Origin of the sequence: Oscillibacter sp. (assembly GCF_040505565.1) — a bacterium.
Classification (GTDB): Bacteria; Bacillota; Clostridia; order Oscillospirales; family Oscillospiraceae; genus Oscillibacter.
Map to the genome: position 1 here is coordinate 115,343 of NZ_JBEUWZ010000024.1, position 56,424 is coordinate 171,766.

At 56.5% G+C, this 56,424-nt stretch carries 55 protein-coding genes, 1 tRNA gene and 1 riboswitch (2 of these 57 only partly in view); of the genes, 16 read left to right on the forward strand and 40 right to left on the reverse strand.

All coding sequences use genetic code 11. The annotated features are described in order from the left end of the window. Positions 1-1,067: the 3' portion of a competence/damage-inducible protein A gene (locus ABWQ15_RS12490; RefSeq protein WP_353909108.1), read on the forward strand. It extends 199 nt beyond the left edge of the window; 1,067 of the gene's 1,266 nt are visible here — the last part of the coding sequence; its start codon lies beyond the left edge, outside the window; it ends in the stop codon at positions 1,065-1,067. A gap of 157 nt (positions 1,068-1,224) precedes the next feature. Here ABWQ15_RS12490 and ABWQ15_RS12495 read toward each other — a convergent pair whose 3' ends face one another. Beyond that, complete coding sequence (locus ABWQ15_RS12495) at positions 1,225-1,986, reverse strand: ZIP family metal transporter (RefSeq protein WP_353909279.1); 762 nt, start codon at positions 1,984-1,986, stop codon at positions 1,225-1,227. A 231-nt stretch (positions 1,987-2,217) separates the two neighbouring features. After that, positions 2,218-2,318: riboswitch (purine riboswitch) on the forward strand. 56 nt (positions 2,319-2,374) lie between these two features. On the opposite strand from ABWQ15_RS12495, the gene ABWQ15_RS12500 reads away from it, so the two are divergent. Beyond that, complete coding sequence (locus ABWQ15_RS12500) at positions 2,375-3,625, forward strand: amidohydrolase family protein (RefSeq protein WP_353909109.1); 1,251 nt, start codon at positions 2,375-2,377, stop codon at positions 3,623-3,625. A gap of 111 nt (positions 3,626-3,736) precedes the next feature. On the opposite strand, the gene ABWQ15_RS12505 is transcribed toward ABWQ15_RS12500, so the two are convergent. From ABWQ15_RS12505 to ABWQ15_RS12535, 7 genes are all read right to left on the reverse strand, one after another. Next, entirely contained in the window at positions 3,737-4,210 is a 474-nt protein-coding gene (locus tag ABWQ15_RS12505; protein WP_353909110.1) for a COG2426 family protein, read from the reverse strand. Between the two features lie 72 nt (positions 4,211-4,282). Then, complete coding sequence (locus ABWQ15_RS12510; protein WP_353909111.1) at positions 4,283-5,092, reverse strand: hypothetical protein; 810 nt, start codon at positions 5,090-5,092, stop codon at positions 4,283-4,285. Continuing rightward, positions 5,086-5,781, reverse strand: a complete 696-nt coding sequence (locus ABWQ15_RS12515; protein WP_353909112.1) for an ABC transporter ATP-binding protein — start codon at positions 5,779-5,781, stop codon at positions 5,086-5,088. The genes ABWQ15_RS12510 and ABWQ15_RS12515 overlap by 7 nt, the downstream gene beginning before the upstream one ends. After that, positions 5,762-6,154 carry a GntR family transcriptional regulator gene (locus tag ABWQ15_RS12520; RefSeq protein ID WP_353909113.1) on the reverse strand — a complete coding sequence of 131 codons (393 nt, stop codon included), beginning with the start codon at positions 6,152-6,154 and terminating at the stop codon, positions 5,762-5,764. Before ABWQ15_RS12520 ends, ABWQ15_RS12515 begins: the two co-directional genes overlap by 20 nt. 194 nt (positions 6,155-6,348) lie before the next feature. After that, positions 6,349-7,194 carry an HAD-IIB family hydrolase gene (locus ABWQ15_RS12525; protein ID WP_353909114.1) on the reverse strand — a complete coding sequence of 282 codons (846 nt, stop codon included), beginning with the start codon at positions 7,192-7,194 and terminating at the stop codon, positions 6,349-6,351. A 72-nt stretch (positions 7,195-7,266) separates the two neighbouring features. Then, positions 7,267-8,535 (reverse strand): PSP1 domain-containing protein, encoded by a 1,269-nt coding sequence (locus ABWQ15_RS14135; protein ID WP_502919125.1) that lies wholly within the window; start codon positions 8,533-8,535, stop codon positions 7,267-7,269. Beyond that, positions 8,532-9,398: a DNA polymerase III delta subunit-related protein gene (locus ABWQ15_RS12535; protein WP_353909115.1), complete on the reverse strand. Its 867-nt coding sequence runs from the start codon at positions 9,396-9,398 to the stop codon at positions 8,532-8,534. Before ABWQ15_RS12535 ends, ABWQ15_RS14135 begins: the two co-directional genes overlap by 4 nt. A 278-nt stretch (positions 9,399-9,676) precedes the next feature. Here ABWQ15_RS12535 and ABWQ15_RS12540 point away from each other — a divergent pair, with 278 nt between their 5' ends. Beyond that, positions 9,677-10,813, forward strand: a complete 1,137-nt coding sequence (locus tag ABWQ15_RS12540) for a pyridoxal phosphate-dependent aminotransferase (protein ID WP_353909116.1) — start codon at positions 9,677-9,679, stop codon at positions 10,811-10,813. Positions 10,814-10,894: 81 nt separating this feature from the next. On the opposite strand, the gene ABWQ15_RS12545 is transcribed toward ABWQ15_RS12540, so the two are convergent. The 4 genes from ABWQ15_RS12545 to ABWQ15_RS12560 all read right to left on the reverse strand — a co-directional run bounded on the left by ABWQ15_RS12545 (position 10,895) and on the right by ABWQ15_RS12560 (position 17,395). Next, complete coding sequence (locus ABWQ15_RS12545; protein ID WP_353909117.1) at positions 10,895-12,967, reverse strand: elongation factor G; 2,073 nt, start codon at positions 12,965-12,967, stop codon at positions 10,895-10,897. Positions 12,968-13,191: 224 nt separating this feature from the next. Next, entirely contained in the window at positions 13,192-15,339 is a 2,148-nt protein-coding gene (locus ABWQ15_RS12550; RefSeq protein ID WP_353909118.1) for a serine hydrolase domain-containing protein, read from the reverse strand. Continuing rightward, positions 15,336-16,568 carry an MFS transporter gene (locus ABWQ15_RS12555; RefSeq protein ID WP_353909119.1) on the reverse strand — a complete coding sequence of 411 codons (1,233 nt, stop codon included), beginning with the start codon at positions 16,566-16,568 and terminating at the stop codon, positions 15,336-15,338. The genes ABWQ15_RS12550 and ABWQ15_RS12555 overlap by 4 nt, the downstream gene beginning before the upstream one ends. After that, the gene (locus tag ABWQ15_RS12560; protein ID WP_353909120.1) at positions 16,565-17,395 is read right to left on the reverse strand and encodes a pyridoxamine kinase; all 831 of its coding nucleotides are present in this window, start codon (positions 17,393-17,395) and stop codon (positions 16,565-16,567) included. Before ABWQ15_RS12560 ends, ABWQ15_RS12555 begins: the two co-directional genes overlap by 4 nt. A 110-nt stretch (positions 17,396-17,505) precedes the next feature. Here ABWQ15_RS12560 and ABWQ15_RS12565 point away from each other — a divergent pair. Next, positions 17,506-17,590: transfer RNA gene (locus ABWQ15_RS12565), tRNA-Leu, on the forward strand. A gap of 137 nt (positions 17,591-17,727) precedes the next feature. Here ABWQ15_RS12565 and ABWQ15_RS12570 read toward each other — a convergent pair. Next, positions 17,728-18,216: a GNAT family N-acetyltransferase gene (locus ABWQ15_RS12570; protein ID WP_353909121.1), complete on the reverse strand. Its 489-nt coding sequence runs from the start codon at positions 18,214-18,216 to the stop codon at positions 17,728-17,730. Continuing rightward, the gene (locus ABWQ15_RS12575; protein ID WP_353909122.1) at positions 18,182-19,081 is read right to left on the reverse strand and encodes a DMT family transporter; all 900 of its coding nucleotides are present in this window, start codon (positions 19,079-19,081) and stop codon (positions 18,182-18,184) included. Before ABWQ15_RS12575 ends, ABWQ15_RS12570 begins: the two co-directional genes overlap by 35 nt. A gap of 119 nt (positions 19,082-19,200) precedes the next feature. Here ABWQ15_RS12575 and ABWQ15_RS12580 point away from each other — a divergent pair, with 119 nt between their 5' ends. Beyond that, positions 19,201-19,653 carry a hypothetical protein gene (locus ABWQ15_RS12580; RefSeq protein WP_353909123.1) on the forward strand — a complete coding sequence of 151 codons (453 nt, stop codon included), beginning with the start codon at positions 19,201-19,203 and terminating at the stop codon, positions 19,651-19,653. Positions 19,654-19,789: 136 nt separating this feature from the next. Here ABWQ15_RS12580 and ABWQ15_RS12585 read toward each other — a convergent pair whose 3' ends face one another. The 7 genes from ABWQ15_RS12585 to ABWQ15_RS12615 form a co-directional block, all read right to left on the reverse strand. Further along, positions 19,790-20,359, reverse strand: a complete 570-nt coding sequence (locus tag ABWQ15_RS12585; RefSeq protein WP_353909124.1) for an NADH peroxidase — start codon at positions 20,357-20,359, stop codon at positions 19,790-19,792. A 125-nt stretch (positions 20,360-20,484) separates the two neighbouring features. Then, positions 20,485-21,072: a flavodoxin family protein gene (locus tag ABWQ15_RS12590; RefSeq protein WP_353909125.1), complete on the reverse strand. Its 588-nt coding sequence runs from the start codon at positions 21,070-21,072 to the stop codon at positions 20,485-20,487. Positions 21,073-21,176: 104 nt separating this feature from the next. After that, a complete protein-coding gene (locus ABWQ15_RS12595) occupies positions 21,177-21,557 on the reverse strand; it encodes a desulfoferrodoxin (protein ID WP_353909126.1) in 381 nt (126 codons plus the stop codon). Between the two features lie 215 nt (positions 21,558-21,772). Beyond that, positions 21,773-22,453, reverse strand: coding sequence for a TIGR00266 family protein (locus ABWQ15_RS12600; protein WP_353909127.1), 681 nt, complete (start codon positions 22,451-22,453; stop codon positions 21,773-21,775). An 84-nt stretch (positions 22,454-22,537) separates the two neighbouring features. Beyond that, a complete protein-coding gene (locus tag ABWQ15_RS12605) occupies positions 22,538-23,212 on the reverse strand; it encodes a YoaK family protein (RefSeq protein WP_353909128.1) in 675 nt (224 codons plus the stop codon). 52 nt (positions 23,213-23,264) lie between these two features. Beyond that, the gene (gene carB / locus ABWQ15_RS12610) at positions 23,265-27,302 is read right to left on the reverse strand and encodes a carbamoyl-phosphate synthase large subunit (RefSeq protein ID WP_353909129.1); all 4,038 of its coding nucleotides are present in this window, start codon (positions 27,300-27,302) and stop codon (positions 23,265-23,267) included. Next, complete coding sequence (locus ABWQ15_RS12615) at positions 27,302-28,366, reverse strand: carbamoyl phosphate synthase small subunit (RefSeq protein ID WP_353909130.1); 1,065 nt, start codon at positions 28,364-28,366, stop codon at positions 27,302-27,304. Before ABWQ15_RS12615 ends, carB begins: the two co-directional genes overlap by 1 nt. A 386-nt stretch (positions 28,367-28,752) precedes the next feature. Between ABWQ15_RS12615 and ABWQ15_RS12620 the strand changes: the two genes are divergently transcribed. The 6 genes from ABWQ15_RS12620 (at position 28,753) to ABWQ15_RS12645 (ending at position 32,737) form a co-directional block, all read left to right on the forward strand. After that, entirely contained in the window at positions 28,753-29,163 is a 411-nt protein-coding gene (locus tag ABWQ15_RS12620; RefSeq protein WP_353909131.1) for a Fur family transcriptional regulator, read from the forward strand. Positions 29,164-29,181: 18 nt separating this feature from the next. After that, a complete protein-coding gene (locus tag ABWQ15_RS12625) occupies positions 29,182-29,478 on the forward strand; it encodes a hypothetical protein (protein WP_353909132.1) in 297 nt (98 codons plus the stop codon). Positions 29,479-29,601: 123 nt separating this feature from the next. After that, a complete protein-coding gene (locus tag ABWQ15_RS12630) occupies positions 29,602-30,591 on the forward strand; it encodes a metal ABC transporter substrate-binding protein (protein ID WP_353909133.1) in 990 nt (329 codons plus the stop codon). Position 30,592: 1 nt separating this feature from the next. Further along, positions 30,593-31,300 (forward strand): metal ABC transporter ATP-binding protein, encoded by a 708-nt coding sequence (locus ABWQ15_RS12635; RefSeq protein WP_353909134.1) that lies wholly within the window; start codon positions 30,593-30,595, stop codon positions 31,298-31,300. Further along, a complete protein-coding gene (locus tag ABWQ15_RS12640; RefSeq protein ID WP_353909135.1) occupies positions 31,294-32,115 on the forward strand; it encodes a metal ABC transporter permease in 822 nt (273 codons plus the stop codon). Before ABWQ15_RS12635 ends, ABWQ15_RS12640 begins: the two co-directional genes overlap by 7 nt. A gap of 4 nt (positions 32,116-32,119) precedes the next feature. Next, positions 32,120-32,737 (forward strand): hypothetical protein, encoded by a 618-nt coding sequence (locus ABWQ15_RS12645; protein ID WP_353909136.1) that lies wholly within the window; start codon positions 32,120-32,122, stop codon positions 32,735-32,737. Positions 32,738-32,806: 69 nt separating this feature from the next. Here the strand turns inward: ABWQ15_RS12645 and ABWQ15_RS12650 are convergent, their stop codons facing one another. The 15 genes from ABWQ15_RS12650 to ABWQ15_RS12720 form a co-directional block, all read right to left on the reverse strand. Continuing rightward, positions 32,807-33,187 (reverse strand): NifB/NifX family molybdenum-iron cluster-binding protein, encoded by a 381-nt coding sequence (locus tag ABWQ15_RS12650; RefSeq protein WP_353909280.1) that lies wholly within the window; start codon positions 33,185-33,187, stop codon positions 32,807-32,809. After that, a complete protein-coding gene (locus ABWQ15_RS12655) occupies positions 33,184-34,080 on the reverse strand; it encodes a 4Fe-4S binding protein (protein WP_353909137.1) in 897 nt (298 codons plus the stop codon). The genes ABWQ15_RS12650 and ABWQ15_RS12655 overlap by 4 nt, the downstream gene beginning before the upstream one ends. Then, the gene (locus ABWQ15_RS12660; protein WP_353909138.1) at positions 34,077-34,916 is read right to left on the reverse strand and encodes a nucleotide-binding protein; all 840 of its coding nucleotides are present in this window, start codon (positions 34,914-34,916) and stop codon (positions 34,077-34,079) included. The genes ABWQ15_RS12655 and ABWQ15_RS12660 overlap by 4 nt, the downstream gene beginning before the upstream one ends. Further along, positions 34,913-35,269, reverse strand: coding sequence for a NifB/NifX family molybdenum-iron cluster-binding protein (locus tag ABWQ15_RS12665; RefSeq protein ID WP_353909139.1), 357 nt, complete (start codon positions 35,267-35,269; stop codon positions 34,913-34,915). The genes ABWQ15_RS12660 and ABWQ15_RS12665 overlap by 4 nt, the downstream gene beginning before the upstream one ends. Beyond that, entirely contained in the window at positions 35,266-35,652 is a 387-nt protein-coding gene (locus ABWQ15_RS12670) for a DUF134 domain-containing protein (RefSeq protein ID WP_353909140.1), read from the reverse strand. Before ABWQ15_RS12670 ends, ABWQ15_RS12665 begins: the two co-directional genes overlap by 4 nt. A gap of 253 nt (positions 35,653-35,905) precedes the next feature. Beyond that, a complete protein-coding gene (locus tag ABWQ15_RS12675) occupies positions 35,906-36,349 on the reverse strand; it encodes an RpiB/LacA/LacB family sugar-phosphate isomerase (protein ID WP_353909141.1) in 444 nt (147 codons plus the stop codon). Between the two features lie 18 nt (positions 36,350-36,367). Then, on the reverse strand, positions 36,368-37,156 hold the full coding sequence (gene tpiA / locus ABWQ15_RS12680; protein ID WP_353909142.1) for a triose-phosphate isomerase: 789 nt from the start codon (positions 37,154-37,156) through the stop codon (positions 36,368-36,370). 23 nt (positions 37,157-37,179) lie between these two features. Then, positions 37,180-38,880, reverse strand: a complete 1,701-nt coding sequence (gene dhaL / locus ABWQ15_RS12685) for a dihydroxyacetone kinase subunit DhaL (protein ID WP_353909143.1) — start codon at positions 38,878-38,880, stop codon at positions 37,180-37,182. A gap of 71 nt (positions 38,881-38,951) precedes the next feature. Then, positions 38,952-39,635: a D-lyxose/D-mannose family sugar isomerase gene (locus tag ABWQ15_RS12690; RefSeq protein ID WP_353909144.1), complete on the reverse strand. Its 684-nt coding sequence runs from the start codon at positions 39,633-39,635 to the stop codon at positions 38,952-38,954. 93 nt (positions 39,636-39,728) lie between these two features. Further along, on the reverse strand, positions 39,729-40,604 hold the full coding sequence (locus ABWQ15_RS12695) for a ketose-bisphosphate aldolase (protein WP_353909145.1): 876 nt from the start codon (positions 40,602-40,604) through the stop codon (positions 39,729-39,731). Positions 40,605-40,916: 312 nt separating this feature from the next. Further along, the gene (locus ABWQ15_RS12700; RefSeq protein ID WP_353909146.1) at positions 40,917-41,921 is read right to left on the reverse strand and encodes a substrate-binding domain-containing protein; all 1,005 of its coding nucleotides are present in this window, start codon (positions 41,919-41,921) and stop codon (positions 40,917-40,919) included. A 133-nt stretch (positions 41,922-42,054) separates the two neighbouring features. Then, positions 42,055-43,029: an ABC transporter permease gene (locus ABWQ15_RS12705; protein ID WP_353909147.1), complete on the reverse strand. Its 975-nt coding sequence runs from the start codon at positions 43,027-43,029 to the stop codon at positions 42,055-42,057. A 15-nt stretch (positions 43,030-43,044) separates the two neighbouring features. Then, positions 43,045-44,547, reverse strand: coding sequence for a sugar ABC transporter ATP-binding protein (locus ABWQ15_RS12710; RefSeq protein WP_353909148.1), 1,503 nt, complete (start codon positions 44,545-44,547; stop codon positions 43,045-43,047). A 19-nt stretch (positions 44,548-44,566) separates the two neighbouring features. Beyond that, positions 44,567-46,078, reverse strand: a complete 1,512-nt coding sequence (gene xylB, locus ABWQ15_RS12715) for a xylulokinase (protein ID WP_353909149.1) — start codon at positions 46,076-46,078, stop codon at positions 44,567-44,569. Positions 46,079-46,124: 46 nt separating this feature from the next. Then, on the reverse strand, positions 46,125-47,447 hold the full coding sequence (locus ABWQ15_RS12720; RefSeq protein WP_353909150.1) for an ADP-dependent glucokinase/phosphofructokinase: 1,323 nt from the start codon (positions 47,445-47,447) through the stop codon (positions 46,125-46,127). A gap of 505 nt (positions 47,448-47,952) precedes the next feature. Between ABWQ15_RS12720 and ABWQ15_RS12725 the strand changes: the two genes are divergently transcribed. From ABWQ15_RS12725 to ABWQ15_RS12735, 3 genes are all read left to right on the forward strand, one after another. Next, a complete protein-coding gene (locus ABWQ15_RS12725; protein WP_353909151.1) occupies positions 47,953-48,786 on the forward strand; it encodes a MurR/RpiR family transcriptional regulator in 834 nt (277 codons plus the stop codon). A 265-nt stretch (positions 48,787-49,051) separates the two neighbouring features. Further along, positions 49,052-49,912, forward strand: a complete 861-nt coding sequence (locus tag ABWQ15_RS12730; RefSeq protein ID WP_353909152.1) for a ParB/RepB/Spo0J family partition protein — start codon at positions 49,052-49,054, stop codon at positions 49,910-49,912. Between the two features lie 40 nt (positions 49,913-49,952). Next, a complete protein-coding gene (locus tag ABWQ15_RS12735) occupies positions 49,953-51,761 on the forward strand; it encodes a VanW family protein (protein ID WP_353909153.1) in 1,809 nt (602 codons plus the stop codon). Between the two features lie 99 nt (positions 51,762-51,860). On the opposite strand, the gene ABWQ15_RS14140 is transcribed toward ABWQ15_RS12735, so the two are convergent. From ABWQ15_RS14140 to ABWQ15_RS12760, 4 genes are all read right to left on the reverse strand, one after another. Further along, complete coding sequence (locus ABWQ15_RS14140) at positions 51,861-52,562, reverse strand: zinc ribbon domain-containing protein (protein WP_502919126.1); 702 nt, start codon at positions 52,560-52,562, stop codon at positions 51,861-51,863. Positions 52,563-52,744: 182 nt separating this feature from the next. Then, on the reverse strand, positions 52,745-53,650 hold the full coding sequence (locus ABWQ15_RS12750; protein WP_353909154.1) for a helix-turn-helix transcriptional regulator: 906 nt from the start codon (positions 53,648-53,650) through the stop codon (positions 52,745-52,747). Between the two features lie 35 nt (positions 53,651-53,685). Beyond that, on the reverse strand, positions 53,686-54,681 hold the full coding sequence (locus ABWQ15_RS12755) for an ATP-binding protein (protein ID WP_353909155.1): 996 nt from the start codon (positions 54,679-54,681) through the stop codon (positions 53,686-53,688). Between the two features lie 12 nt (positions 54,682-54,693). Beyond that, the gene (locus ABWQ15_RS12760) at positions 54,694-55,623 is read right to left on the reverse strand and encodes a DnaD domain-containing protein (RefSeq protein ID WP_353909156.1); all 930 of its coding nucleotides are present in this window, start codon (positions 55,621-55,623) and stop codon (positions 54,694-54,696) included. A gap of 227 nt (positions 55,624-55,850) precedes the next feature. On the opposite strand from ABWQ15_RS12760, the gene ABWQ15_RS12765 reads away from it, so the two are divergent. Together ABWQ15_RS12765 and ABWQ15_RS12770 are read left to right on the forward strand one after the other, a co-directional pair. Then, positions 55,851-56,207, forward strand: a complete 357-nt coding sequence (locus tag ABWQ15_RS12765) for a cell division protein ZapA (protein ID WP_353909157.1) — start codon at positions 55,851-55,853, stop codon at positions 56,205-56,207. After that, a protein-coding gene (locus ABWQ15_RS12770) for a U32 family peptidase (protein ID WP_353909158.1) crosses the window boundary here: on the forward strand, positions 56,207-56,424 show its 5' end (the start). It continues 1,909 nt past the right edge of the window; the window shows 218 of its 2,127 coding nt (coding positions 1-218); it begins with the start codon at positions 56,207-56,209; the stop codon falls past the right edge of the window. Before ABWQ15_RS12765 ends, ABWQ15_RS12770 begins: the two co-directional genes overlap by 1 nt.

The window sequence follows — 56,424 nt, forward strand, 5'->3', positions numbered from 1 at the left end:
CCATCGGCGGGCTGGGACCCACCTACGATGATCTCACCAAACAGACGATCTGCGAGGCCTTCGATCAAAAGCTGGTGCTGCATGAGGACATCGCCGCAGATATCCGCGCTTTTTACGAATCCGCGCTCCATGTCTCCATGCCGGAGAACAATTTGCAGCAAGCGGAGCTGCCGGAGGGCTGCACCGTGTTTGACAACCCCGTGGGCACCGCGCCGGGCTGTGCCTTTGCGTCGGGCGGCGTCCATGTGCTGATGCTGCCCGGCCCGCCCCATGAGTGCGAGACCATGCTCCACCGGCATGTGGAGCCCTATTTGCGGAGCCTTTCCGGGGAGACGATTATTTCCCATGACATCATGTGCTTCGGTATGGGCGAATCCTCTGTGGACCAGCTGCTCCACGAAAAAATGTCTCACATGGAAAACCCCACGCTTGCCACTTATGCCAAACCCGCCGAGGTGCGTCTGCGGGCCACGGCCAAGGCCGGCAGCGCGGCGGAGGCGGAGGCCATGCTGGCCCCGGTGGTCGCGGAGGTGAAGTCGCTGCTGGGAGACGTGGTCTACGGTGTGGACGTCGCCTCGCTCGAGGAGGTCTGCAAGCGGCTTCTGGAGGAAAAAGGATTGAGCCTCGCCACGGCAGAATCCTGCACCGGTGGAGCCATCGCCCAGCGGCTCACCGCCTTGTCGGGGGTGTCCGCCGTGTACCGGGGCGGGGTGGTGTCCTACTGGACGTCTGTAAAGGCGGACGTTCTGGGTGTGCCACAGGCGACGCTGGACGAATACAGCGCGGTGTCCGAACCCACGGCCCGGGCCATGGCGGAGGGCGTCTGCCGTGTCACCGGCGCGGAGGTGGGCGTCTCCGTCACCGGTGTGGCGGGACCGGACAGCGACGAGCGGGGGAATCCCGTGGGCCTCGTCTATCTGGGGCTGCATACTCCGGACGGAACCTTTTGCCGTAAGCTGGAGCTGGGGCAGCGGCGGCGGGACCGCATCCGCAATGTGGCGGCAAGCACAGCGCTGGACATGGTGCGGCGGTATCTCGCGGGCCTTCCGCTGAAGCCACGGCGTTGAATTTTATGAAAAGCATAGCGGGCGTGGGGTATTTCCCCGCGCCCGCTATGCTTGAAAGGGTCTTCTGACGCGTCTCGCGTCTCCTCCTCCGCCCAAAAACACTTTGCGTCGGATACGCCGCCAAAGCGGTCAGACGGGCACGCCAATTGCGCAATGTCTATCCCAACGCCACGTCCAGCACCATCATGATGAGAAAACCGATCACAAAACCGCAGGTTCCGGCCCGACTGTGGGCCTGAGGAACCAGCTCCTCCACCACCACATACAGCATCGCCCCCGCGGCGAAGCTCAGAAGCCACGGCATCAAGGGCCGAATTCCCGCCGCAGCCAGCACCACCAAAATGCCGAAGATCGGCTCCACAATGCCGGAGAGCGTGCCGCCCACAAAGGATCTCCAGCGGGTCCAGCCCTGCTGGCGCAGGGGAAGGGCAATAGCCGCGCCCTCGGGAAAATTCTGAATGCCGATGCCCATGGCCAGTGCCGCCGCACCCGCCAGACTTTCCCCCTGCGCCGCCAGGGCAAAGGCCAGACCCACCGCCATGCCCTCAGGGACGTTATGTAGGGTGATGGCCGTCACCAGCAGGGTGGTCTGCTTCCAGCCCGCGTCGGCGATCTCCCGCTCCCGCCGCAGCCGGGGAAGCAGGGCGTCCAGCGCCGCCAGAAACACAACGCCCAGCAGCATCCCGCCCGCCGCCGGGACCCAGCCCGGGATTTTCCATGCCGACGCCTGCTCGATGGCGGGCAGCAGCAGGCTCCACACCGATGCCGCCGTCATCACTCCGGCGGCAAAACCCAGCAGAACCTTCTGCACCCGGTCCTTCGGTGTTCCCCGAAAGAAGAAGACCGTGGCAGCGCCCAGTGTGGTCATGGCAAAGGTGAATCCCGTACCCGCCGCCGCCCACAAAAGTGCCTGTATCATCATTCGCAACCATACCTTTCGCGGCGTCTCCGCGCGGTCTGCCGGGAAAGGTCGGCTCCGTCCGCGTGACGCCAGATAAAGTGAGGTACAAAGGCGCGAAGCGCCCCGCCTTTCCGCCGCGGACGGAATGCCGCCCGTATGCCAGTATAAGCGGGCCGCTCGGCGAGGGTGACAGGGCTTGCAATCCGAAAGAAACTGTGCTATTGTGAAAATACCCTTGACTGTCAAGGGTAAGATGAATTGAAAAGGGCTCATATAATTTCGCTGTAAACGGTGCGAAAGTTTCTACGGGGCCGCCGAAAGGCTCTGCTATGGGTGTCCGCGGCGCGACAGCGCAGGCGGATGCCTCTTTTCTTTCCACCGGACTTTTTTGAAAGGAAGCGATTTTGTGACCGCGATCTTGAAAGGCGTCCTCGTCTCCGCCCCTTCCCTCGGTAAATTGGAGGTCCACGCCCCCGGCTATCTGGTCTTGGAGGGCGGCGCGATCTCCGGTGTTTTTGACACTTTGCCTCAGCGGTACGCAGGCATCCCCGTGGAGGACTTTGGGAACTGCCTCATCACCCAGTCCTTCACCGACCTCCATCTTCACGCGCCCCAGTATCCCATGCTGGGAATCGGTCTGGACCTGCCGCTGCTGGACTGGCTGAACACCTATGCCTTTCCCACGGAGGCCCGCTTTGCCGACGAGGGCTATGCCCGGGAGCAATACCGGGCGCTGGCGGCGGAGCTGATCCGAAACGGCACCACCCGCGTTTGCATGTTCTCCTCCCTCCACCGGCAAACGACGCTGATTCTGATGGAAGAACTGGAAAAATCCGGAGTCACCGGCTATGTGGGCAAGGTAAATATGGACCGCAACGGCGGAGCCAGCTTGCAGGAAACCACGGAGGAATCCATGCGGGAGACCCTCCGGTGGCTGGATGAGTGCGGGGACTTCTCTCATGTCAGGCCCATTCTGACGCCCCGGTTTACGCCCTCCTGCACCGACGAGCTGCTGGCATTTCTCGGGAAGCTGGCGGCGCAGCGGAATCTGCCCGTCCAGTCCCATCTGTCGGAAAACACAGCGGAGCTGGAATGGGTGCGCCGGCTCCATCCGGACTGCGAACAATACTGGCAGACCTATGCCAAATACGGACTGTGGACCAGCAGCACCGCCATGGCCCACTGCGTCTGGTCCGATGAAAAAGAGCGGGCCGCCATGCGTCGGGCGGGCGTCACTGCCGTCCACTGCGCAGACTCCAACCTGAACCTCTGCTCCGGCGTATCCCCTGTACGGATGCTGCTAAACGAGGGCGTAAAGGTGGCTCTGGGCAGCGACATCGCGGGTGGAGATACCCTCTCTATGTTCGATGTGATTGCCTCCACCATCCGGGCTTCTAAGGTTCGGCGCATTCTGGACGACTGGAAAACGGATTTTCTTACTACCACGGAGGGCTGGTATCTTGGCACCTCCGCAGGGGCGGCGTTTTTCGGCGCAAAGCCCGGCTTTGCCGTGGGAGAGCCGCTCCATGCGCTGGTGCTGGACGACGGGAAGCTGCCGCCGCTGCCATCGGCGGAGGAACGGCTGGCCCGCTTCATCTGTCGGCGGCAGGAGGGTGCCATCCAGGCCGTCTGGAGCGCGGGACGCAGGGCTTTGTAAGTGCCGTTACTGCCGCACGGACGGATATGTGTGAAGAGGGGAACCGGATATAAAAACGCGCTTTGATTCGACTTTCTGGGTCGAATCAAAGCGCGTTTTTTTGTAGGGTTTTCAAAAGAAAAGCTGCGCCACCCCTCCGGTGATGAGGGCGGTCAGCGCCCCCGCGATCAGCACCCCCGCCGCGATGGCGGGCAAAGCCGTTTTCATTCGGATGTCCAGCAGCGACGCCACCAGCGCTCCGGTCCAGGCCCCAGTCCCCGGCAGGGGAATCGCCACCAGCAGGGCAAGACCCGGCAGGCGGTATTTCGTGACAATGCGGCCCTTCAGATGAGCGCGGCGCTCCAGGGCCGCGATCTTCGGGCCCCACCACGCTCCCCGGCGCAGATGGTTGAATACCCGCCGCACCAGCAGCATGATAAAGGGTACCGGCAGCAGATTCCCCGCCACCGCCAGCCAATAGGCCGCCCACAACGGCAGTCCCGCCGCCACACCGTAAGGGATGGCGCCCCGCAGCTCCACCACCGGTGTCATCGCCATGAGAAAGGTGAGCAGGGCCCGCCCTGCCGTTGTCCCAAACACCGCCATGAACACTCCTTTCATGTAAAACCGGAACAGCGGAGCGGGGGCTTTCCCGCTCCGCTTGTTATTCTGCGTAACTTATTGCAAATTCAGACGTTTTTTCAGCGTCAGCGTGGTGATGACATAGTAGACCGCACCGATGATCAGCTCTGTGCCGATGAAAATGGCCATCATCTGGTGGAAGGCCCCCATCCCTTCCATGCCGGTATCAAACATATTCTGAAATTGGTCTGTATTAAAAAGCAGGCCGCTGATGAACTGAAGGGCGAACTGAAACACGAAGAAGAACAGCACGCTCAAAGCACCCTTGTGATTTGCGAAGCTGTGCCCCACGGCCATGGCCGCGTAGAACTCCAGGCACAGCACCGCGCAGCTCAGCAGGCAAAATACGATCAACTCAATGGCGATTGCCGGCACATTCAGCCCATATCTCTTTACCAACTCATGTAGCGCCTGGAGGGCCTGATGGAAATAGTAAGAGTTGAAAATATTCCGCATGATATCCAAATCGAAGAAACAGACCAGCATCGCCAGCGCTTCCACGATTCCGGTGGCAATAAACCACACGGTGGAGACGATGATCTTGGACCACACGATCTGGTGGCTGGAGACGGGCAGCGTTAATGTCACATAGCCCTCATCGCCCATCAGGTTCGTGCGGAAACGGTTCACCATCAGCACAATGGACATGATTGCCAGAGATGCCATTCCGATGATAAATGCAGCCATCAGAAGTCCGCCCAGCAGGTTGGGTAAAAAGACGTCGGAATCCAGCAAAAAGCGTATGGCAAGATTTGCTGCCAGAGCCAGCACCAGCACGATCAGGAACAGCGGCCCCATGATCCGGGCCGTGGCCCGAAACTCGTGTTTCATCAGTTTTCTCAGCATTTGAATACCTCCCGGAACAGCGCGTCCACACTCATGCCCTTTTCCTCCCGGATCTGATCCACGGAGGACTGCAGTATGACCCGCCCCTGATTGATAAAAATAACTTCGTCCAACACCTGCTCCACATCCGCGATCAGATGCGTGGAGATGATAACGGCGGCCTCCGGATCATAGTTGTTGATGATGGTGTTGAGAATGTAGTCCCGGGTGGCCGGGTCCACGCCGCCGATGGGTTCATCCAGCAAATACAGCTTTGCCGCCCGGCTCATCACCATGATGAGCTGGACCTTCTCCCGGGTACCTTTGCTCATCTGCCGGATGGTCTGGTCCATGCGAATGCTGAGGTGCTGGAGCATTTCCTCAGCCCGGTCCCGGCGGAAGTCCGCGTAAAAATCCTGATAAAAGTCCAGCAGCTTCCGGGTGCTCATCCACAGGGGGATGCAGGTACGCTCGGGAAGATAGGATACTGCGGCATGAGTGTCCTTACCGGGAACCGTCCCATTCACCAGCACCTGGCCGGAGGTAGGAGTCAGCAAACCGTTGGCCAGCTTGATGAGCGTGGTCTTGCCGCTTCCGTTAGGGCCCAGCAAGCCCACGATATGGCCCGGCTCAATCGACAGGTTCAAATGATCCAGAGCCAGGGCGTGACCATAGGTCTTCACCAGCTCATTACATTCCAAAATCGCCATTTCTCAGTTCCTCCCCCGCATTTCCCTGACGCACCAGCGTCATGATTTCTTCCTTTTCATATCCCAGCCTGACCATTGCCGTCAGGAAATTTTGAATCTGGTATTCCGCCAGACTCTGCTTCGCCGTTTCGATCATACCCCTGTCCTCCGTCACAAATCTGCCAGCGGTACGCTGGCTGTATACCAGACCGTCCCGCTCCAGCTCTGTCAGCGCCCGCTGCATGGTGTTGGGGTTTACCCCAGCCTCCACAGCCAGATCCCGCACCGACGGAAGCCGCTCCCCCGGCGGAAACGCGCCGGACACGATGCCCACCTTGATTTGCTCGATCAGTTGCGAATAGATGGGCGCATCGTTTGAAAACTGCCATTTCATGTTGTTGCACCTCCCATGCTGTGCCGTTGTCTTAAGCAAGTAATACAATAACACAATTCTAGAAATTGTCAAGCGTTTTTTGAAAAATAATTAAAATTTTCAGGGGCCGCAAAAAGCGGTCCCTGATCGGGCACAATTTATTGACAGGATCGGACAAAATCACGGCGGGGACTCGGCCTTCACCGCACCCTCACTCAGAGATACCGTTCCTCCAGCGCGGCGATTACCTCCGCCAGCGCGTCCCCGTGGGCATCGCAGACAATCCTTGGTCCGCTTTGTCTCACGGAGAGTACGCAGTTGGCCGGAGCAAAACCCACGGCAGCGAGCTCCAGCATGGAAAGGTCATTGCCCTCGTCGCCCACCGCGTAGACATTCTCCGGCGCGACGCCGAGACGCTCCGCAAGCTTGCGGAGCATTCCGCCCTTGCTGGCGCCTCTGGCGGTCATCTCAAGCAGAGATTTGCCGGAATAGATCAGCTCATAGTCCGAGGCCCAGCCATGGCCGCGAATGAATTGCTCCACCTGAATAAGGTTCTCGTGTTCCGCCTCAAACAGCAGCTTTCCAAGGGGCAGGGGCACGTCCGGCAGGCTGGCCTTCTCCTCGACCCGAACACCGGTCAAATGCTCATGCGCGCGGATAAAGCCGTTGACCTGTACCGCGTGGATGACGTTTTCCACGTGGTATGCTTCCACCCCCACCTGAGGAAACGCATCCAACACCTGCTGGCCCCGCTCCCGGCTCTCTTCCGACAAAAGGGCCGTCTCCAAATATTCGCCCGTGGCAAAGTCGTAGATAGCCGCGCCGTTGCAGATAACGCAGGGCGTGTTGATTGGAATCATGGGCGCCAGCTTTTCAAAAGCCGGAAGCGCCCGCCCGGTGGCTACGGCAAAGTGTCCGCCCTGCGCCATAAAGGATTCCAGCGCCGCCCGATTCCCTTTGGAAAGAGGCGGGATGGGCTTGCCCGTTCGCAGCGCGTCCTCCGTATAAATGAGCGTGTTATCAAAGTCGCTGGCCAGCAGCACGCCTTCAAATTTTCCCATCATTGTTCTCCTTATGTCAATTGAATCGGGGAGAGGGAACACCCCTCTCCCCAATTTCATCTTGCAAGCTGTTTATTCCGTGGGCGCTCCGCCGCTGCCGCCCGAACCGCCGCCTCTGCGGCGGCCGCCCCGGTGGTGGGGACGGCGGGCAGGCTGTCCGCCGTCGGCCTTTTCCTGCCTGGGCTTTTCACCGGCGGGTCGATCTTGTTTAGGGGGCTGAGCCTTAGCCTGAGGCTTGGGCTTGACCGGCCGGGACGGCTGTCCCTTCCCGGGCGCCACGGCCGGACTCTCCGGCTTTTTTCCGCCTTGATTGGGGCCGCTCCGTCCACCGCGACGGCGGCGATGGGAATTGCTGCGGTGCTCCCCGTCCTCCGGAGGTACTATGCGCTCCCGGCTGGGAAGATCCTCCAGCTTTTCCAAGGACATCAGCGGCTCGGAGGAGGCAAATTGCAGTGGTTCCTCCTCTTCCTTCTCCTCCACATAGCGCTCAGGCCGCTCCCGGGGGACCTCAATCCCCTCCCGGCTGCCCTTGCCGTTGCGCAGAACGCAGACCTCGCAGTTGTGGTAGCACTTCTGAGGCTCCGGCGCGGAATCCAGGCTTACCTTGACCGTCTCCCGCAGGAGGTTCACGCTCTTTACATTTCCGGGGCCGTCCGGTGTCTGGACAAAGGACTCACTTTTCGGCATTCGCTTTACCGCGTCCTCATAGGCGTTCTGCTCGTACTTCAGACAGCACATCAGCCGCCCGCAGGTACCCGAAATTTTGGCGGGGTTCAGGCTGAGGTTCTGGGTCTTGGCCATTTTGATGGACACGGGCAAAAACCCGTCCAAAAACTGGGAGCAGCAAAACGGACGCCCGCAGATTCCAAGGCCACCGATCATCTTTGCCTCGTCCCGGACGCCGATCTGGCGCAGCTCAATCCGGGCGCGGAACACACCCGCCAGATCCCGCACCAGCTCCCGGAAATCCACCCGTCCGTCGGCGGTAAAATAGAAAATGATCTTGGTGCCCTCGAAGCTGCACGAGACATTCACCAGCTTCATCTCAAGTCCATGGTCCGCGATCTTCTTTTCGCAGACGTCGAAGGCCTCGCTCTCGCGTTTGCGATTGTACTCCACAGTGCGCTTGTCGTTTTCAGTCGCCAGGCGGATCACGCTGCTGAGTGGGTGTACGATAGAGGAGTCCTCCACCTCGTGGTTTCCCTCCGTGCAGGTGGCGAATTCCGGTCCTTGGGCGGTTTCCACGATCACATGGTCGCCCATTTTAATCTGCCGGTCTCCCGGGGCAAAATAGTAGTTTTTACAGCCGCCACGAAAGCGGACGCTGATTACTTCGGTCAAAGGATACCCTCCAATTCCACAGCCAAGGCGCCCAATACATGGTTGACTCCCACGTTATACGCGCATTCCCGGCAATATGTCTGCAATAATTCTATTGTGTGCATAATTTGCTGTTTTGTCAAGTTTTTTGCAAGGAACCGCGCCGTTTTTTCCGTATTTCCCTTCGTTTCCTGCCCATAGACGGTCAAAAGCGCCTCTGAAAAGAGACCGTGGGCCTGTTCTAAAAGGGTCTGAAGCGTTTCCCGATCCGTCTTCTTTCGCTCCAGCTCCACCAGCAGCTCTGTGACAGACCCCCGCCTTTTCTCTCCCACCGCGCGGCAGAGGGCTTCCGCTGCCGCGGTTTGCTCCGTCTCCCCGCCGTCTTCCGCCGCCGGGCGCAGCTTCAGCTCCACGCACCGGGAGCGCAGGGTTTGCAGCACCACCGCCGGATTCGCCGCGCAGAAGAGGAACGCGGCGTAGGGTGGGCCCTCCTCCACAATCTTCAAAAGCACGTTCTGGTCCTGCTCCGTCAAAAGGGCACAGTCCTCAAAAATATAGACCTTCCGCGCCCCCTCATTGGGGCGGATATAGGCGTCCGACCGGACGGAGCGCACCACATCCACGGCAATGTTTTTATGCTCCGAATCCTGCACGGATATTACGTCCGGGTGAATATCCTCAAGCACCTTGCGGCACGCTGTGCATACGCCGCAGGGCTTTCCCATCTCAGCGGTACACTCCATAGCCGCAGCGGCAAACCGGGCGGCTCCGATGCGGTCGCCTGGCCCGGTGACCAGGAGCGCGTGGGCCAGAGCACCGCGCTCCGCGGCGGCACGGATGCGGGATAACGCAGCGGTATTTTCTTTTCCTTCCAGTGCCGCCATAAAGGCCCTCCTTCTTCACCGCGCGGTACGCGGCATTCGATAATTTTTACATTGTATCACGGTTCCACGAAAAATGGAATTCCGAATTTCGCATGGCGTGCCTGGGGGCAGAAGCAGCGCGGCCTGACGGGATCATGACTCGGTTTTTCGTCTTTCGGCAGCTGTTTTGGGCAATACACCGTTGACATCCGGTTGCCCCGCCGCTATACTGAAAAAAATTCCGAAAAAGCAACGGTCAAATCAGCGCTTTCCCAAATCCGGACCAAAGGAGTAAAACCATGGAACTGACATTCAATCACTCTCTCGACCATGTGAAGCGTTCCGGCATCCGCCGGTTTACCGAGGTGGTGAAAAGCGTCCCCGGCGCGGTGCAGCTCACCATCGGGGAACCGGACCTGGATACCCCGGAGACCGTCCGGGCGGCGGCAAAGCTGGCGCTGGACGCGGGAGATACCCACTATCCGCCCAATAACGGCCGACCGGAGCTGCTGGCCGCCATTTCCGAGTTTGAGGAGCGGCGAAACGGCCTGCGCTACGCCCCGGATGAGATTATTTTGACCATTGGGGCCACAGAGGCGCTGTTTATCAGCCTGTTCGCACTCCTGAATCCCGGCGACGAAGTAATTATTCCCACTCCGGCATTCAGTCTATACGAATCCATTGCCCAGCTGTGCCGCGCCGTGCCGGTGAATCTGCCCACGGAGGACAGTCAATTTCAGATCGACCCCGCGGCGCTGGCCGCGGCGATTACGCCCCGGACGAAGGCGCTGGTCCTAACCTCTCCCAATAACCCCACTGGCTGCGTGTACACAAAGGAGACGCTGGACGCCATCCACGCCGTTTTGAAAGACAAGCCCATTTTTGTGATCTGCGACGAGGTGTACCGCCAGTTGGCATACACGGACGATTTCACCAGCTTTTCCGCCTTTGCTGACATGCGGGACCGCGTCATCGTGGTTCAGAGCTACTCCAAACCCTACGCCATGACCGGCTGGCGGCTGGGGTATGTAATGGCGGATCGGCCCGTACACGACAAATTGCAGGTGGCCCATCAGTACGCCGTAGTGTCCGCCCCGGCGTTTGTTCAAACCGCCTGCATAGAGGCGCTGAAGTATGATAACTCCGCCGATACGGCGCTGTTCCGCCGCCGGAGGGACTACGTGTACAAGCGGCTGACGGACATGGGGCTGGACGTTCAAAAGCCGGAGGGCGCGTTCTACATGTTTATCAGCGTGAAAAAGTTTGGCATGGACTCCCTGACCTTCTGCACCCGCATGGTGAAGGAGGGAAAGGTAGGGCTGACCCCCGGCGTCTACTTCGGATGCGAGGGCTATATGCGCCTATCCTACTGTTATTCCGACGCGGATTTAAAGGAGGGCCTGGATCGTATTGAGGCGTTTCTTAAAACGCTGTGATGCATCCACTGCGCTTCACTGCAAAAGATCCCCGGCCGCTTTGCGGCCGGGGATCTTTGAGCTTTTAGCTTTTCTGGAAAATTATTCTTCGGCGGCCAGGGCCTTCGCCTCGGCGATGGCCTTTTCCTGCGCCGCGGGAGGGCAGTCCTCGTAGCGGGTAAAGTCGAAGGTGTAGCGGGCGCGGCTCTGGGTCATGGACCGAAGGTCGATGGCGTAAGTTCCCATTTCTCCCATGGGGATCTCGGCCACAATCTCCGTCTCACCGTCGGCAATGGGATTGGTACCCATGACGCGGCCGCGGCGCTTGTTCAAATCGCCCATGACATCGCCGGTAAAGTTATCGGGCACATAGGCATGCAGCTCGCCGATGGGTTCCAGCAAAACGGGATTCGCCTGCTCCAAGCCCGCCTTGAACGCCACATTTGCGGCGGTCTTAAACGCCATTTCGGAAGAGTCCACGGGGTGATAGGAGCCATCCACCAGCGTGGCTTTCAGGAACACCACTGGGTAACCTGCCAGCGGGCCGTGGACGCAGCTTTCCCGCAGACCCTTTTCAACGGCCGGGAAGAAGTTTTTGGGCACGGAGCCGCCGAATACGTTTTCAGCAAAAATCATATTTTCGCTCTCGAACTGGGGCTCGAACTCGATCCACACATCGCCGAACTGACCGTGTCCGCCGGACTGCTTTTTGTGGCGGCCCTGAACTTTGACTTTTTTGCGGATTTTCTCCCGGTATGCTACCCGGACGGGAGAGAACACGGCTTCCACACCAAAGCGGGACAGGAGCTTGGCCTTGAGGACATCCAGTTGAATATCGCCGGTGCCGGAGAGGACCAACTGGTGGGTCTCGGCGTTGTTCGACAGAGAGAAGGTGAGGTCCTCCTCACCCAGCTTCGCAAGGCCGCCGGCCACCTTATCGTCCTGACCCCGGGTCTTAGGGGCGATGGCCTGCGCATAGCAGGGTCTGGGGTACGGAATACCGGTTAGATTCACCACGCTCTTGGCGGAGCACAGGGTATCGCCGGTCTTCAGCTTGTCCATCTTGGCCGCCGCCGCGATGTCGCCACAGCAGACCTCTTTGACCTCAACGGCCTTCTTGCCCCTCATGGTGTACAGATGGCCCAGCTTCATGGCCTCTCCAGTGCGGGCGTTGGTCAGCGTCATATCTGCCGTGACCTTGCCGGAAATCACCTTGAAATAGGAAAAACGGCCATACTGGTCAGAGGTGGTCTTAAATACAAATGCGTAGGGATTACCGTCCTCGGTCAAATCGATCTCCACCGGCTGGCCGTCTGCGTCGGTACCCTTGCGGTTGGGGATCTCCACCGGGTTGGGGAACAGCTTCACACAGGTATCCAGCACGGTCTGGGTACCGATGCCGGTAAAGGCGCTGCCGCACATGACCGGGCAGAGAATCAGATCCCGCACACCGGCGTGGAGACCTTCCAGCAATTCCTTCTCCGTGAAGGGTTCGCCGTTGAAAAATTTCTCCATCTTTTCCTCGTTGGTCTCGGCCACGGACTCGCACAGCTGCTGATAGAAGTTTTCCACCACCTCCATTTTGTCGGCGGGGATGGGAACCTCCTCCCGGCGTCCGTCGGGCTTCAGCTCATAGGCCTTCTTGTAGATGACGTCGATCAGCGCGCCGATCTTCTTGTTCTCGTCCCACATGGGCATCATGGTGGGGCAGACGGCCCGGCCAAACTTCTCCCGCAGGGATTCCCACGCACCGTTGAAATCGCCGCCCTCCTCGTCGGTCTTGGAGATATAGATGGCCCGGGGCATGTTCCGCTCCTGCAAATACTTCCATGCCTTCTCGGTGCCCACAGAAATGCCGCCCTTTGCGGAACAGACGATGATGCCGGCATCCGCCACACGGAGAGCCTCCAGCACCTCGCCGGAAAAATCAAAATAACCCGGAGTGTCGATCACGTTGATCTTCACGCCCTTAAATTCGATGGGAGCAATGCTCAGGGAGATGGAAATTTTCCGCTTGATCTCCTCCGGATCATAATCGCAGGTGGTATTTCCATCGGTCACTTTACCGAGACGATCCGTGCCGCCGGTCAGATACAGCATAGACTCCACCAAAGAGGTCTTGCCGTTTCCGCCGTGGCCAAGTAAGCAGATATTGCGAATGTCCTTTGCAGTCATATGATTGTACTCCCTTCGATTTGTTGCTTGGGCGAGAAATCGGAAATGAAATCGCTCAATGTGGTTATTATACAATCATTTGGCGGTTAGCACAACGTCGGATTTGAAATAGAAAAAATTTTTGGTAGCCTGCACAAGAATGAAAGTAAAGAATTTACATTTCCGCCCCGCAGGACACGAAAAACCACGGCCCCAAAGCAGGGCCGTGGTAATCGTTTTACAGATCAGGCGGTAAATTTCAGCTGGAACCGGGCGCCGGAATCGCCGGAAAAGACAATCAGTCCCCCCTCTGGCAGTTTGGCGGAGGTATCGCCCCACAAATAGGAGGAGGCCGTGATCTTTCCCGTCCCGTCATAAACATAAAAACCAGCGTTTTTCGGCATGGCCACGGTCATGGTTTTTCCGGTGTCGCCATCCCCCGCCTTGAACCACCGGGCATAGCCGGTGGACTGGATCGTGGCGTAGGAACCGCCGTTTTTGGTGGAAATATTTTTCAGACTCCCCTCCGTCTGATAGGGCGCGCCGTTGACCCACATCAGGCTGCCGTCCACGATGACAGAACCGGCGTCCCGGCCGATGGGCAGATCGTAGACCAGCTCCTTGGGGCTGACGATACGCTCACCGCCAATGTAACCGGGTACGTATTCAACGTCCGGCGTGAGCGCGGAGGTCACCGCCGCCGACGCGGCGGCGTCCGACAGGGCCAGATATATCTGGGAGGAGTACTTTTCCCCCAGCGGCACCGCGCTGGTGGACGCTAAGGCATCCCACGCCGCCTGCGTCTCGGTGGTAATGGGATTTTCCGGCATCTTCACCAGCAGATAGTCGCTGGTGGACACGACGCCCAAACCCGGAACAGGGGCGTAGCTCTGCTGATAAAAATATGTGGAGCCGTTGCTCTCCTTTACCAGCTTCACCGCTGCGGAGTTGCTTGTGTCCCGGAAGGAACCGTCGCTGTAATAGGTCAGCGTCTGGTCGAGGATGCCGGACATGCTCATCTGATGGACCGTCAGCTTTCCGTCGGCTGTGACCGTGACTTTCATCTGCTGGGTGGTGGTGCCGTAATACCCGGATTCCTGCGTCAGCTTCGCGGGCATGGCGGCGGCAGTGGCGGTGGGAAGCGTGGGGGTGGTTTCATTCAGCGTCACGCCCCGGTCCTTCAGTGCGTCCGCCAGCATCCGGGCGGCGGCCAGTTCGTTATAGGTGGATACGCCGCCGGAGGTGAGCACCGCCGCGGCCATGTGGTATTTTGGCAGTACCAGCAGCGCCGCGTGATAGCGCAGGGTATCCCCGCCCTTGACAAGGCACTGGATGCCGTTTTGGGCAAAGGGCGCAAACTGCACCGCGTCCCAACCGAGGCCGTAGCTCACCATGCCAAGAGGCCCGTCGGGCCAGATGCCCCGGTCGTACTCCGGCGCGGCCATGGCGGCGGTGAGTTTGGCGGAGAGGATGGACGTGCCGGTGAGAGCCCCGCCAAAGGCGGCCAGATCCTCCGCTGAGGCGTAAATTCCGCCCGTGCCCACGATACCCAGCGTATCCTTCGGCAGCACCCGCTGCGCCGCATCGGCGGTGCAGGTAACGGCGGGCGCTCCCGCCATCTCGTCCTCGGGCGCATAGGTGTTTTTCAGTCCCGCCGGGGTAAGAAGGACCGAGCGGACATAGTCCATAAAGTCTTTGCCGCTGACAGCCTCTACCACCAGCTGGGCCAGGGTGAACCCGTCGTTGCAGTAGGCGGAAAACGCGCCTGGGTCGGCCTTCAGTTTCTGGGTGGACAGCCGTTTCAAAAGATCGTTCGTGGCCTGTTGGTCCGTATCGTCAAAGAGAAATGCGTTGGTGGAGGAGGTCCCCATCAGCCCAGAGGAGTGATTGAGCAGCATTCGCACGGTGATTTTCGTATAGCGGGGATCCGCCATTTTGAAGTCCTTTAAATAGGTGGTCACAGGAGAATCCAGATTGATCTTCCCGCTCTCCACCAGCTTCATGACCGCGGCGGTGGTGTACATTTTGCTGACGGAGCCAATGCCGTACAGCGTACCGCCCAAAATTCCCAACTGCTCCAAATGCCCTGCGTCCTTTTTGGAGGCAGGAAGATTCCCATTTTGTTGAGAGAGGGTGAACGTACCGTCCTCCCAGAGCGCCCAGGATGCGCTGAGCGCGTTTCCGTACTGCATGGCGTAGCCCACCGCCGTCTCGGCAGACTTCTGCCGTGCCTCCGAGGCCGGATCGCGTTTCACATCCTCTGCCATTGCCGGGACGGCAAGGCTCACCGCCATGGTCAGCGCCAAAGCCAGCGCCGCCAGCCGCTTATTCAAAATTCCGTTCATATTCCGTTCCTTTCCCGCCCCGTAAGGCGTGCGAGTTCCACGGATCACGGCATACACCCTCCAGCAGGGGGAATGTCAAGCAATTTTTTCCGTTTCCGCAGCCGTATCGCCCAAAATGCAAGAACGATACCCACAGCGCCGCTGAAAAAACAGAACAGCAGCATGGCGTCCACACCGCTCCGATCAATGATTCCTCCGGCAATCAGATTGCCGATCACGCCGCTGAGGCCGTTGGTTGCCACCATTTTCAGAGACTGGCCCTGCACCCGGTCCTCGGGCGGGACATTTTCATTGGCATAGTAAACGTTCCCGGGGGTAAACAGTCCGTACCCCAGCATCTGGATGGGCTGCAAAGCAAGCAGAAGGCGCAGGTCGCGGCAGGAAAGAAACAGCAGCGGTTTCAGCGCCATAAACACGACGGAGGCCAGCATGACCTTTTCAATATTCGTCTTTTTCCAAAGCCATTGGAAGAAAATCGCGCCGGGCAGCTCTGACGCCGCCATTAAAAAGAGAGCCAGCCCCAGATCGCCGCTATCGCCGCCCCGGTCGTTCACAAGGTTCACCAGAAAGTTGACGATGGGCATCACGGCCATCAACCCAAAAAAACCCGCGCCCAGCATCACGGTGAACGCCGGATTGTGTTTTAAAATGTACAGGGGGGAGTGGGCGGGCTCCATGTTTGCCGACGGAAAAGCGGACGAGGAAAACGCAGGGAAGACCGCCAGCGCCGCCAGAATCAAAACTACCAGCGCCGCGTGGGTCACCAGAGCGGATTCCACGCCGAAGCGCCGCGCCTGCTGCCCCACCAGAACGGAGACAATGGCATAGGCAAACGCGCCCAGGCCCCGGCCCAAGCTGTACCGCACGCTGATTCCCGCGTTCAAAAACTGCATGGACATGGCGTCGATCAGAGGATAGGAGTTGGTTTCCAGCGTACCCAGAGCCAGAAAGATCAGCGCGGTGCCGAAAAAGCCGGGCCGGGCGAAATAGAACACGGCGTGGAATCCCAGCGCCAGCAGCATACATCCGCCGAAGAGCTTTTTCAGAGGCACGTCAGGGTGGCGATCCGCCCAGGCGCCCAGCAGAGGCTGAGAAAAAATGCCCGCCAAGCATCCCAGTGAAATAAAGATTCCGGCCTGTCCGCTGGAAAACCCCCGCCCCAAAACAATGGCGGTCTGATAGCCGCTGAACGCGGCCATCATGCCCCAAAACCAGATCTGGAGCAGAAAGTACGCGGTGTTTACCCGCCTCGGAGAGGGCAGGGACGCAGCGCTCATTGAATTCCTCCCGTCAGATAACCAAGCAGGGGCTCGAATTCCACGCCCTCCCGCATGGGCAGGTCCGCCGCCGCAGTGCGTTCCGCGCAGGCCCGGACAAATTTGGCGGCCAGCATGGCCGCGTCGTTCAGCTTCCGTCCCTGCACCAGCGCGCCGGTGAGAACGGAGGCAAACACGTCGCCGGTGCCGTGAAACTCATGGGCGATAAAATCGGTCTGTACTGCCTCGGCCCGGCCGGTTTTCGCGTCGAAGCACATGGCCCCGGTCATTCCCGGCGACATGGATACGCCGGTAAGGACTACGGAGCGCTTGCCGTCAAGGCTCAGGCGCTCCACTGTCTCCCGGGGGGAGGGGAGCGCGTTCAAGGGCAGGCCCAGCAGCAGCGCCGCTTCCGTGAGGTTCGGCGTGATGACGTCCGCAAGGCGGGCCAAACGGGCCATCCCGTCGCACATGGCGGGGGTATAGGTTTTGTAGACCTCGCCGTGGTCACCCATCACCGGGTCCACCACCGTTAGGGTGTTGGGCTGACGGAAATCATAAAAAAATTCCTCCACCACTCCGATCTGGCGGGCGCTGCCCAAAAAGCCGCTGTAGATCGCATCAAATTTTAAATTCAGGGATTTCCAGTGGGCTGCGACCTTGGGCATCTCGTCGATCATGTCCAGAAACGTAAATCCCTGAAAGCCCCCGGTGTGGGTGGAGAGGAAGGCGGTGGGCAGCGGGCAGCACTGCGCCCCCATGGCGGACAGAATCGGCAAGGCGACGGTGAGAGAGCACCGGCCAAAGCCGGACAGGTCGTGGATCGCGGCGATACGGGGCGTAGACATCAAGGTACCTCTTTTCTGATCTCCAATTTTTTTCAGTATACGGCAAATCTGCCTATTGTTCAAGAGGGCGGTTCGTGGTAAAATAAAATACCGGAGGATAAATTGAATACGCGCCTGTGATGGAATTGGTAGACATGCAAGATTTAGGTTCTTGTGTCGAGAGACGTGTGGGTTCGAGTCCCTTCAGGCGCACCAGCAGCAGAGCCGTCTTATTTTGACGGCCCTGCTCTCTTTTTCTTCTTTTCTCATGTATGCTTACCTATCTCACTGGAAGACGCGGTGAGAACACCTGTATACAGCAACTGGCATATTTTCAGCCACTAATCCGGAACTCAAGCCAACAGCTCCATGAAACCTGCGGTAAACGGAAGATGAGGGAAATTCGCGGTTCCCGTATGGATAAAGCCGTGGCTGAGATACCAACTTTTTGGCCTCAGAGTTTCCTCAATGATTCCGATCGCGATCCTGTTCCCTCCCATCCGGGAAACCTCTCCGTAGACATGCTCCAGAAGCAATGTGCCGCCGCCCCTGTGCCTGTGCTCCGGCAGCACGGACAGCTTTTCAAGCTCAAATATTCCGGCACCTTTTTCCCTCAGTTCCATAAACTCGGCCAACCGATCCTTGCAGTACAGCCCATACATCACGTTCCTCCGGTTCCAGTCGGAAACGAGGCGTTCCGTCCCGATGAACGCGCCGTTTGCCGGGCAGTTCCGAGCGGTCAGCCCGAATTCCTCCGCAACGGTGCCGAAGCTGCGCCGTGTGACTTCAGTGCAGCTATCCAGTTCGTCAAACCTTACTTTTCGTATGGAATACCCTGTCATGAATCCTGCCTCCGAAATTAAAAATGAGCACGCCCGTCAGGATAACCGCGCCACCCGCTGTCGTCGGCAGGTCCGGCGTCTCTCCCGCGAGGAGAAACCCAAGCAGTGTGGTCAAAAACGGCGTGATAAACATGTAATTACTGACGGACGAAGTCTGTTTCGCCTTTTTGAATGCCTGCGCCCAGGTGGCATACGCAACAGCGCTGGAAAAGACACCGAGGATTACGATGTAAATTAACTGGAAGGACGGAGCGCCACGCGCTTCCCGCACGGAGGCCGGGAGAAATACGGCAAGCATGACCGTCCCCGCGAAAATGCTGTAGGCAGAGGCCTGAAGACCCGAATAGATTTTTGTCAGCTTCCGCTGCAGCAGGTTGTAAACGCCCAGCGAGACCGCCGCGAGAAGCAGCCAGAAAACTCCGCTGTTCAGCGAAAATGCATGATTGAGCAGCGTGAGCACAATCACGCCGGAAAATTCGACTGCGGTTGCCGCCCACTGGATTCCGCTCAGCTTTTCCTCGTAGATAAAGCGCGCCAGCAGCGCCGTGATTACCGGTACGATCGCGATGATCACGCTACTTGTGGCCGCAGTCACCGTCTCGCAGCCCTTGTTAAACGCGATCATATAGAGGAAAAACCCGAAAAAGCCAGACAGCAGAAACCATTTCAGGTCGGCTTTTCCCGGCGCTTTTATTTTTGCCGTCAGGATGATGACGAGCAAGGCGCAGGACGCGACCGCATAGCGCAAAAAGCCGAGGGAAAACGCCGAAAAATATTGCAGGGTCAGCCGAGTAAGCACATAGGCCAGCGACCAGAAAAGAATGGTCAAGCCCGCATATGGATGAAAACTATTTATAAGCTTCATATAAATTACCTCCGCTGTTTACAAAATTATGATTTCCACTTATAATAAACCACAAATTACCGGCTTAATAAAGTCCCAATTCGATGTATGTTAAGCCGGTTATTTCAAGCGGTGAGTTTATGCTTTATATGGAGCTTGACAAAGAACTGACGCGCTCCTTAACCAATCAGATATACACGAAGCTCTGTGAAAAAATTATTCTGACAGCCTCTGTCGCCGCCGGGACGATCTTGATCCGGCCGTCATTTTTATCCTTTCCAATCGCCAAACGGCGGGGCGATCACAAGCCCTTCCCGCTGTTTTTGGCGATATCCGACGCGCACCTTTTTCCCAATGTCCTTTACGTAGTCGTCGTTCATCAATCCACGCACGCCGATGATCATATGTTGGGGGTTGAGTCCCCACGCACACACCACTTTTCAGCTGAGCACGCGTGTGCTCAGCTGATTTTGCATTTTTTCCATCAAGACAGCGTCGATTTCCTGCTCCGGTGCATGAGGGAGGCTGCCACTGCGCCACTCCTCTTTTCTCTCGTCTTCGCGCTTTCTGCCGGAAGCAGTTTACTACATTAAAATCACACAGATGCGGCTCACGCTTTTTCGTGAACCGCATCTGTGTAAATAGGATGATCTTTTTGTATTATCATGCCACGCTTCTTCGCTGTTTACCATTCTCTCGGCGTATCGCAGCGATGGAATGTGGACTTTCTTACTTGCCGAAGTAGCGATTCAGCAGGCCGGCAAAGGCCTTTCCGTGTCTTGCCTCATCCCGGGCCATCTCGTGAACGGTATCGTGGATGGCATCCAGATTGTACTGCTTAGCCAGCTTAGCCAGTTCAAACTTGCCCAGCGTGGCACCGTTCTCGGCCTCTACGCGCATCTCCAGGTTCTTCTTGGAGGAATCCGTAACGACCTCACCCAGAAGCTCTGCAAATCTGGAGGCATGATCAGCCTCTTCCAGCCCAGCTCTGCGCCAATACTCACCGATCTCAGGATAGCCCTCGCGGAAAGCAGCGCGGCTCATAGCCAGATACATACCGACTTCCGTGCACTCACCGGTGAAGTTGGCGCGCAGACCGTCCACAATCTTTTCCTGCACATCGGCGGGAACATCCGCGCCAAAGGACTTACCCACGCCGATCACATGCTCGGCAGCCCAGGTCATCTCGCCCTTCTGCTCCGTGAACTTGGAGCCGGGGACGCCGCACTGGGGGCACTTCTCGGGGGGATTTTCGCCTTCAAACACATACCCACAAACAGAGCAAATCCACTTTTTCATAATATTTTCCTCCTTAAAATTCTGTATTTCAATCGACTGATTGTAATACTTTGTTCCTGTTGATGATATGAGTATATACGAATAAGCGCATGTGTTAAGTCGCATATGCAACTTAATTCAAGTTTTTATTTTTCGTCGTATACGGCGCACAGTTCATCTGCAAACGCCGCCGCCCGAGCAGCTTTTCCCTCATCCATAAATGCGGTGTCGTAGCTCCGGTGCCGCTGTGCCAGCATACCCAGATACTTAAGCTGAGAATGTCTGCAATAGCGTCGCATACCACTCTCCCACAGATCGGCCCCCTTCTCGGGCGGATAACCGCAGGTGGTCACCAGAGCAACCGGCTTCCCCTTCCACAGCGCAGGTCCCTTTGCACCGCCATAGTACTTATTCATGCCATACACCAGCCGGTCCAGCACCGCCTTCATCGGCGGGGTGCAATACCAGGAATGGATAGGTGTTGCCAATACCAAGAGGTCACAAGCCAAAACGGCGTCGAAAATCTTCTGCATGTCGTCCCTCTGCACACATCCGAAAATCGTCCAGTCCTTCTGGCACGCCCGACAGGCCAGACATGGCTTCAGCTGCTTATCGTACAGCCGGATGGTTTCGCAGGTCTGTCCCCGCTCCTCCATCCGCCGGACAAACGGTTCCAGCAAAGCGGCGGTATTTCCGTTTTCCCGAGGACTCCCCTGTAAAATACAGACCTTCATTTTGGCTTCTCCTCTTTTCGGGCCTCGCGAGCATGAAAACCGATGACTGCGTCTGTTTGCAGCCATCGGTTTCCGTTTTTATGCGGCGCCCGTCCGTTGTAGTCTTACAGTTCCTTTTTCCACAAGCCGTGCAGATTGCAGTACGCATAGACCGCCACAGCTGCATCGCCGTTCAGGGCAAATTCCGCTTCAGGCGCTTCGCCCGGCTTGAGACCGCGGCGCTGCCCGCCATGCGCGGTCTGAAGGTAAATCCACTGAATAGAATGCTCCTCGGTCATTGGATGCGCCACCGCGCCAACAGCCACTTTCACGGTGTCACCCTCAACGGTAACTACAGGAACGTGCTTTTCCTGGCTGGCATCAACGGTGTTCGGTTTCAACTCCACCATGGGTTCGCCGCAGCAGATCAGTGTGCCGCCGCCCGCTTCAATCAGTCCCACCAGATTGCCGCAGTGTTTGCAAATATAGAATTTCTGTTCGCTCATAGTCAGTGCTCCTTTCTGCATTTCCCGTTATATAATGTCCAATAACTCACAGCTCATAACCTGAGTTTCTTCCAGCATAACATCGGGCAAAAAGGAAGTCAATGAACTTTTAGCCAAAATTCGGCAGCTTATTCCATCCGATTAAAAGGGCGGAAATGAAACGGAATTCGCATGGATTTCCCTGCGGTGGGTCCAACCTGCGGTGCGGAATATTTTTACTTTCCGGTGGGAATAAAGGGCTGGATTGCGCTGGCCACGCTGCTGATGGGCATGGTCTGCAAATAGATGCGGCCGGGTCCGGTAATAACCGTGTTAAAAAGTCCCTCGCCGCCGAAGACCATATTCTTCACACCGGGTACGGTCTGAATCTCCATAGAGCAGCTCGCATCCATGGCGGCCAGATACCCCGTATCCACCACCATGGACTGCCCCGGTGCCAGATCGTACTCCATCACGTGTCCGTCAAACTCGGCAAACGCGATGCCTCTGCCCGACAGTCTTTGCATGATGAAGCCCTCGCCGCCAAAAAAGCCCGCGCCCAGCTTCTTCTGGAAGAACACAGAAAGCTGCACGCTTTCCTCGCTGGCGAGAAAACCACTTTTCTGCACGACCAGCTCCCGGCCCGGCCCGATCTCAAACGCCCGGATATCGCCGGGGAAGCTGGAGGCAAAGGCGATCATTCCCGGCCCGCCCTGGGCGGTATAACGGTTCTGGAACAGAGCCTCGCCTGCAAACATCCGGCCCAGCGCCTTGCCAAGCCCTCCGTTGGAAGTAGTCTCCATCCTCATATTGGGACTCATCCAGCTCATGCTGCCCCGTTCGGTAATCATGCTCTCCCCCGCATTCAGCTGGCAGACGACAACCGGCAGGGGCTGCCCCTCAATTTTATACTCCATCTCCCGTACCTCTCTTTCCCCTTTAATTTTTCATTGAATGTTTTTTCATTATAAACAGCGGACTCCCCCTCTGTCAACCGCTCTTCATCGCCGCTTTTCCCCGGTAATCATCGCCGCGAAGGCCGCTGACTGGAAAGCCGCTGCTCCCAATACCGCCCGCTGGGGAAACAGCCCCGACAGCACGGTCCCCAGTGCCGCCCCGGCAATAAAGCAGCAGATTACGCCGTAATAACACGCGCCCTTTTCAATCAGTGTTCTGTCCCGATGCAGCGCGCCGCTGTACAGCGCCTCGGTTCCGCTGCGCAGGTTCCCTGTGCACATTGTGGTAGCAAAAGCAAAACCCCACACCTTGCGGAACGCCTCCACCTGCATGGCGCACACAAACGCCACCATCATATTCACCAGTCCGTCCAGCTCGCCCTGCGGAATAAAGGACGCCGCAATCAGCACCGCAATCTCCGTCCCCAGCGTAAAATGCCGCCAATGAAACCGTCCGGATTTGTGAAACCGGCGGCTTTTTACCAGCTCCGCCGCAAGCACTCCCAGAGCAAACGCCAAAATCGGTGCCAGATACGACCGCGCCGCGCCCCACTCCCGCCGGGCCAGGTGTATGCCCAGCAGGACGATGTTTCCCGTCTCGGCATTGGCGAAAACACCGCCCCGGGAGAGATAGGTATACGCATCCAGAAGGCCGCCGGACAGCGCCAGCAGCGCCGCCACCAGAAAGCTTTCGGAGCGCTGAAGCTCTTCCTTTTTCAAACGTGATCTCCTCCCGAAAATCCGGGCGCCGGCATCTGCCGGCGCCCGAGCCTTAATATTCCACGAAGCCTTCGTACACCAGCTTTGCGTCGCCGGTGAGGGTCACTCCATCGTCGGTATAGTTGACGGACAGATCGCCTCCGGCGGCCTTCACGGTGATATCCCGGCCCTTTTGGCAAAGGCCGCCCGCCACCGCCGCCACCACGGCCGCACAGGCGCCGGAGCCGCAGGCCATGGTCTCGCCGCTTCCCCGTTCCCAGACCCGCATCTTGATGGTGCTCTCGTTCACCACCCGGATAAACTCCGTATTGATGCGCTCCGGGAAAATTTCTGCGTGTTCAAATTGAGGGCCCACCACCGGCACATCCACGCCGTCCACCCGCTGGCAGAATACCACACAGTGAGGGTTGCCCATATCCACGCAGGTAATTCGCCAAAGTTTTTCACCGATTTCCACAGGGTAATCCACAAGCTGCGCTTCCTTCAATGTGGTGGGCAGCTTCTTCGCATTCAGCGAGGCCTGTCCCATGGAGACACAGGCGGAGGTGACCTGTCCGCTCATGGTATAGAGCTTCACGGTCTTAACGCCGCTGACGGTCTCAATCCGCAAGGTCTCTTTTTTTACAATATCCCTGTCGTACAGGTATTTGCCCATGCAGCGCAGCGCGTTGCCCGCCATGCCGCCCTCAGACCCATCGGCGTTGAACATCCGCATCTTCGCGTCAGCGGTTTCAGAGCGCTCCATCAGAACAATTCCGTCCGCTCCGATTCCGGTGTGCCGGTCGCAGAGGGTGATGCACAGAGATTCCGGGCAGGTGATGGAGTCGTCGAAGTTCTCCAGGAAAATATAATCGTTGCCGCAGGTCTGGAGCTTTGCGAACGGCAGCTTTTTCCGCTGCGTCCGCAGGTGGCAGATGTCCACCAGCTCCGTGTTCTGCTGGGTGTACCGGCTGGCGAGGATGTCCGTCAGCGCGGCGGCGGTATCCAGACTCGTCAGGCATGGGATGCCCAGCTGAACACAGCGGTGGTTCAGGTGGATGAAGTCCCGGATATAGGCTGGCTCCGTGGAGCCGGTGAGGATCACAAAGTCGATCCTGCCTTCCTCTAGGAGCTGGAACACCCGGTTGTCCTGTCCCAGCTTACCCACCACCTCCACATCGGTTCCAAGCTGGGAGATCTCGTGGGCGGTGCGCTCGGTACCGTACAGCTTGTAGCCCATATCCACCAGCTTCCGGGCGATATGCACCACCTCCGGCTGATCCCGGCGGTTGACGGAGATCAAAATGCCGCCCCGCCGTTCCTTTTCAATTTTATAGCCCGCGGAGACCAGACCTTTGAACAGCGCCTCCTGCAGGTTCTTTCCAAGACCCAGCACCTCGCCGGTGGACTTCATTTCCGGCGAGAGGGAGGCGTTGGCGTCGGTGATCTTTTCAAAGGAGAAGACCGGCACCTTCACCGCCACATACGGCGGCGTTTTGTAAAGCCCCGTGCCGTAGCCCAAGGACTTGAGCGGCTGACCCACCATGACCCGGGTGGCAAGATCCACCATGGGCACACCCGTCACCTTGGAGATGTAAGGGACGGTGCGGCTGGCCCGGGGATTCACCTCAATCACGTACAGCTCACCCTGATAAATGAGGTACTGTATATTGATGAGGCCGTGGGTCTTCAGGCTCAGGGCCAGCTTTTCCGAGCAGTCTATGATGGTTTTGAGCATTTTGTCCCCGATGTTGAAGTGGGGGTATACGGCGATGGAGTCGCCGGAATGGACGCCGGTGCGCTCGATATGCTGCATCACGCCGGGAATCAGGACGTCCACTCCGTCGGAGATCACGTCAACCTCCAGCTCCCGGCCCTGCAAATACTGATCCACCAGCACCGGATTTTCGATGGTTCCGGCGAGAATCACGTCCATGTAGCGGCGGACCTCGTCGTCGTTGTGGGCGATGACCATGTTCTGTCCGCCGATGACATACGAGGGGCGCAGCAGCACGGGATAGCCCAGCTCATTGGCTGCCAGAAGCGCCTCGTCAAGACCCAACACGCCCCGTCCCTGGGGCCGCTTGATGGAAAACTGCTCCAAAAGGGCGTCAAACCGCTCCCGGTCCTCCGCCATGTCGATGGACTCGGCGGAGGTACCCAGAATTTTCACGCCGCGGCCGTCCAGAAATTTGGTCAGCTTGATGGCCGTCTGCCCGCCAAAGGCAACCACCACCCCAACAGGACGCTCCACATTGATAATATGCATCACGTCCTCCGGGTACAGCGGCTCAAAGTACAGCCGGTCGGCGGTATCGTAGTCGGTGGAGACCGTCTCGGGGTTGTTGTTGACGATGACCACCTCGTAGCCAAGCTCCTTCAGCGTCCACACACAATGGACGGAGGAGTAGTCAAACTCGATGCCCTGCCCGATGCGGATGGGGCCGGAGCCAAGCACCATGATGACGGGCTTTCCGCTGCGCGGGAACGCGCGGGACTCACAGGCTTTGTCAAAGCTGGAGTAAAAATAGGGCGTCTCCGCGTCAAACTCCGCCGCACAGGTATCCACCATTTTGTAGACGGCGGCTTTGGGCTCATCCGGCAGCGGCGACCCGCCGGAAAGGCGCAGCAGCGCCGCATCCGGATAGCCGAATTTCTTGCCGGTCTCGTAATTCTCCGCGGTCAGGCCCTCTTTTGCAAGGCAGTCCTCAAACTCCGCGAGATTGCGCAGCTTGCAGAGAAACCAGTTGTCGATCTTCGTGATCTCGTGGATCTCCTCCACGGATACGCCGGACTTCAGCGCCTCGAACACGGTGAAAAGCCGGTGGTCGTTCACCCGTGCCAATCGCTCCCGAATAGGGGCTGTGTCGCTCTCGTCCGGTTTGCGGTTCAGGGTGTCCATCCCGATCTCCGCGCCCCGAACGGCCTTCATGATCGCCATTTCAAAGCCGGGTCCGATAGCCATGACCTCGCCGGTGGCCTTCATCTGGGTACCAAGACGCCGGCTGGCGTCCGCGAACTTGTCAAAGGGCCATTTGGGCATTTTTGCCACGATATAATCCAGCGCCGGTTCAAAACAGGCGCAGGTCTTGCCGGTAATGTCGTTTTTGATCTCGTCCAGCGTATAGCCCAGCGCGATCTTTGTGGTGATCTTGGCAATGGGATAGCCGGTGGCCTTGCTGGCCAGCGCCGAGGAGCGGGACACCCGGGGGTTTACCTCGATGACCGCGTATTCAAAGCTGTCCGGATTCAGCGCCAGCTGGCAGTTGCATCCGCCCACAATGCCCAGCGACGAGATGATGTCCAGCGACGCGGTGCGCAGCATCTGAAACTCCTTGTCGGAGAGGGTCTGGGTGGGCGCCACCACGATGGAGTCGCCGGTGTGGACGCCCACGGGGTCAAGGTTTTCCATGGAACATACGGCGATCACGTTTCCCGCTGCGTCCCGCATGGTCTCAAACTCGATTTCCTTCCAGCCGAAGATCGCCCGCTCCACCAGAATCTGCGTAATGGGGGACGCGTCCAGTCCCGTGCCAGCGATCACCTTCAGCTCCTCCGCATCCTGGGCCGCGCCGCCACCCGCGCCGCCCAGCGTGAAGGCCGGGCGAACGATGACGGGATAGCCGATCTTGTCCGCCACGGCAAGGGCCTCGCTCACGGTCTGCGCGATATCGGAGGGGACGACCGGCTGTCCGATGGCCTGCATGGCCTCCTTAAACAGCTCACGGTCCTCCGCCCGGGAAATGGCGGCGGCGTCGGTGCCAAGCAAGCGGACACCCTCCCGCTCCAAAAAGCCCTCTTTCCCCAGCTGCATAGCGATGGTCAGACCGGTCTGTCCGCCGAGAGAGGCAAGAATGCTGTCGGGCCGTTCCTTCCTGACAATGCGCTTCACCGTCTCGGTAGTGAGAGGCTCCAGATAAATTTCATCCGCCATGGCCTGATCGGTCATAATGGTAGCGGGATTGGAGTTGCACAGAACCACCTCCACTCCCGCCTCTTTTAGAATGCGGCAGGCCTGCGCCCCGGCATAGTCAAACTCGGCGGCCTGTCCGATGACAATGGGGCCGGAGCCGATCACGAGGACCTTCTTAATCGACGTATCCAATGGCATTACAGGTCGCCTCCCTTCATCATTGCAACGAACCGGTCGAACAGGAAACCGGTGTCTTTTGGCCCGGTACAGGCCTCCGGATGAAACTGAACGGTAAATGCGTTCAGCTCCGGATAATCGATCCCCTCGCAGGTACCGTCGTTAGCGTTGGCAAAGCTGATCTTTCCCACCTTCACGGAGTCGGAATCCACGGCGTACCCGTGGTTCTGGCTGGTGATAAAGGTCCGGGGGCCGTTCTGGTCCCGGACGGGCTGGTTCACACCCCGGTGGCCGTATTTCAGTTTATAGGTCTTTCCCTCCAGCGCCAGCGCCGTCAGCTGGTGGCCAAGACAGATCCCGAACATGGGCTTTTTCCCAATCAGATTTTTGATCTGCTCAATCTGAAAGACGGCTTCCGCCGGGTCACCGGGACCGTTGGAGAGCATAATGCCGTCCGGACTCCCCGCCAAAACTTCTTCCGCCGTGGCGGCGGCGGGCAGAACGGTCACCTCGCAGCCCCGCTTCTGAAGCTCCCGAACGATATTGTTTTTCGCGCCGTAATCCAGCAGGGCAACGGAATATTTTTTCTCTCCCGCCGCCGGGTGGACGGAGGCTTTTCCGCAGGTGGCGGACTTCACCGCGTCCACGACCGCGTACCGCTTCACCTCCGCGAGATCCGCGGGAACTTCGTCACAGAGCGTGGCATTCATCACGCCGTGCTCCCGGATAATGCGGGTCAGCTCCCTGGTGTCCACGCCGCAGATACCCGGAACGTTTTCCCGCTTCAAAAAGGCGTCCAGATCCATTTCACAGCGGAAGTTTGACGGCGCGGCGCACCACTCCCGCACCACGTAGCCCCGGACGGAGCATTTTCCCTCGAAATCCTGCGGAATGACGCCGTAATTTCCCATCAGGGGATACGTCTGCAATACAATTTGCCCATAGTAACTGGGGTCTGTCAGCGTTTCGATGTAGCCGCACATGCCAGTGGTAAACACCAGTTCTCCCACGGAGTCTCTTTCCGCGCCGAACCGGAGTCCCTCGAAAACCTGTCCGTCCTGCAAAACCAGATACGCTTTCTTCATGTTTTTTGACCATTCCTTTCGCGCCCGCCGTCTCCAAGCCGCACTCCAGCAGTTTATCTTCATTAAATCTACATTATCCACTTTTCCCCCGCCGCCGTCAACACATTCCTTGAAAATATTCAAAAATTTGTATATAGTCTTTTTGAATAAAAGGTATTACTTTTTGTTTATTTTGATTAGTTGAGTGATACGCGCCGTTTTCATCTGATTGTTACTCTGTTTATCCTCGGTACTTCATGCAGTTTAATATGGAATATTATGCATTTCATTATGAGAACTTTTTCTTTGCGAATTTGCAATTTGTCTGCAAATTCAATTGACAACCATTGGCCTTGGTGTTACCATGATTTGCAGTTGATTCGCAAATTTGTGGCGGAGGCATTAAAATGGCGGCTTATAAAACGGAACAGCGCGGGCAGCTCATGGATTTTTTACAGCGCAATCCCGACAGGCAGTTTTCAGCGCAGCAAATTGCAGAGAGCTTGCCCGCTCCCAAAATAAGTCTCAGTGCAATTTATCGAAACCTGACGGCGCTGGAAGGCGCGGGATTTATCAACCGCTTTACTAAAGAGGGTTCAAGAGAAATTTACTATCAGTACATTCAGTCGGAGCACTGCCGCGACTGTATTCACCTGATCTGCATGAAGTGCGGTAAGACAATCCATATGGAGCAGGAGATTACGGACCGGCTGCTCTCTGACACATTTGAGGCGAACGGGTTTCAGATCAGCCGCCAAAAAACGGTTTTATACGGCGTTTGCAGCGGCTGCCTGCCGCGCGCAGATTCGCGTTTATAAGCAACGGAGGAATGGAAGATGACAAAAAAACGCAGAATTACGGCCACGGCGATGTGCCTTTGGCTGCTGCTTGTCATGTTTGTTTCCACCATTTACATTATTCAGGAATCCGGTCACAACTGCACCGGAGAAAACTGCCCGATCTGCCACGAAATCCAGATTTGTCAGCAAATTTTGAGCACCGCGGGGACGGCAGTTTTGGGCGCCGCGGTCTTTTCTTTCACCTTGTTCTTTCTAAAAGCGCTTACATCCGTTCACCGGCGTGAGTCGGCGGCGGTTACACTTATTTCTCTAAAGGTCAAGCTCTCCGATTAAGCAATATTCAGCATCACAGGGGAGAGGTCTGCCCATCGGCGGACCGATTCGGCGCACCGCCGATACTCCCTTGTATTTTTGCGCCCTTTTTTAAATATTGCTGGATTATCGGAGGATTATTTTATGAAGAAAACACTTGCCTGCCTGGCGGCGGGTTTGCTGCTCGTCACATCCCTCTCTGCCTGCGCAAGCAGGCCTTTGCCAAACAGCTCCGCTTCAGCGAGCAATGCCGAAAACGCACAAAAGCTCAGCGTGGTCTGCACAAATTTCCCGGAATATGATTTTGTCCGTCAGATTGTCGGAGACAAGGCGGACGTTACCATGCTCCTTAAGCCCGGTGCGGAGAGCCATACGTTTGAGCCCACACCGCAGGACATCATCACCATACAGAACAGCGGCCTGTTCGTCTATGTGGGCGGGGATTCCGACGAATGGGTCGCCGACGTGCTCACCTCCATGGATCAGAGCAGAATGACCATATTCAAGCTCATGGACTGCGTGGATCTGGTGGAAGAGGAACTGGTCGAGGGGATGCAGCCCGAGGCTGAAGCGGAGAGCGCTGGGAGCGAAGCGGAGGCGACCCCGGAGATGGACGAACACGTCTGGACCTCGCCTGCCAACGCCATGAAAATTGTACAAAAGCTCTGTGACACGCTGTGCACATTGGATTCCGCCGATCAGGATACCTTCAAAGCCAATACGCAGGCCTATCTCGCCCAGCTTCAGAAGCTGGACGATGAATTCCGCAAGGTGGTGGAAAACGGCAAACGTAAAGAAATCATTGTGGGCGACCGTTTCCCGTTCCGTTATTTCTGCAAAGAATTCGGCCTTAAATATTATGCCGCCTTCCCCGGCTGCTCCACGGATACTGAGGCAGACGCTTCCACCGTGGCGTTTCTGATCAAAAAAACGAAAGAAGACAAGATCCCCGTTGTGTTCCATATTGAGCTTTCCAACGAGCAGATGTGCAACTCCATTTGTGAGGCAACCGGGGCAAAGAGCGAGCTGCTCAACGCCGTCCACAATGTCAGCGACAGTGACTTCAAGGCAGGTGTGACCTATTTGAGCCTGATGGAACACAATGTGGAAGTACTAAAGGAGGCTCTGAACTGACATGAGCCTGCTAGCCTGCCGCGACGCCGCATTCTCCTATGAGGGAGCAACGGTGCTGTCTGATTTGAACTTCTCCGTGGAATCCGGAGACTATCTATGCATTGTGGGCGAGAACGGCGCGGGAAAAAGCACGCTGCTCAAAGGCCTGCTGCACCTGAAAAAGCCCTCCGGCGGTGAGATCGCGACGGGCGACGGGCTGCGGCCCACGGAAATCGGCTATCTTCCCCAGCAGACCGCGGCGCAAAAGGATTTCCCCGCCAGTGTACTGGAGGTGGTATTGTCCGGACGGCTGAATCATCTGGGTCTGCGCCCGTTTTACGGAGCTGCCGACTGGGACGACGCCCGCGAAAAGCTGGATATGCTGGGAGCCCTCGATCTGGAAAAGCGCTGCTACCGCGATCTTTCCGGCGGCCAGCAGCAGCGTGTGCTGCTGGCCCGGGCTCTTTGCGCCACAAAAAAGCTGCTTCTTCTCGACGAGCCGGTCACGGGCCTTGATCCCATTATGACCGCCGATCTGTACCGTGTCATCTGCGCGCTCCACAACGAGCAGGGCATCACTATTATTATGGTGTCACACGATGTGCGCGGTGCGATTGAGCAGTCGGATCACGTTCTGCACCTTGGTAACCGGCAGCTCTTTTATGGAAAAACGGAAGATTACCGACTCAGTGAAATCGGAATGCGATTTTTGGGAGGTAAAACATGCTGAATATCCTCGCAGAAATGCTTTCCTATCCGTTTTTGGTCCGCGCGCTGATCGTGGGTGTGCTGGTATCTCTGTGCGCCTCGCTTCTGGGAGCAAGTTTGGTCTTAAAACGGTATTCCATGATCGGCGACGGTCTTTCCCATGTCGGCTTTGCGGCTCTGGCCGTCGCCTATGCCATGAATGCGGCGCCTCTGGCGGTTTCCATCCCGGTGTGTGTCATCTGCGCATTTTTTCTGCTGCAGCTCAAGGACAGCTCAAAGATCAAAGGTGACGCGGCCACGGCGCTGCTATGCAGCGGCGCGCTGGCCGTGGGCGTCATGACCATTTCACTGACCACGGGCATGAACACGGATGTGTGCAACTACATGTTCGGAAGCATCCTCGCCATGAACCGCACGGATGTGACGCTCTCCGTTTTTCTCAGTGCGGCGGTGCTTATTCTGTACGTCCTCTTTTACAACCGCATTTTCGCGGTGACCTTCGACGAGACTTTTTCTTCCGCCACCGGTACCAGAACACGTTTTTATAACATGGTCATCGCCTTTCTCACCGCAATCACCGTGGTGCTGGGTATGCGGATGATGGGCACCCTTCTGATCTCCAGTCTGATCGTCTTTCCGTCGCTTACCGCCATGCGCGTATGCAAACGGTTTAAGACCACCATCCTGGTATCCGCAGTTCTGTCAGTTACCTGCTTCATGCTGGGACTGACCATTTCCTACCTGGACTCCGTGCCCACCGGCGCATGCATTGTTGTCACGGATATCATCGTATTTTTTATTTTCACAGGGATAGAAAAGCTGCGGGAAAGGGTGTGATGCTATGAAAAAAGGACTTCTTTTCGTCTTATGCTTTGCGCTTATGTTCACCGCTGGCTGCGGTTCGGGCAAAGGCGAACACGCCTCTTCGCAGGTGTCGGCGCCGGAAAGCAGCGCGGGGGCGGAAGGTTCCGTATCCGTCTCCTCCGCTGCCGCCTCCGGCAGTGCGGCGTCGTCAGGCCCGCAGGAGGCAAGCGACGATTATCCCTACGACATTGCCGCCGACCGGAAAAACTTTGATCCAAACAAAATTGACATTACCGTCGGAGATAAGCTCTATATGACCCAGATTAACGACTGGTACGAAAACTTTTCCGACTATGACGGAAAATCGGTGGTAATTGACGGCTACTACATGATTTTCGACGATAAATATACCTTTGTGGGGCGAAAAGGCCCCACCTGTCCCTATTGTACGGGCGGCTATGTCAATTTTGAATTTAAATCCAATGAGGATCTTTCCGGGCTTGTCTCCGAGAGCTCCTGGGTGAGAGTGACGGGAATCCTCCGTCAGGGCACCCTATATCCGGGCTCCGGACAGCCGGGCGGGCCCTTTTACTACATTGAGGCCATGCGTGTCGAACAGCTCCCGGAAGTCGGACTTGATACAATTACAAGCTGATGTAAATCACGGCCGGCAGAATCATTCTGCCGGCCGTGATTTAGACTTCGTTTTAAATGGAAGATCGGATCAGTTGCCTTTCGGCGCGTGATGGCCGCCGCACTCGTTTTCATGCGCATGCTCGTGGCAGACGGAACCGGTAGATTTCAGCTCTCCCCCGAGGTAGGACTCCACAGCGGCGCGGGCGTCACCCTCGGCCCCGACAATGACCTCGATTTTGCGCTCATTGAAAATCTCCACCGCACCGCCGCCCATGCCCCCGGCGATGATGACCTCCACGCCCATGTCGCCCAGAAAGTTTGGCAGGAACCCGGGCCTGTGGCCGGGATTCGGAATGCTGTTCTCTGAAGCGATTTTTCCGTCTTCCGCTTCAAAGATCGTGAAGTTCTCGCAGTGGCCGAAATGGCCGCCAACCTGTTTGCCCATGCATGCAACCGCAATTTTCATCAGTTCATATCTCCTTTAATTTTGGTTATTGAATTCACTTCCAGCAGCGCCATTGTGCGCTCGAATACCTCCCGCAGCGCGCGGGAAGCGGGACAATCGACTTCGGCGATGCTTTTTCCGGCGTTGACGGCGGCCGACGCCTGCCTGTCATAGGGGATGCGGCCCACAAAGGGGATGTCGTTTTCCTTGCAAAAGCGCTCAATTTCTTTCGCGCTGTCCGGATTTACGTCCCATTTGTTAACGCAGACTGCGGCTTTGGTCTGGAAGATCGCCGCCGTTTTTAAAATCCGCTCCATATCGCTGATCCCAGAGACGGACGGCTCCGCCACAATTAATACAAGGTCCACGCCGCTCATGGAGGCGATGACCGGGCAGCCGATGCCGGGCGAACCGTCGATGATGGCAAGTTCTTTGTTTCGGGCGGCGTTGATCAGCGCCAACTTGACCTCCGACACCAGCTTGCCGGAGTTGCCGCGTCCCATTTTCAGCTCGGCGGTGGAGAAAACCCGTTCGCCCTTGAAGAGCGCCACCTCTCCGGCCACGTCGTCCTGAAGGGATACCGCATTCTGAGGACATACCACCGCGCAGACGCCGCAACCCTCGCAGGAATACGGAACAATTTCGCAGAGACTCTCCGTTTTTTTGATGGCGTCAAAGCGGCAGACGTTTGCACAAGCGCCGCAGCCAGTGCATTTCTCGGGATCAACGGACGCTTTTCGGGAGCCGAGATAGTCAAACCGCTCCGGCGTGCCGCCGACGCCGGCCACCAGATGGAGATTGGGCGCGTCCACGTCACAGTCGGCAAAAGCGCGGGCGTCCGCGAAACGGATAAACGCGGCGGCGGCGGTGGTTTTGCCCGTTCCGCCCTTGCCGCTCAAAATCAGCAGCTTTTTCACCTCGCCGCCTCCTTTTGAACCGCCGTCAGCAAATCCCGAAACAGCGACGCGGTCTCCTCATCCTGTTCGGCGGCAATTTGGCCTGCCGCGCCGAGTTTGGCCAGATTCTCACGGTACGGAATGCGCAGCAGAATGGGTGTTCGGTGCGCCGCGCAAAATTCCTCCAGCGGCGCATAGGCTTCTTCCGTCTTGTTCACAACCACGCCGCAGGGTTTGCCCAGCAAGGTCACCAGCTTATGGACCATCTGAAAATTATGAAAGCCGAAGGCGGTAGGCTCCGTCACCAAAATGCAGTAATCCGCATTCATGACGCTTTCCATCACCGGGCATCCGCTGCCCGGCGGGCAGTCAATGACGGTCAGCTCTTCCACGCCCGCTCCGGCACGCAGCGCGGCTTTGATCACCGGCACCGCCGATACCTCGCCGGTATTCATAATACCCGTGACCACGCGCACGCTTCCCGCTGTGCCTTCCTCAACCGCCCCCACCGAATGCGGCTTTTCGGAAACCGCGTCTTTCGGGCAGAGGAGCGCGCACCCGCCGCAGGAATGGCAGACTTCGGAGAATACCATGGGCTTTTCTCGGACGAATACCAGTGCGTTGTAACGGCAAAATTCCACACACTTCCGACAACCGGTACATTTTGCTGCGTCAAACTCCGGAATGAGCGTGTACACCGGCGATTCGTTCGTGTGCGTCGGTTTCAGAAACAGGCGGCCGTTGGGTTCCTCCACATCGCAGTCGATATAGACCGCGTTCCTTGTCGCTGCGGCGAGATTCACGGAGACAAAGGTCTTTCCGGTACCGCCCTTGCCGCTGAGAACCGCGACCCTCACGCCTTGCCGTGAAAACCCGCGTGGAAGCTGGTGAGCTCGCTGAGTTTTCCCTCCGACAACGCTTTCAGGTTCTCCGCCGCGGACGGGCCATCCGCCCGGTAGATCGCAATGTCCGCGGCCTTGAACACGTCCGCGGCGTTCTGCCCGCAGCGCACGGTGACCAGCGCATCTGCGCCCTTGTCCACCACAAACTGAGCCGCCTTGATCCCCGCGCCGCCCTGGGCCTCGGCGGCGGGATTCCCGATCAGCTCGGACGTGTCGGTTTCCGTATTGTGAATCAGGAAATACGGCGCTCTGCCAAAGGAAACGCAGACGTTTTCCCTGCTGTCGTCCACTGGAATCAGAATCTTCATTTTTCTTCCTCCTTCTGTGTTTGCTCCATTTCCATACAGCCGCGGCGGTGTCTTCGGCACCCACCGCAGCCGCAATACGATTCCCCACCCTCGCAAAGGCAATAGTCCCCGCCCTCGATTCTGAGGGCCAGCCCCTCTACCAGTGCGCGGGCAATTTTTTTGCGCGCGCTCAGATAAATCTGCTGCGCGGTCGTGCGCGCGATCTTCATATACTCGCTGCACTCCTCCTGTGAAAAGCCCTCGTTGTCGATGAGGCGGACCGCCTCATATTCGTCCACGGTCATGACGACGACCTCCGGGGATGCGCCGCTTTCCTGGGAAGGCAGGAATTCTTTCACTCTGGGAAGGCAGCAAACCTTTCTGCATTTTTTCGGTCGAGGCATATTGTTCTCCTTTTCCTTTCGTCCGGAGCGTTTTCTGCCCGGTCAGCAAATCAATTTTCCTACTGCTGACGACGCTGACCCGCTGCATTTATTGCATTTATGGCATATGCTATTTATAGTTTTATTATACATGGAAAACGGCATATGTCAATAACGAAATTGACATATGCCGTAAATTATTTTTTGCACCGTGCCTTTGAGCCTTGCGCCCGGTATAGCCGCATTTGTAGATGACCCGGAACATTCGGCAGGATTACTGACCGTGCTCCTTCGCATACGCGACAATGGCGTCGACCTTTGCGGCGCTGCGCTCATTGTGGACGTATGTGCAGGACAGGTATTCCCTGACCATCATCTCCGCCTTTTTAATGCCGGTCACCTGCGCCCCGATGGTGATCACGTTGCAGTTGTTTGAAAGGCAGGCCCGCTGCGCGCTGTAGACATCGCCAACCACAGCGGCATAGCAGCCGGGGACCTTATTAGCAGCCAGCATAACGCCCAGTCCGGTCCCGCAGAAGAGGATTCCGCGGTCAAACTTTCCGGCGGCAACCGCCTCACCCACGGCAAAGGCAACCTTTGCATAAATCGGGTCCTCTGATCCGAAGTCAGTCACCTCATGGCCAAGGCCTTTCACATACTCGATGATGTTATTCTTCATGTCTGCGGCATTCGGGTCGCAGCCAATTGCAATTTTCATAGTAAATACTCCTGTTTTTCAGTTTATTTTTTGCCGTACAGCCTGAACTTTCCGAATAATGGCAAAAAAACGGTCGGCATCCCATGCACTGCGGCCAATAAACAGGCCGTTGATATCCTTGCAGCTGGCGAGAGGTTCGGCGTTCTCCGCATTGACGGAGCCTCCGTAAAAAATCGGAACGTCCTCGCCTTGGGGGCCGAAGCGCTTTACCAGGCTTTCCCGGATGACGGTCAGCTTCCGGTCGGCATAGTCGATTTCCACAGGCTTTCCGTTGACGCCGATTGCCCAAACCGGCTCATAGGCAACCCAGATTCGGTCTGCATTCTCCTGTGCTACGCCCGCAAACCCCGCTTCAATCTGTCTGTTCAGGACCTCGTCGCTTTGCCCCGCCTCTTTTTCTGCCTCCGTTTCACCGATGCACAGGAGTACGGTAAAGCCGTGCTCCAACCCGCACCGCACTTTTCGATTCTCCATCTCGTCTGTCTCCATAAAAACATGGCGGCGCTCGGAGTGTCCGATCATCACCAGGTCACAGCCAACCTCCTGAAGCATCAGGGGACTTATTTCGCCGGTGAATTGCCCCTGCTCTTCCCAGCCCATGTTCTGTGCGCCCAGCTTGACGAGGTTCTTGTCCCGGTGCTGATTCGCACTGTCCAGCGTGGTAAAGCTGGGGATGACAAACAGCTCCCATCCGCTGCGGTCAATATCCGCAGTCAATTCACTCAGGCGGCCGATAAACTGATTGGTCTGTGCGATGGTCTTATACATCTTGGTATTGGTACCCATATACCACTTTTTACATGACATGAAAATTACCTCAATTGATTGTCTCAGTCTTTTTTATAATACGGACTGCTGCAGGGCATATCGTAATACTTCTGAAGTTCGCCGTCGATTTTCATCAGGGTGATGGAGGCTCCCGCCATCTCCATGGTGGTAACCAGGCTGTTGACGTCCATATTATGCACCCGGATGCCCTTTTCTTGCAGCAGCAGAGCAAGTTTTCGGTTCATGATCATCAGCTCCATCAGCGTGGTGCTGCCCAGTCCGTTCACGTAGGTGCACACCGTATCGCCCGCCCGGATACCGCTGTCCTTGATAAGCACCTCCAGCAGATCTGTCACAATCTCATCCGCCGTCTTCATCCCGACGCGCTGAATGCCCGGCTCCCCGTGGATGCCCAGCCCGTATTCCATTTGATCCGGCGGAAGTCTGAAAATAGGCTCCCTCTGGCCCGGAATGGTCGCTCCGGCCAGCCCTATACCGACGGAGTAGGTGTTGTCACGCGCCTTGGAGGCAACGCGGAAGGCTTCCTCCAAATCAAGGCAGGCGCATGCGGCCCCGGCGATCTTCAGCACGAAAACATCACCGGCGATCCCGCGGCGATCCGTAATACGTTCTCTGGGCGCCGATGCGACGTCGTCCCACACGCGAACGGTCTTGCTCTGAATTCCCCGGGCAGCAAGACGCTCCGCCGCCCTGTCAAAATTCAGGTTATCCCCTGCGTAGTTGCCGTACACAAACAGGACGCCTGCTCCGCGCTCTGCCGCCTCGGCTGTGCGCTCAATGGTGGTGGGGTCCGGGGATGCAAATACGTTTCCGCTTGCAGCCGCATCCGCCAGATTCTCTCCCAGGAAAAAGCCGAACATCGGTTCATGCCCGGAACCGCCGCCGATGACAAGCGCCGTTTTCCCAGCTGGAATGTCCTTTTTAACCAATCCGTTTACGCCCGGAACCGCTTCAAAATTCCCGCCGAATGCGGCTAAGAATCCCTCGCACTCCTCTTTGACAACATCCTGCGGCGCATTGATTATTTTTTTCTTGCCCCCTGCCGCGTCCTCGGTCGCCTGAGGCTCTTCGGTCGCCCGCAGCGCCTTCAAATCAGGGTCCGGGCTGACGGTTCCGGCCATATAATCGTGCATCTGCTGAAAGATCAGCCAGGTACTGACGGCTCCGGCATCCGGATGGCCCACGGCCCGCTCTCCCAGACTCTTGGAGCGTCCGAATTTTGCCACATACTTTTTCGTATTTTCCACGCCCTGAGCCGCCGCCGCCGCCGCCGCCGCAAGCATCTCCTCAAATGAAGCGCCGCTATGGGCTTTCATCGCCTCTACCGCAGGCTGCAGCGCATCCACCATAGTCTTGTCGCCCAGCTGCGCATGTCCGATCTTTTGAATCGTCTTCAGCCCCGCCGCCATCAGCTCTGCCAGATCGGCGGGCGTGATCCGTTCAGCCGGCTCATGCTCCGCGGCATTGCCGGTAAACAGCGAGGAAAAAATCATGCCGGAGGCGCCGCCCATGGCTTTTTCCATGGCGGAACCCATTTTTGCATATAACGCATACACGTCGCATTCTTCCGTACTTGTTTTCAGGCAAGCGCGGGCCGCCATCATGCCGTTCATCATGCCGATGCCGTGATCGCCGTCCCCGATGGCGCTGTCCACACGCGTCAGATACGGCTCATTGCGGATAATTTTGTCCGCACAGGCCAGCAGCATCTCCCGCGCTTGGGCGGGAGTCATCGTTTCCATATTCGTTTCCCCCTGTCAGCTTTTTTAAAAACGGGAAGTGAAACCCGTTCCACTTCCCGTTTTTTTATCAGTCACTGCTTATAACCGCCGCACAGCTGGTGCCTTGCGGGTTCATCCTCAGCAACAGGGGGAAGATTTACGGGGGGATTGAAGTGATTGTCCGCAGCGTCATCATTTACGCGCGAAACTTCACCCACGACCAGATCGCCGTCCTCCTGAACCGCAACAAAGGAATGATAGATATGCGGCGTCAGCGTAATCGAGTTGCCTGCCTTAATATCCACGTATCCGCCGGCGGGAATGGTGACCGCCTGACCGTCGCACATCAGATGCACGTCGCTCTTCAGGTCCTTTTGATAACCGTCAGCCTCCGGAGTGCTGTTCCAGACGTACACCCGCAGCGTACCGCCGGCGCGGTTGATGATATCCTCCGTTTTGAAATAGTGGAAGTGGCAGGGAAGCAGCTGTCCCGCCTTCATGACAATATATTTTTCGCAGTATACGGTCCCGGCCTCAGGCCGGTCTACCTCGCCGTTGCGCAGCGTGAACAGGACGGCGCCCACCTTTTCAAAATCACCGGTATCATAGTCGGTGACATCCCAGCCCAGGGCAACCTTGCGCATATAGTCGGTGGATGCCTTCTTTTCTTCCCACTGCTCGGGGGTCCAATATGCAAAATCCGGCAGCGCACAGCGGAACCGCTTACACGTGTCGATGGCCCAGTCAATACCGGTATTGATGACAGAACGTTTCATATCATTTGCTCCTTTTCACTGTATTGAAAAATATTGTTTTACGGAAAGAGACATGCACCGTTTGATACATGTCTCCTCTTGACTATTCAGCAATCAGCCCAGCTTATAATACTTGACCTTATCGGCATCGTTGAACAGCTTGATCTTATGATCAATCACCGCGTTCATCGCCTCAATGGCGGGGAGATACAGTTCAAACGGCTCACGAATATACGGATCTTTCAGAGTGTTGCGCAGTTCCTGATAGAAGGCATCCTTGATGTCGGAGGAAATATTGATTTTGTTGATACCGCGCTTGCAGGACTCGGCAATCTCACTGTCCTTATTGGAGGAACCGCCATGCAGAACCAGCGGTGTCTCAGGCACAATTGCCTTGATCTTACTCAGCAGTTCCTGCTGCAGATTCGGCTGATAACCCTTCGGATAAATACCGTGGCAGGTACCAATGGCAATTGCCAGAGAATCCACGCCTGTGCGGTCGATAAACTCCCGGGCCTCCTCCGGCTGGGTATATCGGATCTCAGTGGAAGATACGCCGCCCTCGAAGGACTGTCCGGTTGTGCCGATGGTTCCCAACTCGCCTTCCACAGAAACATTCAGCGGGCGGCAGAACTCAACGATCTTCTTGGTGATGGCAATATTCTCTTCAAACGGCAGAGAGGACGCATCAATCATCACGGAGGTAAATCCGTCACGCACTGCACGGTAAATATCTGCCTCACCGGAGTGGTCCAGATGGATCACACAGGGAATCTTCGTCTTGTTAGCAATGGCTTTGACGCTCTCGATAAAGTTATCGCCCTGGAACTTCAGCTCACTGGGGTGAATTGCCAGGATAACCGGAGCCTGCAGCTCCTCGCAGCGTTCGATCACCGCGTTGAGAATCATGCCGGTTCCAATATTGAAAGCTGGCACAGCAAAATTATGTTCATTTGCGACCTTCAGCAGGTCTACCATGTTCATTAGCATAACGTTTTCTCCTTTAAAAAATTGGAAGCTCTGTACAGAAACCGCTGTACATAATCCGCACAAAAGAGTTGCCCAGCCTTGTTTTGCCCGATACCTTCATCAAAGGCTTACCTGCCATCCAGCAGAATGCAGTAGTTAAGAAACAGTGTCTGCTTCTAAATGCACATGACGTCAAAGTTTCACAGCTCTTTTTTGTGTAATATTATTTCACATCGAGTGAAAAGGAAAACCCTTATAAAAACTGCGGAGCGGCTCGGTCAGGGACACTCCGCAGTTTTGGTCAAGGGCTTCGGAGTCAAAAACCGGGGTATCTTACTTCAGATATTGATCAACATTTTCCGGAGTAACCAGAACGAAGGGGATCATGGTGCTCTTTTCCACCTGCTTGCCGGCAACCACGTCCGGAATCATGCTGATGGCCGTGGTAACCTGGCTGGCACCGTCCTGCAGAACCGTTGCGCCCAGAGTCCCGGCCTTGACCATGCCCAGAGGGCCGGCATTGCCGTCAACGCCAATGCAGAAAATGTCGGTACGGCCGATGGAGTTGCAGTAATTCTGAACAGCGGAGCTCATATCGTCGTTGTCGCAGACGATTGCCACAATCTTATCACCATAGGTGGTGATGGCGTCTGTGGCATTGGTAACGGCCTTATCAGCAGACCAGTCGCAAGCATATTCGCCAACCATCTCGAACTTGCTGTCAGCGCCCAGCGTGTTGGCAATGCCCTGTCCGCGGTCGATCTGGGCGGAGTTGCCGATAATGCCCTGCATATGCAGGAACTTGCCGCCGTTGGGGCACTTTTCCTGAATGTATTTGCCCATCAGCTCACCGGCGAAAACGTCATCCGAGCCAACAAAGGCGGTCGCTTTAGCATCCGTACTGTTGGTCTTGGAGTTCACAACGATGCAGGGAATTCCCTGCTCTGCGCACTTTGTGACAACAGGATCGGAACCGGCGGCTTCCGCAGGCAGGAAAATGACGAAGTTGGCGCCGTTGGTAATGGCCGTATCAAGCAGAGTCACCTGAGTGGCCGGGTCGGTCTGGCCGTCATACAGCTGCCAGGATTTAATGGAACCGTTGGAAACCAGTCCATCCAGAGCACTCTTTGCGGCGGTATTGATGGTCTGGTGGAACGCATCGACGGTGTTTTTGCAGATGTACGCGACATTGATGTCGCTGCCCGCTGTGGAGGAAGATGCGGAAGAGGGAGCAGACGAAGAGGGGGCGGACGAAGAAGATCCACATGCGGACAGACTCAGGACAAGAGCAAGGATAACGGCCGTGAGCAAGGACAAGCGACGGGTAATTTTTTTCATAATTCTTTTCTCCTTTTATTATTTTATTAAGCCTGACCAGGCTTGAATAAACTCAATTTAAACCAGTTGTTTCATATTTTATACCGCAATGGCCGCTGATCTTCCGTCAAAACAGAAGCAGTCATGGTGTAAATCAACGCTTCCTGTTCATAAATCTGTCCAGCAGCAGCGCAAGCAGGATGAGCAGGCCCTTGAGAATGGTCTGCCAGTAACTGTTGACACCCAGCAGATTCATCCCGTTATAAATAACGCCGATCATCAAGATACCGATCATGCAGCCAGGAATTGTGGAAATGCCGCCGGCAAAGGATGTTCCGCCGATTACGCACGCCGCGATGGCGTCCGTCTCGTATCCGATACCGATGTTGGGCTGCGCCGCATTAATCCGGGCGCTCATCAAAACCGCGGCGACTCCCGTGCAGAAACCGGAAAAGACATAAGTGCCGACGGTCGTCCAGAACACCGGAACACCGGAAGCGATGGCCGCGGCCCTATTGCCGCCGATGGCATAATCGTATCGGCCAAACTTCGTCTGGTGCATCAGGATATAAGTGACAATCAGAATCGCAACCAGGAAAAAGACGGCGTTCGGAATTCCAAAGGACTTGCCGATTCCAATATTGGTGAAGTTCACATTGGACAGGCCCTCGGAGTAACCGCCGGAAATCAGATACCCGATGCCGCGAATAGACAGCTGCGTTGCCAGCGTAACAACAAAGGGGAACAAATCAAATTTTGCCAGCAGAAGGCCGTTAATCAATCCGAAGAAGGTGCAGATCGCGATGCAGACCACACAGGCAATCAGGTTATTTCCAGTGGTATCGAGCATCTTGCCGACCATAACGGAGCCCAGCGCCAGCATGGAGCCGACCGACAGATCGATACCGCCGCCCGTGATGACCACGCACATGCCAAAGGCAATACAGCCGTTGACGGCAACTGAATTCAAAATGGAAAGCAGGTTCGTCGGTTTGGTGAAATTGGGAGATGCAAACGTCAGGAAAATACACATTGCCACCAAAACCAAACCTATGCCATAGCGCCGCATGAACAGTGTAAAATCCGTCTGATCCATTCCCAGGATCTTTTCCCTTCTTAATCTACCCATGTCTCTACTCTCCTTTTATTGCCCGAATTCTTTTGCCAGAATGGTCGCCTGAGTCGCTGCCCCGGAGAGGATGTCGTTGCGCAGGATTTCCCCGTTTATCCGTCCCTCGTGATAGACCAAAATCCGGTCGCTCATGCCCATGATTTCCGGCAATTCAGAAGAAATCATAATCACAGCAATCCCGCGGGCAGCCAGCTTGCAGATTTGCGTATGAATCTCCGCCTTGGCTCCGACGTCCACGCCGCGGGTAGGCTCATCCAGGATCAACACCTTGGGATTTGCCATCAGCCACTTGGCCAAGACCACTTTTTGCTGATTGCCGCCGGACAGGCTCAGCGCTTCGATCTCCAAACCGGCCGACTTGACGGTCATCTCTTTGGCGTATTGGGCGCATTCCTTCTTTTCACGCTTTTGATTTACAATCATCTTTTTCTGGCGAGCTCTTAGATTTGGAAGGGAAATGTTTTCCCGCAAAGAGCGCATGAGACAAAGACCGTACCGTTTGCGGTCCTCATTGACCATGACGATGCCATTGGCAATTGCCTGCGTGGTGCTCCTGTTTTTAAGTTCCTTTCCCTCAAGAAAAATCTGTCCGCTGATGGAGGGGGCCAGCCCGAAAATTGCATTCATCGTCTCCGAGCGTCCCGCGCCCACAAGACCCGTCAAGCCCAGAATCTCTCCCTTATGCACCTGGAAGTTAATATCCGTATAGCCCCTTCCGGTCAGATTCTTGACTTCCAGGGCAACTTCACCGATCTCACATTCCGTTTTGGGGAAAACGTTCTTAACCTCTCGGCCGACCATCAGCGTAATCAGATCGGCCGAGGTGATATCGGACACCCGTCCGGTGCCCACAGACCGCCCGTCGCGGAATACGGTGTAGTCATCACAAATCTGATAAATTTCTTCCATGCGGTGAGAGATGTAAACAATCGTCTTTCCCTGTGCCTTTAAATTCCGAATTGTCTGAAACAGATGCTCCGTTTCCTCGCTGTCGAGGGAGGAAGTCGGTTCATCCATGATGATGAGCCTTGCATTCTGCGAAACCGCCTTGATAATTTCCACCATCTGGGCTTTTGCCAGCGGCAAACTCTGCATTTCCATCTTGGCCGGCGCATCAAATCCAAAGTCATCCAAAAGCTTCTGCGCTCTTCTCAGGGTCGCTTTTTTATTCAGGAAGGGTCCGCTCACATCCTCCCGGTGCAGATAGATGTTTTCTGCAATCGTCAGATATGGCTCTACGTTCAGCTCCTGATGAACCATTGCCACCCCGCGCATTGCTGCTTCGGCGGGGGTTTTGGCGTTGTAAGGCTCGCCCTCAAACAGGATGGTTCCGGAATCCTGCGCATGCAGCCCGATGATACATTTCATCAGGGTGGACTTACCGGCGCCGTTTTCTCCCATCAGCGCATGTACCGTTCCGGGGCGGATCATCATATCTACATTCGACAATGCATGCGTTCCGCCGAAGGATTTGCTCAGGTCATGGCATTCCAGGATATACTTGTAAGAATCCATTACTTGCCTCCCGATCCCGTCATTCAATATATCTGCGTCCCATAAGCGCCGCTTTTTCAAGTACGCCTCCCGACGAAGCATAGATCTCTTTAAAAAGCTGATAGGACTCCTGATACCGCTCATGGTTTTCGGCAATGGGCTCCACCATCCAATCATGGTATCTCACCATCGCACGGCACGCCTGCCCCACAGAGGCATACTGTCCGCAGCCTACCGCCGCGCAGATACAGGCGCCCAAACAAGCTTGTTCCCCGGACTGTGCCACCTTTAAGGGAATTCCAAAGACGTCTGCCTGAATTTGTCGCCACACGCGGCTGTGGGAGCCGCCGCCGGAGGAAATCAGAACATCTGCGTTCAAATCCAAACTCCGGCAGATTTCCAAGCATTGATACAGCGCATAAGTGACACCCTCCATAACGGCGCGGCTCATACATGCGCGGGTCGTATCTAAATTGGCGCCGATAAACGCGCCGCTGATATTGGGGTTCAGGTGGGGGGTACGCTCCCCGTTCAGATAGGGCAGAAAAATCAACCCTCTGCTTCCCACCGGAACTTTTTCCACGCTCGCGTTGAGTGCATCGTAACTTTTATTTCGAATAATACTGCGCCACCAGCTCAGGCTGAGACCGGCATTCATAATGGCGCCGTACAGGATCCATGTGTTTTTATCAAACCCGTAGAACATATTCGTATTGAGCGCGGGATTCAGCAGCGGCGCAGCACTTTGAAAACACACCTGGCCGCTTGTACCGATATTCACCGTGGCGGCCGTATCATCATCAGCCCCATTGCCAAGGCGCTGCATAACCTGGTCGCCGCCGCCCGCAACAACTTTCGTCCTAATGGATAGTCCTGTCTGCCCGGCTGCCGTCGGGCTTACAGTTCCCACCGCGGCATAGCTGTCATAACAGGGCGGAAACCACTCCTCCGGCAAATGAAACGCTTTCAGAATTTTCTTATTCCAACAGGAATTTTTCAAATCAAAGGCCAGGGTCGCCCCCGCGTCCGAATAATCGCTTGTAAGCTCTCCCGTAAGCCTAAATTTGATATAATCCTTGGGCAGACAAACTTTTTCGATCTTCGCATAGTTTTCAGGTTCTTCGTCCCGGACCCACAGCAGGCTGGGCAGGAGAAATCCGGTGAAAACGGGATTCATCAGCTCGTTTCGCACCCCCTGCGTCCCCAGTGTCCGCGTGATTTCCCCGAGTTGCTTGGTAGAACGGGCATCACAGTGCAAAATAGCCCTGCGGACAGGCTTGCCGTCGGCTCCCAAAGGAACCAATCCGTGCATCTGTCCCGAAAACCCGATTCCTTCAATCTGTTCCCCCAACAGGTGCGTTTCCCCCAGCACCGCATGAATCGTCTCAACAGCCGCAAACCACCATTCCTCCGGATCCTGCTCGGCATAACCGCTGCACGGAGAGCTGAACTGATAGTTTTTTGCGCAGCCGGCAAGCACGACTCCCTTTTCGTCGGTAAGAATTGTTTTCAAGCTGGAGGTTCCGACGTCAACGCCCATATAATATGCCATTTTATCCGCTCCACAGTTCATATTCTGGTTCCGACGGCAGGCTTCTTCATGCAAAGCAAGTTAATACGCCGGCCACAAATGTGTCGCCCAAACCAATGGTGCATTTGGGTTGCTCCAGGTATCGGCTTGGAACTACGATCAGCTGTTTTTTCGGATGCGTCTGACGCCAGGCTTCCACTTTCGAATAAAACTCCAGACCCGTTTCTGAGAATCCGCACTGAAGGCTCTCCTGGCATTCTTCCAAATTCCCGTAATGTCCAACGCGCGCTCTTGTTCCGCTCAGTAAATTTCCGGCAGTCAGTCCCAGCTCAATATCCACCGGAAGCTCTTCGCCATAATAGGCGGAATAGTCCTTGGTATGCAGAATAATACCACGTGTCCGATATAGGTTTAGTATAAATTGAAGTCCGCGCACAATACTGTCGAAATCGCTCTTGTCTGTACACATCCCTTCCAAAGCGGTATGGGCCAGAACTTCTTCTTCATTCATTCCCAAAATGTCAATGGAGGAACCCAGTAACTCAAATACGGTCTCACGGACTTTTCCGGAGAGGTAATGTGCGCTTTCGAGATAAATGGTCAGGTCCGGGTTGGCCGCCTTTAATCGCTGAAAATGTGTGATCAGGGGCTTAAGCTCATCCTGAGCAATCTTCGGGTCCACAATGCTGTTGAAGCCCGAAATAGAAAGCGCGCGAATCTCTTTTGCGTGTTCTTCCAAATAGGTGTAATACTCCGCATCCGCCCGGAAGTGCTTGTGGATTGTGTCAAACTCCAGAATCAATCGGTTGGATTCAGGAGCGACATAGGTTTTCCCATCCACTGTAACCGTGGTTCCCTTGCTGTACTGACAGATGAAATGATAAACGGGCATATCGCCGCTTTCTATGGACGGAACACTTACCAGACGTCCGTTTTTTACAGCCGTAATAGACGGGTAATCCAAAAACTCGCAAACCTGCCGGCACTTGTCGCTGATGTGAACCACAGCCGGATATCCGACTGTGCCCAGCGCCGCGCCGCATTGCGCGCCTGTCCCGCCAAGGGCCTTTGCGGACTCGAAATGGCTGACCAGCCAATCGCAGATCTCAGGAGAAGAAATTTCCATCTCTCCGCCCAGTCCATGAATGACGTAATAGGCCAAAACACCGGCGAGGTCTTCCAAACTATCAATCGTTTGACTTTCTTCAAATGCGGGAATCCCGTGCAGGTGCCGGGCAATCAGAGCATCGAATACGCTCTGTTCCCACGTGAGCACGACGTCCAGATCACTTGTATAACCTACGGCGAGATGCGGTGCTTGCGGATCCATGCAGGAAGTGGTGCGCATGCTCCGTTCCAAAAACTCTCCATAGCGGCTCCGATAGTTCATTTGACGCGAATCCCTCCCGCCGGTCAGATTGTTATGAAATGTAATTTTATTTCTTTTCGAATTTATGGCTATTATACGCTGTCGCAGTCATTGCTTGCAATGCACAAAACAGCTGATTTTTTTTCAAATTTTATGTTGTTTTGACAGGCACTAGCCCAGTGTCCAAAAAAAACCTCGTACAAATTTAGAACAAAAAATAATATTTCACACATGATTTTTTTACTTCTGCTCGACTTTTTGAAGTTTCTAAAAAATTTAATTTCTTTGCAGGGATTCTATCTCTTGCTTTTTGAAAACTTTTTCCTTATACTTTTAACATAACAACGTCAGCGCAAACATGCATGGCTCTGGCACGCAGAGAACTTTCCCGTTTCCGCCGGCGAGCAGCTTTGGCGTTCTTGTCCATCTCCGGATAAAGTTCCAGAACTGTACCTCGCTCCGCGCCGATATGCGTCTTATTGTTAAGATGTCAATTGTTAATATGTATTGGAAAGGAACCGGTTGAATGAGTGAAAAATCTGTTTTGGAAGTCATAAAGGAGAATTACGGTAAAATCTATACCGCGGAACGCAAGGTTGCTTCCTACGTATTGGCTCACCCTACGGAAACGATCAACATCAACGTTGCGCAGCTTGCGCGCAGAAGCGGAGTAAGCGATGCTACGGTTATCCGCATGTGCCATCATTTGGGATATGAAGGGTACTACCAGCTTCGTCTGTCGCTTGCAAAAGATGTCGGGCACAACGCTCCCGACGATGAGGGGATGCAAACGCAGCCGAATGCAATTCAGTTCCTTTTTAACGGATACGCGCAAAAGCTGCTGGATGTGGGGAAATGTATCAACGAAGAGGCGGTGCGATCCAGCGTTGAGTTAATCAAGCAAGCCAATGAAATCTATATAATTGGCGTGGGCAACACCATGCCGTTGGTCCTGTACATGGGGTTTCGCCTTGGGCGCTTGGGAATTCGCTGCATCTATGACGTTGCTCCCGAATACTTCATGAACCATATCAATCTGGCTACCGACGGGGACATTGTAATTGCCATATCACATTCCGGCAGCTCCAAGCAAATTATACAGGGTATGAAGCTGGCAAAGGAAAAGGGGCTGAAGATGATCGCAATTACCTCGTCCGTGCAGTCTCCCGTCTACGAGCTGGCAGACTATCCGCTGCTCTCGGCGGGATACGAAGAATCCTTCAACTGTTACAAAAGCTATGCGCATTTGAGGGAAACGGCTGTTATTGACGCTCTTTTGGAGCTGCTTACCAACTGGGAGGCAATTCAGCGCAGCGGTGCCGATATTCCGGAAATGATTCTTGCTGAATATAAATATTAAGGCGACACACAAGGGGTTGCAGCCGCGTGTCCGGGGCCCTTTGTAAGCTGTAAACAGCGGTGTAAAACAGCAGAAAATTTTATTGGCGACAGCGGCTAAAGCCGCTGCCGCTTTTTCATCGGCATGACGCCGACTGTACTGCCCTGCATGTCATCAGCGGGAGCGCTCCTTGCTTTTTCTGCTTCTTTTTTATGTTCGACGGAAAAGACGTCCTTTTTTCAATGCTTGTCTGTAAAATATAGAAAAATATAAAGGGGGCGTTTTCATGCAATTGGAACAGCGGGTTCTTATGCTGCCCATTGAGAGTGTCTCTCCCAACCCGGCCCAGCCGCGGCAGGTTTTCGATCCGACGACGCTGGAAGCACTGGCCGCCTCCATCCGTGAAAATGGAATTTTGCAGCCCCTGACCGTACGCCGCCAGGGGGAGGACCAATGGGAACTGGTGGCGGGCGAACGGCGGCTTCGGGCGGCAAAGCTGGCGGGGCTTTCCAGCGTTCCATGCCTGGAATGGTCCGCCAATGACGCTGGGTCGGCTCTTCTGGCATTGGTGGAAAATTTGCAGCGAGAGGACCTGCATTATTTCGAAGAGGCAGAGGCGATCTCCGCTTTTGTTCAAAAGACGGGCATGACGCAGGAGTCCGCGGCCAAAAAGCTGGGTCTGTCCCCCTCCGCTCTGGCCAACAAGCTGCGGCTGCTGCGGCTTTCCCCGGAATGCCGCCGGGTTCTGACGGAAAGCGGCCTGACCGAGCGCCACGCCCGGGTATTGCTGCGCCTTGACAGCGAGAACGAGCGGCTGGCGGCGGTAAAGCACGCAGCCGGGGCAGGGCTGAACGTGGCCCAGACGGAGCAGTTTGTCCAGCGGCGGATTGAGGCTCTGCGGCAGATACCGCCCAAAGGACGGCGGGCATACATTATTAAGGACGTGCGGCTGTTCCTCAACAGTGTTGACCACGGATTACAGCTTATCCAAAGTGCCGGAATTGACGCCAAAAGCCAGCGGGAGGAAACGGACGAGGCCATCATTTTAACCATCCGCATTCCCAGAGATATCCACGTAAAGGCTCCTGCATTGTTACAGGATTGTAACGTCATTCCTCCTAAAACGTGTTATACTGATGTCAGTTAAGAGATTTTTATCCCAATTCAGAATGCACAGGGAGGAACCAATGGATACTATGGTCGTGCAGGAGCAGCAGAAAAAGCATTCCAGACTGTCCGTCACCATACCCTTCTTACTGCTGGGCGCTTTGGCGGCTGGATATGCGGGGCTGTGCGCCTACGCTGCCAGCAGCGGCGTCATCTGGAAGAACACCGAGGTTCTGGGCCAGGACCTCGGCGGTCTGACGGTGACCCAAGCCGCGCGGAAGTTGGACAAGGCCCTGCCGAACCTGAAAATTGGCGTTTATCTCTACAATGCCGCTCTGGATAAGATTCCAGAGCGGGCTTCCACGCCGGACGCCTATATTGCCCTGTCCGATCTGGGTGTCACAGCCGACACCTCGGCTCTGGCACAGAGCGCCTATCAAAAAAATTTGCACGGCAGCTTTCTCACTCTCGGCTGGCGGTACCTGACCAATTCCGGCGCCTCCTGCGACGCCGCGGACATGATTTCCCCGGATGCGGAGCAGACCCTTTCGTCGGCTCAGACCACTGCGGATTCCCTCTCCTATTCCAGCCAAGACACCTCCTTTGAGATGGAGGATTCCGCCCTGTTGATCCATATGGGGAAGGACGGCCGGACCGTCGACTCGAAAAAGCTGGCACAGGGGCTGAAGGGTGGCAACTGGGACCGCGATCTCTCTTTGGACGTGTCCTATGTCACGCAGAGCGCCCAAACGATGACTGCCCAGCAAATTTACGATCAGGTGTCCGGCGAAATGAAAAACGCAGGATATGACGCCGCCACCCAAAGTATTCTTCCCGAGAAGACCGGCGCGGAATTCGATGTGGTCCAGGCGCAGTCCATGATAGCCTCCGCCGCTCCCGGCGACACTCTGAAAATTCCGGCCGTTATGGAATATCCCGCCGTCACGTCGGAACAGCTGAAGCCCGTCCTGTTCCGGGATCTGCTGGGGTCCTATACCACCCATGTGGGCGGCAGCGCCGCCCGCATCAGCAATGTGAAGCTGGCCTCTGCCTCCCTCAATGGAACGGTTTTGAACAGCGGTGATATTTTTGACTACAACGAGGTGGTGGGCCAGCGGACCATCGCCCGGGGTTATCAGCCCGCACCAGCCTATGTGCAGGGCGAGACGGTAGACGAGATCGGCGGCGGCGTGTGCCAGCCGTCCTCCACGCTTTATCTGGCCACACTGAAGTCGAATCTGGAGATCGTGGAGCGGTACGCCCACCGCTACGTTCCCGCGTATATTCCAAAGGGCATGGACGCCACCGTCAGTTGGGGCGGCCCCAATTACCGCTTCCGCAACAACACAGATTATCCTGTCAAAATCCAGTCAGTTTACTCCAAGGGCTACCTTACCATGACGCTATACGGCACCAAGACCGACGACGTCACCGTGAAGATGTCCAACAAGGTCCTCTCCACCACGGAATACAAAACCGTATACGAGGACGACCCAGCCCTCCCCGCCGGGGCGGTGACAGTAAAGACCACACCCTATACTGGCTATAAGGTGGAGACTTACCGCAATCTCTATGACGGCAGCGGAAAGCTCATCTCCAGCGACTTTGAAGCCAGCAGTGACTACAAGGTTCGCAACAAGGTCATTTCAAAGGGACCCTCTCTGCCCAGTGTTCCCACCGAAGGGAACTCCTCTGAAATTCCTGTGCCGGTGACGCCCTATGTAACTCCAGAAAGCGGCACGGAGGCAGGTACCACGCCGGAGACGCCCTCCACCACTCCCGAAAATGGCGCCACCCCGGTGACGCCAGAGACGCCCATCCCCTCAGAGGAAAGCAACCCCAGCGGTGCTGATCCCAATTCGGTGATTTCACCGCTTCCCTCCGCATGATTTGATAACAAATAGGAACAGACCCCCCTTCAAAATACAAATTGTATTTTGAAGGGGGGTCTGTTTTCTTTCATTCAAGCCGGCTAACCGCGCGCACGATTACCTTTTCGCGCAGCTCCACCGCTTCAGCGTTGGGAAATACTCCAGCATCTTTTTGCGGGCCTGCTCCCGGTCGGTATAGAGCTTTTTTCCCTCTTCCGTGTCCAGACAGAAGTCGATCATTTCCTCCATGGTGCAATCGGCGGTGAAAGCGCCCTTTTGATAGCAGTAGCAGCAGTAGTCCGCGTTTCTGCTCCCGTCCGCCTCCGTGCCGCGCAGCTCGTCGCCGGTCATGGGCATTCCGCAGGACTGGCAGAAATCGGCTAATCCGATGTAGATGCTGATGTCTGCCTGACCGTCCGGGTCCGGCTGGCCGTATTCCTCAAAATCCACCTGACAGGCCCGGGGCAGCGGCTCCGCCCAGATCTTGTCCCAGGCGTCGGCGGTCGCTTTTTGCACGTCGCCGTGAAATGTGAACCTGGCGTACTTTCCGCCGGGGATGATAATGCGCTGAAACCCCTCCGGGCACTCCCCGCTCTCAGTGGCAGCAAACATATCATAGCTGCTGTCGGACCAGTCATAATTCGTGTACAGGCCCAGGCAGGGCGCGTCGGACGCGCTGTTCAGCTTCGCCCGCCCGCTGCCCAGAAAAGCGCCCCAGACGCCGCTGATTTTCTGCACCATGTCCGGCGCGTCATTGCGGACGCGGGTCCCCATACCCACCACTGTGCGGGCCTTCAACTCTACGATCTCATATTCCATACGCTTCATCCTTTCGTTTTAAAGGAGGCCGTCAGAACGGCGCTCCTTGCTTTATAACCACAGCATAGCAAAGAAAAGAGGACATAGAATGTCCTCTTTTCTTAGACTTTTATAATTTTCAGGAGAACTTTTAATTGAATCGGAGTTTCCTTTGCAGCCAAGCAGAGGAGCGGATTTCTGGTTTATGAATCATTTTTCAACATCCGCTGCGCCTCTCGCTGAAGGGTTTTTCGTATCTCCGGCGGGTCCAGAATCTCGGCTTCTCCGCCAAAGGAGAGAAGATAGCCCAGGCCCCAATCTCCCTCAGGCCACATGGTGTGGACGAGAAAGCTCCCGTCCGCCTGACGCCGGATCTCCTCCCTGCGAAAACTGTCGTACACCCGGAAAGCCATGGCCGGCGAAAACCGGATGGTTATCTCCTGCATGGGGGGAGGCTGGCTGTCGGCCTCCCCGTCCAGCGGCGGCGGCGCGCACCGGGGCTCAAAATACTCCGCTTCCACAGTCAGTCGCTCCATGCGGGACAGGCGAAAGACCCGGAAAGCTTCCCGGGACAGGCAGTAGCCCTGCAAATACCAGTTGGCGCCCTTAAAGCAAAGGCGGCAGGGCTCCACCGTCCGTCTGCCGGACATGCCGTTGGAGGCAAAATAATCGAAGGTCACTTTCCGGCGCTCCAATATCGCGTCCTTTAACTGAGGAAAGATAGCCTTGGCGGCAGGGCCGCCGCCCCAGGGGGAGAAATCCACGTCGATCCAATCCGCCGCAGTGCGGCGGAACAGGCTGTTCAGATGAGTCAGAACCTCGCTCTCCACGCCGGAGCCGGTTGCTCTGAGACTTTGCAGCGCAGCCAGAATTTCATCCTGCTCCCTGGCGGAGAGCAGCGTCTTCGACAGCACAAAATCCGGCAGGAGACGGACGCCGCCGTTTCGACCCCGGGTGGCATAGATGGGAATACCGGCGGCAGAAAGCGCATCCAGGTCCCGGCGCACCGTCCGAGTGGAGACCTCCAGCTTTTCCGCCAGCTGGGAGACCGTCATACCGTCTCTTTCCAGAAGGCTGTAAAGAATTTCAAACAGGCGCGTGCTCTGCATGTTTTTCCTCTCCCGCGAAAGCCCCGGCAAGATCCTCAGCCCCGTTCCTTTTTCAGTCTGCGGATATCCCGCCCAAAGAACGGCAAAATCTGATATTCCCCCTCCAGCCGGGAGGCAATCTGTCCCCCATACCGCCGGGCCAGCTCGTCCGGGGAGAGGTTTGTATTTAAAATCACCGATCTGCGTTCCAGAAGGCGGGTATTGACAATCTCATAGAAGGCGCTCTGGACAAAGGCGGTGGTCATCTCCGTCCCCAGGTCATCCAGAATCAGCAGGTCGCAGCGGAGAATGCGCTCGATGTCCTCGGCGGCACCCTCCCCTTCATCTCGGCCGAACTTTCGATCCTCAAACCGGGCAAAAACGTGGGCCGCGGTGTCGTACACCACGGAAAAGCCGTTTTTGCTGACTTCTCCCGCGATGGCGGCGGAGAGGAACGTCTTTCCCAGCCCCGGCTTTCCGTACAGCAGCAGATTGCCGCTGCGCTTTCCAAACAAATGGGCATAATTGGCGCAGACCTCATACACCGTCTCCATATTTTCCCGAGGCGAGGCACCGTAATTGGGATCCGGTATCTGGTCGTACCAATCCAGAGAAAACGTATCGAAGCTCTGCCCCGCAAGATCCAGAGCGCGGGACAGCTCCGCTTGCTGTTCCTGTGCATAATACCGCTTCAAACAGGCGCACACCGTCTCTCCCCGGGTTCCCAGATCGTTGCACAAAGGACAGGCGGGCTTGTATTCCAGACAGTCCGCCGGAAGGTTCAGCTCCGCCAGCAGACGCGTCCGCTCCTGCTGTAAGCTCAGATTGCTGTCCCGCAGCACCGCCACTGCCGGACGGGGGTCCGTTCCCCGACGCAGGGCGGAGGCAATGATGCGGCTCATGGTGGCGGTAAGCTCCCCGTCGATCTCCCGCAGGCGGGGAATGCGGGCATAGATTTGCTCCTGCTTCTTCCGGAAGGACTCCTCCCGGCGGCGGCGGTCCGCATCGAACCGGGCCATGGCCCGGCGCATAATCTTTCCGTCGTAGGACACTCCGCTCCCCCCTTACTCTTTTCCCCGGCGCAGGGCCAGAACATACCGGCGCATCTCGTCCTCCGGCGGGCGCTGGTCCCGGCGGGGCGTCTCGCCCTGGGGCCGGGGCCTGTCCCCCACCGCGATCTGCTCCGGGGTATGCAGTCCCGCCTCGTGCCACTTTTTCAGAATACCGTTTATGTAAGGCCACTTCAGCTCGTGGCACTTTAAAACCGTCTTTTCATAGGCCTCGGCCACCACCTCTGGCGGGAAGCCCCATTCCTGCCACGCAGCCAGATACTTTTCCTCCGCCGCCACGGGCAGGCGGTCCCCCATCTGGAGGACCCGCATATAGGCAGGCATGGACTCCTGCCGCAGGGCATACTTTTTCAGATACTCCGCCGCCGCAGTCTGCGTATCGATGCCCATTCGCACCCAAGAATATCCCTCTTTTTCGATCTGGCGCAGGGTGGGGCGGCGCCCCTCGCCGTATCGCCGCTGGATGCGCTCCGCGCAGTGGCATACCAGAAGGTAGATCACGTCTGACGGAAGGCCCAGATAATCGTACAGACCCAAAAGCGCCTCAAGGTCCGGCGTTGACAGTTTTTTACCCAGCTTCCGCTCCACCTCGGCGGTGAGGACGCGAAACTGCTCGTCCCGTTCCAGCACTTCGGTAATGTCCTCCTGACGGTAATCCGGCTTTTCATCCGCGGGTTCGGGAAGCTCCGCCGCAGGGGCGGAGACCAGCTCCATCTGCCGCAGAGACGCCTCCGCTTCCTCGATGCGACTGCGTTCCCACCTCAGCTCTCCCGCCAGTGATCGGGGCGGCACCAAGCCCTGGTGCCGCAGAAGCGCCAGATATAAAAGCGCCGCGTCCCCGTCTCCTTTTTCCAGCAGGCGGCGCAAAGCCGCACCGGACACGGTGACGCTCTCGTCACCCAAGGGTCTCAGAATTCCCGCCATCCGGCACGCCCCCCTTCCGCCTTTTAGGCGTCCGTCATCCAAAACGGCGCCGATTTTTAACTTTTCCCATTGTATACGACTTGGCGGCTCCTGACAAGTCCAAAACTTTGTATGGATACTGAAAAAAGCTGGAATCCCCTTGATAGATGTGGTATAATGTTATGTTATAAAAATGGGTTAGTATGCCGCGCTGCATGCGGCTGCTTCAAAAGAGGAGGAATCGCAGGATGAAGAACCGAGTCACGATGACGATCTGCGGAGAAGACTACAATTTTGTGGCCGATGAATCCCCGGAATATATGGAAAAAGTGGGGGTCTACGTCAGCAAGAAAATGAACGAGATGCTCACCGGCGCCAAGGTGGGACGGACGGACGCCGCCGTACTGGCTGCGGCCAATATTGCCGACGAGCTGTTCAAATCGTACGAAGCCGCAGAAAAGCTACGTGGTCAGATCAAAGGCTATGTGGACGAGGCCAGCCACGCTCAGTCCGAGGTATCCGACCTGAAGCGCGAGGTTTTCCGCCTCCAGCAAAAGCTGGACGCAAAAAACGGCGGGAACAACGGAAACGGGAACCGCCGTTGATGCGTCCTGAGCTTCTCTCTCCCGCCGGGTCCCCAGAAGCCCTGCGCTCTGCCGTGGAATGCGGCGCGGACGCGGTGTATCTGGGCTGGGGCAGCTTCAACGCCCGGCAAAGCGCCAAAAACTTTTCCGATGAGGAGTTTGCGCAGGCGCTGACGTACTGCCATGAACGGGGCGTCAAGGTCTATCTGACGCTGAACACGCTGGTGACCGACCGGGA

Excerpts from the sequence above, each read along its gene's own strand:
- ABWQ15_RS12495 (WP_353909279.1), bottom strand. The coding sequence starts at position 1,986 with ATGATACAGGCACTTTTGTGGGCGGCGGCGGGTACGGGATTCACCTTT.
- ABWQ15_RS12505 (WP_353909110.1), bottom strand. The coding sequence starts at position 4,210 with ATGGCGGTGTTTGGGACAACGGCAGGGCGGGCCCTGCTCACCTTTCTC.
- ABWQ15_RS12510 (WP_353909111.1), bottom strand. The coding sequence starts at position 5,092 with ATGCTGAGAAAACTGATGAAACACGAGTTTCGGGCCACGGCCCGGATC.
- ABWQ15_RS12515 (WP_353909112.1), bottom strand. The coding sequence starts at position 5,781 with ATGGCGATTTTGGAATGTAATGAGCTGGTGAAGACCTATGGTCACGCC.
- ABWQ15_RS12520 (WP_353909113.1), bottom strand. The coding sequence starts at position 6,154 with ATGAAATGGCAGTTTTCAAACGATGCGCCCATCTATTCGCAACTGATC.
- ABWQ15_RS12525 (WP_353909114.1), bottom strand. The coding sequence starts at position 7,194 with ATGGGAAAATTTGAAGGCGTGCTGCTGGCCAGCGACTTTGATAACACG.
- ABWQ15_RS12535 (WP_353909115.1), bottom strand. The coding sequence starts at position 9,398 with ATGGCGGCACTGGAAGGAAAAGAAAATACCGCTGCGTTATCCCGCATC.
- ABWQ15_RS12540 (WP_353909116.1), top strand. The coding sequence starts at position 9,677 with ATGGAACTGACATTCAATCACTCTCTCGACCATGTGAAGCGTTCCGGC.
- ABWQ15_RS12545 (WP_353909117.1), bottom strand. The coding sequence starts at position 12,967 with ATGACTGCAAAGGACATTCGCAATATCTGCTTACTTGGCCACGGCGGA.
- ABWQ15_RS12555 (WP_353909119.1), bottom strand. The coding sequence starts at position 16,568 with ATGAGCGCTGCGTCCCTGCCCTCTCCGAGGCGGGTAAACACCGCGTAC.
- ABWQ15_RS12560 (WP_353909120.1), bottom strand. The coding sequence starts at position 17,395 with ATGTCTACGCCCCGTATCGCCGCGATCCACGACCTGTCCGGCTTTGGC.
- ABWQ15_RS12570 (WP_353909121.1), bottom strand. The coding sequence starts at position 18,216 with ATGACAGGGTATTCCATACGAAAAGTAAGGTTTGACGAACTGGATAGC.
- ABWQ15_RS12575 (WP_353909122.1), bottom strand. The coding sequence starts at position 19,081 with ATGAAGCTTATAAATAGTTTTCATCCATATGCGGGCTTGACCATTCTT.
- ABWQ15_RS12580 (WP_353909123.1), top strand. The coding sequence starts at position 19,201 with ATGCTTTATATGGAGCTTGACAAAGAACTGACGCGCTCCTTAACCAAT.
- ABWQ15_RS12585 (WP_353909124.1), bottom strand. The coding sequence starts at position 20,359 with ATGAAAAAGTGGATTTGCTCTGTTTGTGGGTATGTGTTTGAAGGCGAA.
- ABWQ15_RS12590 (WP_353909125.1), bottom strand. The coding sequence starts at position 21,072 with ATGAAGGTCTGTATTTTACAGGGGAGTCCTCGGGAAAACGGAAATACC.
- ABWQ15_RS12595 (WP_353909126.1), bottom strand. The coding sequence starts at position 21,557 with ATGAGCGAACAGAAATTCTATATTTGCAAACACTGCGGCAATCTGGTG.
- ABWQ15_RS12600 (WP_353909127.1), bottom strand. The coding sequence starts at position 22,453 with ATGGAGTATAAAATTGAGGGGCAGCCCCTGCCGGTTGTCGTCTGCCAG.
- carB (WP_353909129.1), bottom strand. The coding sequence starts at position 27,302 with ATGCCATTGGATACGTCGATTAAGAAGGTCCTCGTGATCGGCTCCGGC.
- ABWQ15_RS12615 (WP_353909130.1), bottom strand. The coding sequence starts at position 28,366 with ATGAAGAAAGCGTATCTGGTTTTGCAGGACGGACAGGTTTTCGAGGGA.
- ABWQ15_RS12620 (WP_353909131.1), top strand. The coding sequence starts at position 28,753 with ATGGCGGCTTATAAAACGGAACAGCGCGGGCAGCTCATGGATTTTTTA.
- ABWQ15_RS12625 (WP_353909132.1), top strand. The coding sequence starts at position 29,182 with ATGACAAAAAAACGCAGAATTACGGCCACGGCGATGTGCCTTTGGCTG.
- ABWQ15_RS12630 (WP_353909133.1), top strand. The coding sequence starts at position 29,602 with ATGAAGAAAACACTTGCCTGCCTGGCGGCGGGTTTGCTGCTCGTCACA.
- ABWQ15_RS12635 (WP_353909134.1), top strand. The coding sequence starts at position 30,593 with ATGAGCCTGCTAGCCTGCCGCGACGCCGCATTCTCCTATGAGGGAGCA.
- ABWQ15_RS12640 (WP_353909135.1), top strand. The coding sequence starts at position 31,294 with ATGCTGAATATCCTCGCAGAAATGCTTTCCTATCCGTTTTTGGTCCGC.
- ABWQ15_RS12645 (WP_353909136.1), top strand. The coding sequence starts at position 32,120 with ATGAAAAAAGGACTTCTTTTCGTCTTATGCTTTGCGCTTATGTTCACC.
- ABWQ15_RS12665 (WP_353909139.1), bottom strand. The coding sequence starts at position 35,269 with ATGAAGATTCTGATTCCAGTGGACGACAGCAGGGAAAACGTCTGCGTT.
- ABWQ15_RS12670 (WP_353909140.1), bottom strand. The coding sequence starts at position 35,652 with ATGCCTCGACCGAAAAAATGCAGAAAGGTTTGCTGCCTTCCCAGAGTG.
- ABWQ15_RS12675 (WP_353909141.1), bottom strand. The coding sequence starts at position 36,349 with ATGAAAATTGCAATTGGCTGCGACCCGAATGCCGCAGACATGAAGAAT.
- tpiA (WP_353909142.1), bottom strand. The coding sequence starts at position 37,156 with ATGTCATGTAAAAAGTGGTATATGGGTACCAATACCAAGATGTATAAG.
- dhaL (WP_353909143.1), bottom strand. The coding sequence starts at position 38,880 with ATGGAAACGATGACTCCCGCCCAAGCGCGGGAGATGCTGCTGGCCTGT.
- ABWQ15_RS12690 (WP_353909144.1), bottom strand. The coding sequence starts at position 39,635 with ATGAAACGTTCTGTCATCAATACCGGTATTGACTGGGCCATCGACACG.
- ABWQ15_RS12695 (WP_353909145.1), bottom strand. The coding sequence starts at position 40,604 with ATGCTAATGAACATGGTAGACCTGCTGAAGGTCGCAAATGAACATAAT.
- ABWQ15_RS12700 (WP_353909146.1), bottom strand. The coding sequence starts at position 41,921 with ATGAAAAAAATTACCCGTCGCTTGTCCTTGCTCACGGCCGTTATCCTT.
- ABWQ15_RS12705 (WP_353909147.1), bottom strand. The coding sequence starts at position 43,029 with ATGGGTAGATTAAGAAGGGAAAAGATCCTGGGAATGGATCAGACGGAT.
- ABWQ15_RS12710 (WP_353909148.1), bottom strand. The coding sequence starts at position 44,547 with ATGGATTCTTACAAGTATATCCTGGAATGCCATGACCTGAGCAAATCC.
- xylB (WP_353909149.1), bottom strand. The coding sequence starts at position 46,078 with ATGGCATATTATATGGGCGTTGACGTCGGAACCTCCAGCTTGAAAACA.
- ABWQ15_RS12720 (WP_353909150.1), bottom strand. The coding sequence starts at position 47,447 with ATGAACTATCGGAGCCGCTATGGAGAGTTTTTGGAACGGAGCATGCGC.
- ABWQ15_RS12725 (WP_353909151.1), top strand. The coding sequence starts at position 47,953 with ATGAGTGAAAAATCTGTTTTGGAAGTCATAAAGGAGAATTACGGTAAA.
- ABWQ15_RS12730 (WP_353909152.1), top strand. The coding sequence starts at position 49,052 with ATGCAATTGGAACAGCGGGTTCTTATGCTGCCCATTGAGAGTGTCTCT.
- ABWQ15_RS12735 (WP_353909153.1), top strand. The coding sequence starts at position 49,953 with ATGGATACTATGGTCGTGCAGGAGCAGCAGAAAAAGCATTCCAGACTG.
- ABWQ15_RS14140 (WP_502919126.1), bottom strand. The coding sequence starts at position 52,562 with ATGGAATATGAGATCGTAGAGTTGAAGGCCCGCACAGTGGTGGGTATG.
- ABWQ15_RS12750 (WP_353909154.1), bottom strand. The coding sequence starts at position 53,650 with ATGCAGAGCACGCGCCTGTTTGAAATTCTTTACAGCCTTCTGGAAAGA.
- ABWQ15_RS12760 (WP_353909156.1), bottom strand. The coding sequence starts at position 55,623 with ATGGCGGGAATTCTGAGACCCTTGGGTGACGAGAGCGTCACCGTGTCC.
- ABWQ15_RS12765 (WP_353909157.1), top strand. The coding sequence starts at position 55,851 with ATGAAGAACCGAGTCACGATGACGATCTGCGGAGAAGACTACAATTTT.